We start from the raw sequence: 54,890 nt of genomic DNA, 5'->3' as shown, positions 1-54,890 counted from the left end.
CAGACTAATCCTGCCCCCGCAAACAATAAAAAGACCCTGCCCCCTTCGGTGGTAGGGTTTTTTATTGCCCGGGGAGTCAGTCTTAGGCCACGACCGTCGCCGCTGAACAATGCCAGGTTGCAAGGCGGATTATGTTAGGATCGTGTCGGTCGGATGCAGGGCGCAAATCCGATGCCCTATTTGTACGTATTAAAGTCAGCGGATCAAAACTCAATGTGATGAAACAGTGGAGGACAGATCATGAAGACGCGTGGAAAATGGGGTGGATTTGCTGCGGGGCTGATTACCGCAGCATTGGCCATCGGTACATCGGCGCAGGCCCAGACTGTTAAAGTGACGCCGCTTGGCGCGGTTGATGGCGAGTTCTGCCCGCTTGATCGGGCGATGATTTTCGAGGATCCGGATGGTACCCGTATTCTTTATGACACCGGTCGAACAGTGGCCGGGCCAGAGGACCCACGATTGGGCGAGATTGATGCGGTATTGCTTAGCCACATGCATGGGGACCACCTTGGTGATCGTCATATCGAGGCGGTGAATGCAACCGAGTGCGGCAAGCCATCCTTCCCGGTTGATGTCCGGTCCGTCTCGAACACGGTTCAGATCGCACATGCCAAGGATGCACTGATCGTAACCGGTAGCGAAATGCCCGGTATTCTGGGGCGCAAGCTTGAAAGTATCGGGGGGGGGCCGGACAAGTCCGTTCTGGTGCGTTTTGGGGCTTCGCGCATGGTTGGGGGCGTGAGTATCACAACGGTTCCGGCTGTACACAGTAACGGCGTTTCAGGTGACTTCCTTGGTGGGCCGTTGGGTGAGATGCTTAAATCTTCCGGGGTGACGGCGTATGCGGGGCCGCCGACCGGTTATGTCCTGACCTTCTCGAACGGATTGTCGGTGTATCTGTCTGGTGATACGGGCATCACGGCCGAACAGGATGCTGTGGTGCGCGGTCATTACGGTGCGAAGCTTGTGGTGATGAATATCGGTGATACCTACACCACCGGCCCGACGGAAGCTGCCTATGTGATCAATGACCTGATCATGCCGGCATCGGTTATTCCATCGCACGCCAATGAATGGGCAACGGATGGCGGTAATGTGCGTTCCGGTACCCGGACCGAGGCCTTTATCAACGCAGTGAGTGTTCCGGCCCATGTTCCGCTGAGTGGCAAGACCATGGAATTCGACAGCGCCGGGGTCTGTTCAGCCGGTTGTTAAGCCTTGATCGGTTCGAATATGAAAAAAGGGCGGGAATTTCCCCGCCCTTTTCTGTTCGTATGGCGCGTACGCGATTTAGCTGCGCGGCTTGAGGTTTTCCGGATCGTAGATCGGTTTGTAGCCGATGCCATAGACTTCGACCGGATAGATTTCGTCCATATATGACACGTGGAGTTTGCGACCTTCCTGGCAGTAATCCCACGGTAGGTAGGCAAGGGCGATGTTTTTGCCGATGCTTGGGCCAAAGGCGATCGAGGTGGTGTAGGAACGACGGCCCAATTCATCAATCAGGGTTTTACCAGACTCCGGATCCATCACTGGAAGACGTCCGACCGGATAACGGGCAACACCGTTGGCATCAACATTGTCGGTCATGATCAGCGTGCAGAGCATGGCTGGTTGATGATCGCGTTCGCGATACTCGACATGCTTTGCCTTGCCGCGGAAGTCGGCTTCCTTGACCTTCGGGCGGGCAAGGTCGGCTTCCAGCAGATTGTACTGGGTGTGCAGATCTGCGTTCTGCAAGCGCAGTGATTTTTCCAGACGGCGCGAGTTGGCATAGGTTTCAACACCAACCGCCAGAACGCCAATGCCGCGCAGCGCATCCCAGACAGCCAGACCATCTTCGTAACGCATGTGAAGTTCCCAGCCCTGTTCACCGACATAGGAAATGCGGAAGGCCGAGACGGTCTTGCCGGCAATCTTGATCTGACGGATCGCGGCAAACGGGAAGTTTTCCACATTGAGCGCCTCGGGATCTTCGACGACCTTTTTAAGGTTTTCACGCGCGTTCGGGCCCCAGATACCGATGGTGGTGAAATCTTCGGTCACATCGGTGATCGTGACATCCCAACCCTTGTCCTGGGCGGTGCGGCGCATATAGGTCAGGTCACGCGGGCCGGCATCAGCACCGTTTACCAGGCGGCAGCGGTCCTCCATGCGGAAGACGGTGAAGTCGGCACGCACCATGCCTTCGTCATCAAGCATGTGGGTATAGATACCCTTGCCGATATTGGCATCCCCACCGATCTTTGCAGCACAAAGCCATTCCATCAGTTCGACGTGATCGGGGCCGGAAATGTCGGTCATGTGGAAGTGCGACAGGTTGATGATGCCGCAATCGTCGCTCATGGCCAGTTGTTCTGCGTTCGATACGCGCCAGAAGTGGCGGTTGTCCCATTCATGTTCACGGACCGGCACGCGGTCAGCGTATTTTTCCAGAAGGTGCTCGTTGGCGGCATAGCCGTGTGCACGTTCCCAGCCGCCCAGTTCCATGAAGTAACCGCCCAGTTCAACTTCGCGCTCGTAGAACGGCGAACGACGAATACCACGGGCATTGGCGAATGGTTCACGCGGGTGGACCGGCGGGTTGTAGATCTTTTTCGCCGTTTCGTAGCAACGGTCGTGGATATACTGTTCGTTCAGCTGGAACTTGTTAAAGCGCGAAAAATCGACCGAGGCGTGGTCGATATGCGTGCGGCCATGGGTCATCCAGTCAGCAATCAGTTTGCCCATGCCCGGTCCGTCTTTAATCCAGATGCCAACCGCATACCAAAGGCCACGCAGGTTCTGGCTTTCACCCATGCTTGGGCCGCCATCGGCCGAGGACTGCAGCAGGCCGTTGAACGAGTGGCTTTCGTTAAAGCCGAGCTCGGTCAGGATCGGGGTCAGTTCCATGGCGCGTTCAAGCGGTTCCATGACGTCTTCAAGCTCAAGGTCGCGCTGCGACGGGGACAAGCGTGCCTGATCCTTTTCAAGGATGTCGCGCGGATGGACCAGACGCGGGTTTTCCTCGTAGTAGTAGCCCCATTCGATCTGACCACCCTCAGTGCTTTTGGGATCGCCGGTGTCGCGCATATAGGCCGAGTTGCCCTGGTCTCGCAGCAACGGGTAGCCGATTTCAACACCGGTGCCTTCGAACTGGTTGTACGGGCCGAAGAAGGTCAGGGGATGGTCAACCGGCATGACGGGAAGGTCTTCGCCGGCCATTTCAGCAATCAGACGGCCCCAGAGACCGGCACAGACAACAACATAATCGGCATGGATCGTGCCGCGTTCGGTGACCACACCCTTGATGCGGCCATCTTCGGTGATCAGTTCAAGCGCCGAGGTGTTGGAAAAGATCTTGAGCTTGCCGGATGCAACGCCCTGGTCGATCAGTTTGCCAGCAACGGTTTGCGAGCGCGGAATAACAAGACCGGCATCCGGGTCCCACATCGCACCCATGATCTGGTCTTCTTCGAGAAGCGGGACTTTTTCCTTGGCTTCAGCGGCCGAGATGATTTTGACGTTGGTGCCAAATGCCTTACCGGAATCAACGCGGCGTTTGAGTTCGCCCATGCGTTCGTGATCACCGACACGTGCGACTTCCAGACCACCGATGCGCGCGTAATGGCCCATCTTTTCATAGAAATTCATGGAATACATGGTGGTCCAGGTGGTCAGCTGATCATGGCTGGTGGCATAGCAGAAGTCGGATGCGTGGGCGGTCGAGCCGATATCGGTCGGAATGCCCGATTTGTCGATGCCAACAATATCATCCCAGCCATTTTCGATCAGGTGATGCGCCACCGAGGAACCAACAATACCCCCGAGACCGACGATGACGACTTTGGCCTTGCTTGGAAATGCGCTCATTTCTCTCAATCCTTCTTTCCGAGATGTTTGTCAGTGCTCGGCATGGCGAAAACGCGTCAGGGACCGGTCAAAGCCGGCCGCTTTGCGAAGTTTACTACAAAGTGAAGACAACCGTTCGGTGATCATTAAGCATCACCCTGCCTTCAAGATGGTATTTGACGGCGCGGGCGAGAACCCGGGATTCGATATCCCGACCAGCCGCGACGAAATCGTCTGCCGACATCGCGTGGTTTACGCGTTCGGTTTCCTGTTCAATGATCGGGCCTTCATCGAGATCCGGCGTAACATAGTGTGCGGTTGCCCCGATCAGTTTCACCCCGCGCTCGTAAGCCTGATGATAGGGCTTTGCCCCCTTGAAGCTTGGCAGGAACGAGTGGTGAATGTTGATGATCATGCCATAGAACTGGCTGGAAAGCTCGTTGGTCAGAACCTGCATGTAGCGCGCAAGGACGACCAGTTCAGACTTGGTTTCCTTGATCAGGTCAGCAAGCTTGGCTTCCTGTTCAGCCTTGTTTTCCTTGTTCACCGGCCAGTGGTAGAAGGGAATGCCTTCCTGATCGGCGACCTTGCGGGCATCTTCGTGGTTCGAAACGATGGCCGCAACTTCGGCGTCGAGCCAGCCGACCTTGATTTGGTATAGAAGGTGCAGCATCGCATGGTCGAATTTCGAAACCATGATGATGATTCTCGGACGGCGTGCAACTTCATCAATCTTGAGCTTCAGGTTAAAGCGATCCACCGCCGGGTTTAGCGACAGGGCAACGGATTCCTTGTCGATATCTGCCGGTGTGATGATCGCAACACGCAGGAAGAACTTATTGGTGTGGCGGTCCCAGAACTGGTTGGACTCGGCGATATTGGCGCCGCGCGTAGCCAGAGCAGAGGTAACGGTCGCAACGATGCCCGGCTGATCATCACAGGCAACACGAAGGATATAAGAGGTATCATTCACTGGTTTGGTTCCGTCTTGATGTCTCGTGTTGAATGTTAAAGCTGGTTTTCCAGCTGCGGCAGTATTTCAAACAGATCACCGACAATGCCGTAATCTGCGACCTGGAAAATCGGGGCTTCTTCATCGGTATTGATGGCAACGATGATCTTGGAGTCCTTCATGCCTGCCAGATGCTGGATCGCGCCGGAAATTCCACATGCGATATATAGGTCGGGTGCAACGACTTTACCCGTCTGACCAACCTGAAGGTCATTGGGGGCATATCCCGCATCGACAGCCGCACGCGATGCACCAACAGCAGCACCAAGTTTGTCGGCCAGTGGCGTGATGACGGATTTGAACTTGTCTTCCGAACCAAGGGCACGGCCACCGGAAACAATAATCTTGGCGGACCCCAGTTCCGGCCGATCATTTTCCGACAGAATGTTTTCAAGGAAGGAAGATTTGCCGCTATTCGCACTTCCGGCGTCAACCTGCTTGATTTCGGCAGCGCTGTCACCGGCCTCGGCCGCGCCAAAGCTTGAGGTGCGGATCGTGAGCACTTTCTTGGCGTCTGTGCTTTGCACCACTTCGATGGCGTTGCCAGCATAGATCGGGCGTTTGAAGGTATCGGCATCGACAACTTCCATGACCTCTGAGACCTGCATGACATCGAGCAGGGCGGCAACACGCGGCAGGATGTTTTTGCCATTCGCCGTTGCGGCGGCGACGATGGTTTCGTAATCGCCCGCAAGTGAAACGATCAGGTCGGCGGCATTTTCGGCAAGATGGTTTGCCAGTGCATCGTTGTCAGCAACCAGGACGCTTCGAATACCGGCAAGCTTGGCTGCCTGATCGGCAACCGCACCAACGCCCGAGCCCGTGACAAGAATATCAATATCGCCGCCGATCTGGGTTGCAGCGCTCAGGGCCTTTGCGGTCTGTTCGGACAGGGTGGCGTTATCGTGTTCGGCAAAAAGAAGAATAGCCATGATTTCAATCTCCGCCTGGGTCAGATGACGCCAGCTTCATTCTTGAGTTTGTCGGTGAGTTCGGCAACATCGGCAACCTTGACGCCCGCCTTGCGCGTTGCGGGTTCTTCAACCCGGATCAGGCGCAGGCGCAGGCGCGGGGCAACGGTAACGCCAAAGTCAGCGGCGGTTTTGCTATCAAGCGGCTTTTTCTTTGCCTTCATGATGTTGGGAAGCGAGGCATAGCGCGGTTCGTTCAGGCGAAGGTCGGCGGTGACAATTGCCGGGAGGCTTACGCTGATGGCCTGAAGACCGCCATCGACCTCACGGGTTATCTTGGCGTGATCAGCCGAGAGTTCCAGCTTGGAAGCGAAAGTTGCCTGTGACCAGCCAAGCAGGGCCGAAAGCATCTGGCCGGTCTGGTTGGCATCGTCGTCAATCGCCTGTTTGCCCAGAATGACAAGGCCGGGTTCCTCGGCGTTCACAACACCTTTGAGGATTTTCGCGACGTCAAGCGGCTCAACCGGACCATCAACCGTGACCAGGATGGCGCGATCAGCACCCATGGCAAGGGCGGTGCGTAGGGTTTCCTGTGCCTGTGCCGGACCAATCGAAACGGCGACGATTTCGTCAGCCTGACCGGATTCCTTAAGGCGAATGGCTTCTTCGACCGCGATCTCGTCGAAGGGGTTCATCGACATTTTGACATTGGCAAGGTCGACACCGGAACCATCCGCCTTGACGCGGATCTTCACGTTGTAGTCGACGACCCGTTTGACCGGTACGAGAACCTTCATCATTTCCCTCTCTGACGAAATCCGGATCAAACAAACTTTTGGTCCGGTGTGGGTGCCTATTGCAGCGACCCGATTTAAGTTTCAAAGACTGGAAGCGTTACGCGATGCGACACTACCGGAGGCGATATTGAGCGTGGTGCAATTCTGGATGCCGAGTTTCCGGGGTCGGGGCAATTTTGACAGGTTTCTTGCGATCGTTTCGGGGCGCGAATGTACTGTTTGCCGATTTTGGCATCTTGATCGCAATCCGATTGTTGATTCTGCCGTGACCCTGTGTTTCTCTTGCTTAGCCGACATACCCTTCGGTATCATGAAAAGTAATCTGGCGACTTTTTGCGCCAAAAAATAGAATGTTTGCGTCAAAGTGAGATTACCGCTACGACAAAGCCGGTAACCTTGTCTGTATCGGAGGAACCGATGCTCAAGAAGCCTGAAGCACGTGCCCAGACTGCGCCGCGTTTAACCGTCGGTTTTATCCTCGCAAAACGCTTTACTTTGTGCGCCTTTGCCAACTTTGTCGATGTCTTGCGCCTTGCGGCAGACGAAGGTGATCGCAGTCGTCCGATCCTGTGCAAATGGACGGTTCTGTCCGACACGATGGACCCGATCACATCAAGTAGTGGCATCGCGGTGCAGCCCAAGGAACGCCTGGGCGATCCACGACGGTTCAATTATATCGTGGTTGTTGGCGGGCTAATGGATGACGCCGAAAAGCTGAGCCCGGCTTATCAGAAATTCCTGCATGAGGCGGCCGAAGCCGGGGTGCCGCTTGTTGGTGTTTGCACCGGGGTCTTTATGCTGCATGAGGCGGGGCTTCTTGACGGATATCGTTGCTGTGTCAGTTGGTTCCATCATTCCGAAGTGGTCGAGCAGTTCGAGGGACTTGATCCGGTTACCGAGCAAATCTTTGTCGTCGACCGTGACCGGTTGACCTGTTCGGGCGGTGTCAGTTCGGCACATCTGGCGGCCTATCTGGTCGATAAGCATGTTGGGCGGGCGCAGGCGAACAAAAGCCTGCACATCATGATCATTGATGATGCGCTTCAGGCGGAAAAGCCACAGCCCGGCATTCCACTTGATTTGAAAACGCAGGATCAGATCGTGCAGCGCGCGCTTTTGATCATGCAGCAAAATATCGATATGCCGATTTCCGTGCAGGAAATTGCGCGGCGCATGGGCAACAGCAAACGCCAGATCGAACGGCATTTCAGGATGGCGCTGGATACATCGCCCCAGGTGGCGTTCCTTAATATCCGGCTTGATCTGGCCCAGCACCTGATCGAGAAAAGCGACAAGTCTGTCGCCCAGATCGCAGTTGATTGCGGCTTTTGTGATTCTTCGCACCTTAGCCGGATGTTCCGCCGTCGTTATGGCTGCACGCCACAGGCTCTGCGCCGCCCGATCCCGGATTCACTGGCCACAAGTGCGATGGTCGAAGACGCACCACAACTTGAGGCTGGCGCATAAGAAACGAAAACGCCCTGCTTACTGTGATGGTAAGCAGGGCGTTTTAAATGATGCGCTTGAGATGATGGCAGAGATATTACATCTCGACCTCGACATCGGACAGCGGGGTCGAGCAGCAAATCAGGATCTTGCCCTGATCAATTTCGCGCTGACGGATACCGCCACCATGGTTCATGTCGACTTCACCGGACACCAGTTTGGATTTGCAGGTGCCGCAAATGCCACGCTGACAGGATGACATCGGCATCAGGCCGGCTTCCTTCGCGGCCGACAGAATGGTCATGCCCGGGCTGCATTCAACCACGTGGCCGGTCTTGCTGAAGCTGACGCGGAAGGTTTGCTCGCTGATTTCCGGTGCGACGGAAGCGTGTTCTTCGAACGTGCCCGCGGTTTCAGCGCCGAAATCAAAGCTTTCCTCGTAGTATTTGCCCATGTCGAAGCCAGCTTCTTCGAGCATGTGGCGAACACCCTCCATGAAGCGGGCGGGGCCGCAGCAAAATACCTTGCGCTCCTTGAAGTCAGGCGACATCAGCGACAGCATCGGCAAGCTCAGGCGGCCGGTATAACCGGTCCACTGATGGCTGGCAGACGCGCTGTCGCAGGTCAGTGCCACCTTCAGGGTCGGGTTCTGTGCGGCCAGCAGGGCAAGCTCGTCACGGAAAATCAGATCAGACGGCGTGCGTGCCGCATGAACGAAATGAAGGTCTGTCGGCTCTGACAAGTCACAGGCGGTACGTGTCATCGACATCATCGGTGTGATGCCGCTGCCAGCCGAAATGAACAACAGCTTTTCTTCGCCCGTGGCATCAGCGGTGAATTCCCCGCCTGGACCGGAAACGTTGATTTCCTTGCCCGGAAGCATGTTGTCATGCAGCCAGTTCGACCCCGGACCACCCGGAACCCGTTTGACCGTAATTTCAAGACGGTATGGGCGCGCTGCCGAGGCCGAGATCGTGTAACACCGGGTAATCATGCCATCGACCGGCAGTTCGAAGGTCATGAACTGGCCGGGGTAGAAACGAAACGCGCGCGGTTCACGTGCAGAAAAGACAAAGGTCTTTACGTCGTGCGTTTCCTGACGCACCTGACGGCAAACAAGGACGTCGTCATTTTCCGGGTCCCAAAGCGGGACCCGGGTAACTTCGGTCAGAATTTCTTCGACCGGGGCTTGATCGCCCTTGTTGCTGTCGGTGGTATTCTTGTCGGTCATTCTGCGGCAATCCCGGCTTTGGTCGTTGCGAAGTGATCTTCCAGACGCTTGATATACCAGTCACAGAATGCTTCGACATGCGGTTCGGTAAACTTGGAATAGGGGCCCGGTTCGTATGCAGGCTGTTCGCTGCCAATCTGGGCAAGGCGTACAAGGTCTGCATCCTGCTGGTTGGTCATGTTCCACACATGGGTGAGGTTATCAAGCGTGTAATCCTCGTTCTCATGCGCGTCCTTGTGAACCAGCCAGGTGGTCCGGACCAGCGTTTTGTTCGGTGCCAGCGGCAGGACAGAGAAGGTCACGACATGGTCAGCCATGAAGTGGTGCCAGGAGTTCGGATGTGTCCAGAAGCTGAGCCCGCCAAGTTTGGCATCGGTGAAATCGCCAAGCAGCTTTTTGGATGCCGATTTTGTATCAAGGGTGTGTGATTCCCCTTCGCGCATCAGCGGCAGGCGCATGGTGCGGAAACCGGTCACGCTCGACAATTGATCCTGTTCGGCAGACGGCAGACCGCAGGCTTCCCAGCGGGCATGGTCATTGGCGATGGTCTGCGTGTATTTCGCGACGTCTTCGGAGCGGCGCTGATCAAGTTCATCAGGCGAGAAACCGAAACCGAATTCTGACAGCGGCACGGTCAACTGCGGATGGTTGCCTTCGCAGTGATAGCACTCGCGGTTGTTTTCCATGGTCAGCTTCCAGTTTCCTTCCTCGATCAGTTCGGAAACGTGGGCCACCTTGCAATTGGCAAGGTCATGCGGTGCAAGATAGGGTTCCATGACCTTGGCCATTTCTTCGATATCGGCCGGCGCATCCTTGGCAAGACAGATAAAGATCAGGCCGGCAATGGAACGCACATGAACCGATTTGAGACCATGACAGGATTTGTCAAAGCCCGATCCCATGTGTTCAGCAAGGATAAGGTCGCCATCCTCGTTATAGGTCCAACCATGATAACGGCAGACGATATTGCCAATCGTGGTCTGGCGTTCGTCGATCAGTTTTGCACCGCGGTGACGGCAAACGTTATGGAAGGCACGAATGCCCATATCGTCGCCACGCAGGATCAGGATCGACGCCCCGCCGATTTCAACCGTGATGCAATCGCCCGGCTCGGGCAGTTCCGGCTCTACGCCAACAAAGATCCAGTGCTGGCCAAAGATCACTTCCATATCCAGATCCAGAATGTCCTGATCGCTGTAGAACGGCGCTTCAAGGCTTTTGAATGTCTGGCGGCGGGCGACGAGTTTTTGAATGTCAGAAGAATGCATGGTCGGATACCTCGGCTTCTCTCAATGGTATCTGGATGGAATCCTGTGCATGGCTAGCCGTTTGCATCAGGGCGTAAGCATATCACCGATCACATTCGTCGGTGTACAGACAATTGAAACCGGTTGTTTCCGGCCTCGGGCTTATTTCCTGGACGTCTTCAGTGGCTATCTGCGCGCGAGAAAGTTGGTATAGCCGAGGTAACTGACAGTTTTGCGTCCGCACAAAATGTGATGGTCCCGAACGCAGGAAACCGTTTGCCGCAACACCATGGTGGTTGGCACGATTGGTATTCGCACCCAAAAGCGAATACGAACATGGTTTCACGTACAATGTACGTGCCGGTTTGCGGGCCGTCAGTTGCACCCAAAGTCTCCCTCTACTCCGCCGGCAGGTAACCTGCTCTTTGGCACGCCCACGGTAAAGAGTGAGCGATCAGAAAATCTATTTCTAAATGAGGTCGCTAAGGGAGAAAGCATAAGTCAATTGGGCAGTAGTTTTGCGACGCAGTTATCATTGTCGGGCACACGATACCGGCTAGGTGGCCTTTGTCTGGAGAAATTTCAATGTGCAACAGCAGTTTTCCTCGCTTTTTTTGACGCCAATCGGCCGCAATGGCATCATCATGACAACAGACCGTGAAAATTGGGGATTCGGGTGATGAAAGTCGGCATTGTCGGGGCCGGAATGGTCGGAAGTTCGGCGGGCTATGCGCTTGCCGTCATGGGACTCGCAAGTTCGGTGGTTCTGGTCGATCAGAACCATGATCTGGCCGTCGCCCAAGCCGAAGACATTGCGCACGCAGTGCCGTTTCTATCCTCAACAATCGTCGAGGCGGCCGACTATGTCGGTCTTGCCGGGGCATCGGTGATTATTCTTGCTGCCGGGGTCAGTCAGAAACCCGGCGAAAGCAGGCTGGCTTTGCTGGAGAGAAATGCCGCCGTTTTCAAGGACGTGGTCGGCAATGTTCTTGCGGTTGCGCCTGACGCAATTCTCCTGATTGCATCGAACCCGGTCGATATCATGACCCAGATCACGCAACGGATATCCGGGTTACCTGCCAACCGCGTGATCGGTTCGGGGACGATCCTTGATACTGCCCGTTTCCGCAGTCTTTTGGGGCGACATCTGGGTATTTCGCCGCAATCGGTTCATGCCTATGTGCTTGGCGAACATGGCGACAGCGAAGTCTTGGCCTGGTCGAACGCCAAGGTGGGATCGCTTTCACTGGCCGATATTGCCGCCCAGGTCGGTTCCCCGATTACAGAGCATGTGCGTGCCACCATTGATGATGGTGTGCGCAATGCAGCTTATAAAATCATCAAGGGCAAAGGGGCGACCTATTACGGGATCGGGGCCGGCTTGGCGCGGATCATCAAGGCGATTGCACAGGATCAGCATGACGTTCTGACCGTATCGTGCGTGACCCCCGAAATTATCGGGGTCAAGGATGTTGCCCTGTCCATTCCCCGCGTGGTCGGGGCGCAAGGGATTGAGACGGATCTGATGCCCGACCTTGTCAGTGCAGAGCGTGACGGCCTTGAAAAAAGTGCGCGGCTTTTGAAGGACAGTGTTGAGTCAATCCGGCTGTAACTTGGTCTGTTATGTGCCAATGGCGGCGGCAGGTCGACGTTTGCTGCGCATCGCGCGCAATGTTGTGCCAAAGGCCTGCGCATAGGCCCGGCTGAGTGCCGCGTGGCTTTTAAACCCGGTTTGAAGGGCGATGTCGGCAAGCTTCATGTCGGTTGAGCGGGCCAGATCACGGGCCCGGCCAAGACGTAGCATCTGATAATATTTGCCCGGTGCCATCTGCAAATTGTCCTGAAAGGCGCGATCCAGACTGCGCAGGGAACACCCCGCATGGGTCGCAATGGATTTCAGTGCAACCGGCGTTTCGATATGGGCGATCATTTCGGCAACCGCACGCCTGACATTATCTGCGCCCGGCCCATGTAAACGGTCTGCGCCGCGTGCTGATATGTTGGGGTCGCCGTGCCGCTGATGGCGGGCGTCATAGACAAACAGATTGCTGACATCAAAGGCAACCGCTGGCCCATACTGCCGCGCAAGGATGTGCAGCATCATTTCCATGACGGTTGCAGCCCCCCCGGATGTGATCATTTTACCATCTTCGACAAAGCGATCAGTCAATACGGTGACATCGGGGAACTGTTCACGGAACTGATCAAGTTCCTGCCAATGGATGGTCGCCGATTTTCCCGCCAACATATTGCAAGACGCCAGCAACCAGGCGGCAGTATCGACACCAATCACCGTGCGCGCATGTTGCGCAGCATTTTGCAATCTTGCACGGGTGCGCGAAGACAAATGATGGCGCATGTCATAACCCGAAATCACCACAAGATAATCGATATGTGTCGGGTCCGGGATGGCATTGAGGGCGGCCTTCGGCGTGATGACAAGATCACTGGAACTGGTCGCCGGTGATCCATCGATCGTGCAGATATCCCAGCTGATTTGTGGCCCGTTTGGCAGACCTGCGGCCGCACGTAACGGTTCCAGCGCACTGGCCAGAACCAGATTGGAAAAGCCATCAAACAGGACAAAGACAAATCGATGATACGTGCTTGGCATGATCAGAAAAGTAAATGACGGGATAGGTAAAATCAATATCGGCAATCGAGATATCCTGATGGCAGAGAATGATTGCAAAAACAGTGAGGCCATCATGCCGCTTTCGATGAACAAGGAAGTCTTCATTACTGCCGCTGTAACCGGTTCGGGCGGAACCCAAGACAAATCCCCGCACGTGCCAAGATCGCCGGAACAGATCGCCAGTAGCGCGATTGACGCGGCCAAGGCCGGGGCGGCCGTGGTGCATTGCCATGTGCGTGATCCCGAAACCGGGGCACCGTCACGTGATTTGAAATATTACCGCGAATTGACCGAACGGGTGCGGGCAGCCGATGTCGATGTTGTTCTGAACCTCACGGCGGGCATGGGCGGCGATATTGTCTTTGGCTCCACCGAGGCACCGCTTCCGGTCAATGAAGCCGCAACCGACATGATCGGCGCGTCCGAGCGCATGGCGCATATTGCTGATTGCCTGCCCGAGATTTGCACCCTTGATTGCGGCACCATGAACTTTGCCGAGGCCGATTATGTCATGACCAACACGCCGGGCATGTTGCGCGCCATGGGACAGATGATGACCGATCTTGGCGTCAAGCCAGAGATCGAGGCATTTGATACCGGCCATCTGTGGTTTGCCAAACAACTGGTGTCCGAAGGCATTCTTGAAAGCCCGGCGCTGGTGCAGCTTTGCATGGGTATTCCGTGGGGCGCGCCAAATGATCTTAATACCTTTATGGCGATGGTGAATAACGTGCCGTCTGATTGGAATTGGTCGGCCTTTTCCATCGGGCGCGATCAGATGCCCTATGTTGCCGCATCGGTTTTGGCCGGGGGCAATGTTCGGGTAGGTCTGGAAGACAATATCTATCTGTCCAAAGGGGTGCTTGCCACCAACGCCCAACTGGTTGAGCGCGCGGTTGGTATTATCGAAGGCATGGGGGCCACCGTGATTGGTCCGGATGCGGTTCGCAAGAAGCTTGGCCTGACCAAGCGGGAGCCGCGCTAATGTCCACACGCTCCAACAAAAAAGCTGCCGTCATTGGCGGTGGTGTCATTGGTGGCGGCTGGGCCGCGCGATTTTTGCTAAATGGCTGGGATGTGGCGGTTTTCGATCCGGATCCGCAGGCAGAACGCAAGATCAACGAAGTTCTGGCAAACGCGCGCCGAAGTTTGCCTGCGCTTTATGATCGCTCCCTGCCAGACGAAGGCAAACTGACCTTCCATGACGATATGGCAAAGGCCGTGGCCGGGGCGCAGTGGATTCAGGAAAGTGTGCCAGAACAACTTGCGCTTAAACACAAGATCCTTGCACAAATTCAGGCCCATGCCCCTTCGGACTGCCTGATCGGGTCATCGACATCAGGCTTCAAGCCAAGCGAGTTGCAGCAAGGGTCAATCAAACCCGAACAGATCGTTGTCGCGCATCCATTCAACCCGGTTTACTTGCTGCCCTTGATCGAAGTAGTGCCGTCTGCCGCGACCGACGCTGCAACGCTTGAAGCTGGCTGTGACGTGTTGCGGTCTGTCGGGCTTAAGCCGCTTGTCGTGCGCAAGGAAATTGATGCGCATATTGCCGACCGTTTGCTTGAAGCGGTTTGGCGCGAAGGGCTGTGGCTTGTTCATGACGAGGTCGCGACCACCGAGGAAATTGATGACGCTATCCGGTATGGCTTTGGTTTGCGCTGGGCGCAGATGGGGCTGTTTGAAACCTATCGCATTGCGGGCGGTGAAGCCGGGATGGAGCATTTCATCGGCCAGTTTGGACCGGCCCTTAAATGGCCGTGGACGAAGCTTATGGATGTGCCGGAACTGACCCCGGAACTGACCGCCCGTATTGCGCAGCAATCAGATGATCAGTCCGGTCATATGAGCATCCGTGACCTTGAACGCCTGCGCGATGACAACCTTGTTGGCATGATGCGCGCGCTTAAGAAATCGGGCAGTGGTGCCGGCGGCACGATCAATGATCACGAAGCGTCGCTTCCCGAACCGATGCCGATCAACGATCTTCCGGTAACCGGTGATCGCCAGATCCCGCAAAGCTGGACCGATTATAACGGGCATATGAACGAAGCCCATTATGTTGAGGTCAGTTCACAGGCAAGCGACCGTTTCATGGAATTGGTCGGGGCGGATGCAAATTATATTGCCAGTGGGGGCAGCTATTTCACGGTTGAAACCCATGTCTGCTACCTGCACGAAATCAGTGCCGGCGACCATATCCGTGTGACCACCCAACTGATCAAGGGCGAAGGCAAGAAGCTTCATCTTTTCCATCGTCTGATCAATGATGAGGGTGCGGTTGCGGCAACGATTGAGACCATGTTGTTGCATGTCGACCTTAAAACCCGTCGCACGTCCGAGCCTGGTGACGTGGTGGCAACCAATTTGGCCGAAATGGCAAAACGTCATGCAAGCCTGCCCAAGCCAGACCAGCTTGGTCGTGCAATCGGTTAGTCAAAACGCGCGATCCGTTTTGCGTGGAACCAGTTCACAATAACGCTGTGTGATGCCCCTGCAGTCTTTAACTGCGGGGGCATCCGCGTTAGGTTGATCTATCACGTCTTTGACCAAGGATCCGTTGATGGCCAATTCCGATCAGGTTTCCCCCGAAGTGACCTATGACCCGATGCCAGAGGAAGAAGGCATTCGTGCCTTTATCGCCAAATGCGACGGGTTCTATCCGCCCGACGCGGTGGCGGCATCAATCGAACAGCAACGCAGCTGGTACGATGCGCTCTGTGCTGAATTTGCCTTTCCGCATCCCGAAGGCATGCAGGTCGAAGATGACGTGATTGCCGATGTACCGGTGCGCCATTACCGCCCGGCCGATTGCACATCAAACCACAAGATCGTCTATATGCATGGCGGTGGCTTTGTTGTTGGTTCGCGCGACAGCCACGATGCGATTTGTGCGGAAATATCCGAGGCGGCAAAAGCCGAACTGATCGCAATTGATTACCGTCTTGCGCCGGAACATATCTGGCCCGCCCAGCACGAAGATTGCCATCGGGTGACCCAAAGCATCCTGGCATCGGGCAAGAAGATTGTGCTGGTGGGCGACAGTGCGGGTGGCATGCTGGCCGCCGGGATCGCGGTTCGGGCCCGTGAAGAAGGCTTTGGTAACCGCGTCTTGGGGCAGGCATTGATCTATCCGGCCCTTGGCGGTGACTTGAACTGGCCAAGCTATGGCCAGATGGCCAATGCGCCGGGCTTAAGCACCGATGACGTGATTTACTATCGTGATGTGCTGAAGGCACCGATGGATGATCCGTTTGCCCATGCGCTTTCTGTTGATGATCTGCGTGGGCTTCCACCAACCTTTATCACGGCGGCCTATTTTGATCCGCTGCGCGATGATGGGCGCGAATATACCGCCCGCCTTGCCCGTGCGGGCATTTCCGTTCAATACCGTGAAGAGCCGCAAATGATCCATGGCTGGCTGCGGGCCAGGCATATGAGCCCGGGGGCGAAAGCAGCATTCGGGCATCTGTGCAAAGCCATTTCGGACATGCTGGAAACCCCCTAACAGGCCGATTACACCATCTTGGGCCGAAGATGCATACCCGATCAAAAAGAAGCGATACAGGGCGGACAGTTTGCGCGTGCGGGAACCGCGCGTCGTTCGTTATGACCGATAAGATGTTGATCCCAATAAAACTTTGAGTTTATAAGATTCTTATGCAACTCAGTTTTGTCTGCGATTAAGCAGTTTGGGTGCGTAATGGTTCGGGGGGACCTGCATGATCAAATTTGCGAAACTGCAATCATCGCTGCTTTTGGCGATGATCATCTTTTGTGGGTTTATGATCGGTGATGGGCGTGACGGATTTGCGGCAACGACGACAATCACCTGTTCGGTGGCGGGGTTTAATCCCTCTCAGCCGAACACTCTGCAATACGATCACAGTGCGGGCACCTGCACCCTGACAGCAAATACGATTTCACCCAGCAGCGCCCAATTCGATATCGTCTTCTTCAATCAGATCGGCGGTCCAGAACAGTTCCGAATCGGTACAGGTGCAGCGCATAGTGATACGGCGCATAAAGGCTGTTCCATGGGGAGCTTTACCGCCGCAGCAGGTGCCAACTGCTCTAGCAACCGGTCAGCAGACGGCACCGAAACGGCGACGGTTTTAATTGACGGTGAAAACGGGTCGACGATCCGAATGACCCTCTCCTATACCCTCGCCGGCGGCTTTGGAAACAATTTCACCTACAATAGCGGATCGGTCACAATCACGACTACTGACGCGGCGTCCTCGGAGAGCTCGGCCGCGGCCCGGCGCGCGGTTCAGGGTTCAGTGACGCGGTCTCAATCCGTGATCATCGGACAGAATTTTGGGTCGCGCGTGGCAAATGTGGCAGCTGGCCCATCCGTTGGAACGGTGCCAGCCAATGCCCCGTCGACACAGCAATTCGGCTTTGCTTCTTCGAGCTTGTTCGATGATCCGATGGAAAAGAAAACGCGCACTAACGGAACAACCGTACGCGGACTGGCGATGCTTGCATCCTTTGATACGTCGCGCGTTCTGTCTGCAGCAGAAACATCGGATACACCGACGGATGGAATTGGACAACGCACTTTCATATCAGGCGAAAGTCCGATTACGCTTTGGGGTCACGGGTCCTTTACCGATGTCGAGAACACACGCAACAAAACAAACGAAGACAATCGGTTCGATGGCAGCGTCTGGGGATATAATCTTGGTGCAGACTACCGGTTGTCGCCCGCACTCGTAGCTGGTCTGTCTGTTGGCTATGCCCAGACAGATATTACGACGACCTTTGAAACCGGCACGTATGACGAGGATACCTGGAGCCTTTCCCCCTATGTCATCTACACGCCATCCGATAATCTAATCTTCTCTGCCATCGCGGGCTATGCGTTTGGCGATGTGACCAAGAGCCGCAATACAAGCGTGACAGGCAATACTGACAGCCAGAGCTGGTATATGCAGGTCGATGTCCGCCAAACTTTCCAGCCGATCGCAGATAGCCCGCTCCGCGTGACAGGTGGGCTTGGTGCGTTGACGTCGCGAAATACGCTTGCTGCCTACACCGAAAGTGACGGCAACCGGGTCGAGGAATCCGCAGTTAATACCGTTCAGTTAAAGCCGAATGCCGAGCTGGCTTATTCTTTCCAGATAAGCGAGACATCTCTGACCCCATATGTGAAAGCGGGCTATATTCACGATTTTACCGACCAGACCAACGGCGATGCTGGGGCCTTTGACCTTGGCGGTGGTGTGCGGTTTGCCTCGGTCGGGACAGGTCTGTCGGGGGCAGTCGAGGGCTCCCGCGTGGTCGGGCGTGATGACTACAGCGAATATACGCTGAGCGGTTTGGTTGCTTATGGCATTTCGTTTAGCGGTCGGGACGGAAGCTTTGCCGGAACGGCGTCGCCTTATGTCGGTACCAGCCTGTCTGATAGCGGGACACCTGAAATATCCGCTGGCGCAACGCTGACCGACCTTGATGAAAGATTTTCCAGCAAACTGGATTTCTCCGGCGATCCGGCCACACGCAGCGCTGATATTCTGATCACGCTTGATCTGAAGTTCTGAGTTTTGCGCGATGCTGTTCGCACCATGATCGACCAATTATAAGAAAAGGGCCGGATAACCGGCCCTTTTTCGTGCAGATGGTTACATGAAGTTTCGGGGAATGGTCTTTTCCCAAGTCTTTTCAAAAACCTGTTCACTGCCCTCATAGCCAATCACCCAGGCCGACACATACCAATTGTCGCGGTCACATGTCAGTTCCGCGTGGCAATCAGTTCGCACCGACCAGTCATCACGTTCCAGATCACAGGTCCAGGCCGCTTCACCCTTAACCGAAGTCGGATCAAGCGGATTGATCGTCCAGGTTTCGCTGCGCACTTGTCGGGTCGACAGGCGCGAATCAGGATGTTCATGAAGACCGGTATCTTCATAGATGCGATAGCGGGTTTCGTTATGCGTCAGATTGCGTTGAACACTCCGTTCTGTCCGGCCCGGTTTGTGTTCGATATATTTCGGCAGCGGATCGGGATTGTCCGGTTCCTTGACCTCAATCTTCTCGTGCGCGCCGAGCAACGGCAGATCAAAAGCAATAGAAGATGGTGATACAGTCAGTCCCGCGTCAAAGGGTGCTGGCAGGATCATCGGCCAATAGGATGTCGACAGTGCAAGCCGCATGCGGTGACCCAGCTTGAAACGATAGCCGCAGGCATCAAGCACAAGCGTGACGGTGACTTTCTGACCGCGCGGAATCGGTTTGGGATCGTTATAATTGGCTTCAAGATCACGATGGGCAAGGTTCAGAACCCCGAACGATACGCGGGTTGCCGTACCATCAGGATGCACATCGACCAGACGTGCGCACAGGTTCGACCAGTCTGCATCGCATTCGACATCAAGACGCAAAACCGGACGGCCCAGAAGGTCAATCTCGGCCTCTAGCGGTGCGGTTTCAAAGACCAGTGATCCGGCGTCATCCGGACGCTGATCAATGGCCATTTCGGCATCGGGTTTCAGCGTGAAATATTCGCCCGATGCGGTTCCGGTATCGAGTGGTGATTTCAAATAGATGTCTGCAGCAGGGGCACTTTCGTCACCTGCCTCGAAGGCGAGCCTGCCGTCATTGACATAGACGGTCTTGGTTTCGGGCTGCGTCCATGTGTCCTTGGCGATCCAGAAGCCCGGATCAAAATCGCGGTGCGGGGCCGGTTTGGGGCCATCAAGGATATAGGCGCGCATCTGCGGCAGGTCATCCATACCGTTATCATCACCCCGCAGCCACTTGTTCCACCATTTGATGGCTTCGCCTGTGAAGTCAGCACGCGGCTTTGGCCAGGCGAAATGCGGATATTTGTGCACCCACGGGCCGATCAGGGCCTTGGCGCGATCAGGCATGCCTTCAATCGCGCGCATTGGCGTGTTGCGATAGCCATCGGCCCAACCGGCCAGAACCATCGACGGGATTTTGACGGCATCAAAATCCTCGCAGATCGAGGCATGCTTCCAGAAATCATCGCGGGTCTGGTGTTGAAGCCATTCTTCCAAAAAGAACGGTTCTTCCTTCAGGCGGTGCAGCCACATTGCGCGCCAGTCATCCCCGACCAATGCCGGATCAGGTGAGCGTGACTGATAGGCCAGCATTGTGCCCGCCCAAGACAGTTGTGCCGAGAGATGACAGCCATTTTTGTAGTGAATGTCGTCGTTATAGCGGTCCACCGTTGATGCGATGGAAATCACCGCCTTGAGCGCAGGCGGATTGAGGGCGGCAACCTGCAGGCAGTTAAATCCGCCCCAGGAAATCCCCATCATACCGACCGATCCGTTGCACCACGGCTGATCGGCGATCCATGCAATCAGCTCACACGCATTGGCCAGTTCAAGTTCGGTATATTCGCCGTCAATCACACCATCTGATTCACCTGATCCGCGAATATCAATGCGTACGCCGGCAATGCCGGCCTTGGCAAATTCGGGATAGGTCGACTCATCGCGGGCACAGGTCCCATCGCCCTTGCGATAGGGCAGAAACTCAAACACCGCCGGAACCGGATCGTTTTCGGCATTTTCGGGCATCCACATGCGTGCGGCCAATCGGGTACCGTCTGCAATGGTGATAAAGGTGTTTTCAATAACGGTGAAATTTCGGTCGGACATGTCGGGGCGTGGTCCTTTGGAGTGGTTATGTGGGGCTTATTCAAAAAGGCGGCCCATGACCCGGGCCGCCTTTTTTTGTTTTTGCACGGTTTTTAGTGACCGGCACTTTCCATTTTGCGAGTGGCCAGAACTTTTTCCAGCCAGCCCAGTTCCATTTCCGGCACCGATTTCAAAAGAAGGTCGGTGTAATCGTCAAATGGCGGGTTCAAGACCTCGGAGCGTGGGCCGAAATCGACCAGCTTGCCCTGCAGCATCACCGCAACAGAATCGGCAATTGCACGCACAATCGCGATGTCATGGGTGATGAACAGATAGGACACCTGACGTTCTTTCTGCAGACGCAGCAAAAGATCAAGAATGCCCTCGGCCACCAGCGGATCAAGGGCCGAGGTCGGCTCGTCACACAGGATCAGTTCCGGCTGTGCGGCCAGGGCACGCGCGATCGCCACGCGTTGTTTCTGCCCGCCGGAAAGTTCGGCCGGATAACGGTCATAGAAAGCTTCACCCATCTCGATTTCATCAAGAAGTTTGATGACTTCCTTTTTGCGTTCCGCACCACGCTTGCCGAAATAGAATTGCAACGGACGACCGATGATCTGCCCGACGGTCTGGCGCGGGTTCATCGCGATATCCGCCATTTGATAGATCAGCTGGATGCGTCGCAAGTGATCGCGTGACCGGTCCTTTTGGGCGTTGGACAGTTCCTCGTCACCGAATGTGACACTGCCCTGGAATGGGGGCAGCAACCCGGTGATGACGCGGGCCAGTGTCGATTTACCCGAACCGGATTCCCCCACCACGGCCAGTGTCTGACCACGCGGCACATGCAGCGATACGTCATAAAGAACCTGCACCCCGTTGCCATACGCCGCCGAGATGTTTTCAACTTTCAGCAACGCATCGGACTGATCGCGCGCTTCGGTCTGTTTGGTTTGGCGCACATTGACCAGCGCCTTGGTATATTCCTGACGCGGGTTTTCAATGATCTGCTGGACCGGGCCGTATTCGACGGTTTCACCATTGCGCAGCACCATGATGTCATCGGAAATCTGGGCGACAACGGCCAGATCATGGGTGATGTAAAGGGCTGCTGTCCCTGTCATTTCAATCGCATTCTTGATCGCGGCCAGAACATCAATCTGGGTGGTCACATCAAGGGCGGTGGTCGGTTCGTCAAAGACAATCAGTTCCGGTTTGGAACACAGTGCCATGGCGGTCATTGCACGTTGCAACTGCCCGCCCGATACCTGATGCGGGAACCGGTTGCCGAAATTCTTGGGGTCGGGAAGACCCAGAATTTCAAAAAGGTAGTCGGCGCGTTTGCGGGCCTCATCCCGGCTCATCAGGCCGTGTTCGACCGTGGCTTCAATAACCTGATCGCCCAGTTTGTGCGCCGGGTTGAAAGATGCCGCAGCCGATTGCGCGACGTAACAGACACGGGCCCCACGGATCTTGCGGATCCCCTTTTTATCAAGCGGCAGAATGTCCTGGCCATCAAGCAGGACTTCACCGCCCGTGATGCGCACACCACCTCGGCCATAGGCCAGTGCTGCAAGGCCGATGGTGGATTTGCCCGCACCGGATTCCCCGATCAGGCCAAGGACCTTGCCCTTTTGCAGATCAAAGGACACACCATGGACGATCTCGATATCCTGCGGTGCTTCACCCGGCGGGAAGATGGTCGCGCCAATGCGCAGATCGCGTACCGATAAAAGATCAGACATCGCCGCGGCCTCCTTTCAGGCTGGAAGTACGTTTCAGCAACCAGTCGACAACCATGTTGACACAGACAGCCAGGGCCGCAATCGCGCCACCCGGAATAAGGGCGGCCTGAATGCCAAAGATGATGCCATCCTTGTTGTCCTTGACCATGCCTCCCCAGTCGGCGGCGGGTGGTTGAATGCCAAGACCGAGGAAGGACAGTGTTGACAGGAACAGGATCGAAAACGCGAAACGCAGCCCGAATTCCGCCAAAAGCGGCGAAAGCGTGTTGGGCAGAATTTCACGGAAGATGATCCACATCCGGCCTTCACCACGCAGTTTGGCGGCCTCGACAAATTCCATCACCGCAACGTCAAGCGCGACTGCACGGCCCAGACGATAGACACGCGTTGAGTCGAGAATGGCCATCACAGCAATCAGGATGAAGATGTTTTGCGGAAGGACCGCCAGCACCACGAGGGCGAAAATCAGGGTCGGGATCGACATCATCAGATCGTTCAGACGCGACAGTCCCTGATCAATCGGGCCACCGGAAACAGCGGCCGTGAAGCTCAGGAAAATGCCGATTGAAAACGACAGGATCGATGCCGCAAGCGACACAAACAGGGTTGTCTGCGCACCGTAAATCAGGCGTGACAGAAGATCACGGCCAAGGTTATCGGTACCCAGAAGATAAAGGTCACTGGCCGGTTCCCAAACACCCGCAACAATTTCGCGTTCCCCATAGGGCGCGATGAGCGGGGCAAAGACGGCACAGCCAAAAGCAAACAGAATGCCCAGAATTCCGATCCAGGCTGTCAGCGGGATTTCACGTAATCTCATCGCGGATGCCTCAGTCTCGGATTGGCGACAATGGCGACGATATCGGCCACCATATTGAGCAGGATATACACCGCCGCAAAGATAAGCCCGCAGGCCTGCACGACGGGCATGTCACGTACCGTCACGGCATCAACCATATACTGGCCCATGCCGGGATAGACGAAGACAACTTCGACCACGACAACACCGACCACCAGATAGGCAAGGTTTAGCGCCACGACGTTGACAATCGGGGCGATTGCGTTGGGGGCCGCGTGTTTGACGATCGCCTTGAAGGCGCCAAGGCCTTTCAGCTCGGCCGTTTCCATGTAGGCCGATGACATCACACTGATAATGGCCGCACGGGTCATGCGCATCATATGTGCGAGTACCACCATCACCAGCGTTGCCGTCGGCAGGGCAATGGCGGCCAGTCGTTCTGACCAGCTCATATTGTCATAGACCGTGGACGGGAAGGTCGCGACCCCCATCTGAACGGCAAAGAACACAATCAGGATATAGCCGATGAAGAATTCCGGCAGGGAGATCGCGGCAAGCGACAGAACGTTGATCACGCGATCAGGAATACGGTTGCGATAGTGAACCGCGACCATGCCAAGCCCAACCGCAAGCGGGACCGAAATTGCCGCGGCGAAGAACGCAAGAAACAGCGAGTTGCCAAGGCGCTTGGTGATTTGTTCGGTCACCGGCGCACCACTGGCCCAGCTGTTGCCAAAGTCACCTTGAACTACGCCGCCAAGCCATTCGAAATAGCGCGTGGTAATCGGGCGATCCAGGCCAAGGTCGGCGCGGATATTGGCAATCGCCTGCGGTGTTGCAGACTGACCAAGATAGGTTTCGGCAAAATCGCCCGGAAGGGCTTCGACTCCGGCAAAAATCAGAATTGATACAGCCCAGAGCAACAACAAACTCAAACCCAGACGTTCGGCAATCAACACCGATAGCGGATGGGTTTCTTTCAGTCTGTGTCGCGTGGCTCGTACGCCGGCCAAGGGATTGGCCATGAACACATACTCCCCCTTAATGGCCTGAACGGAAATTCAAGACGGGTGGGACGGCAAAGGATAATTTGCCTCCATCTGGAAATTTCGATCAGACCATGTGTCAAACAAACAGGCGAACAACAAGACGGGGACCACGGTCAAACCAACCGTGATCCCGCAAGTCTTCAATCATCGGGATGCAATGCACCCCGGTTGATTAGCTGTTGATCCACAAACGTGTCGCAACATAACCGTTCGACATGTCGTTCCCGATGTCATCGACAAAGCCGGAAACGTTGGTCGTGGTTGCGTTCACGAAGTCATTGAACATCGGCAGAATAAGACCACCGGTGTCACGGACCATCAGTGCCATGTCGTGATACATTTCCTTACGCTTGGCCTGATCAAGTTCAGCACGTGCTTCGAGAAGGATCTTGTCGAAGTCAGTGTTGAAGAAGCGGGTGTCGTTCCAGTCAGCACTTGACAGATAGGCCGTCGAATACATCTGGTCCTGGGTCGGACGACCACCCCAGTAAGAGGTCGAGAACGGCTGGACGTTCCAGACGTTCGACCAGTAACCGTCACCCGGCTCGCGCTTGATTTCGATATCGATCCCGGCCTTTTTCGCGGTTTCCTGATACAGGACTGCGGCATCAACAGCACCCGGGAAGGCAACGTCAGACGTGCGCAGCAGAACCGAACCGTCATGGCCGGACTTCTTGAAGTGGAAGGCCGCCTTGTCCGGATCATAGGAACGCTGTTCGATGCCTTCCGGGAACAGGGCATAGGTTTCGTTGATCGGGAAGTCGTTGCCGACCTTGCCGTAACCGCCAAGGATCTTTTCGACCATGGTTTCGCGGTCCATCGCGTATTTCAGCGCCAGACGCAGGTCGTTATTGTCAAACGGTGCGGTGTTGCAATGCATGATGAAGACATAGTGGCCACGGCCCGAAGTGGTCTGGATTTCAACATTCGGTGCACGTTTCAGAAGGCCAACGGTCTTGGGATCGACGCGGTTGATGAAGTGAACCTGACCCGATGACAGGGCTGCCATACGTGCGGTGGCATCGTTCATCACGATCATTTCGACGGAATCAACAAAGCCACGATCGGTGCGCCAGTCATTTTCGTTTTTCACAAACGTTGCGCGCACGCCGGCTTCGAAGTTGTCGATCTTGAACGGACCGGTACCGATACCGGCATTCGGGTTGTCATAACCGCCACCCGGCTGGATCACGAGGTGATAGTCACTCAGCAGAAGCGGAAGATCAGCGTTGCCTTCCGAAAGCGTCAGAACAAGATCGCCGCCCTTGTTTTCGATGCCCTTGATCGAGCCCAGAACGCCCAGTGCGCCGGACTCGGACTTTTCGTCGGTGTGGCGGTTCAGGGTTTTGACAACATCGTCGATGGTCAGTTCGGAGCCGTCATGGAACTCGACACCCTTGCGGATCTTGAACGTCCAGACAGATGCGTCGGCATTCGGTTCCCAGGATTCTGCAAGCGACGGGACGGCAAGGCCGCTGGTCGGGTGCGATTCAACCAGGGTGTCGCCCCAGTTACGGTTCATGGCAAAGGTGAATTGCGAAGAGGATTTTGCCGGATCAATAACGTCGGTCGAAGCCCCGCCCTGAAGGCCAAGTTTCAGATGCCCGCCGCGCTTGGGTTCTTGTGCCATGGCGGCCTTGCCATAAAGGCTTGTGGCAGCGGCAAGGGTCAGGCCGGCGGCCATCGAACGGCCGATGAATTCACGACGGTTCATTTCAGATGCTGTGACGCGTGACGCGAAATACTTGATAGGGTCAGTCATCCCTGTTCCTTCTCTGATGCTTTTGATTTTGCTGAATTATTTTAATGGTGTGGCAGATCCTACCCGCGATTTGATTGTGCTTGGTTGTGCAGGTTGGGGTGTCGTTCAGACACAAACGGGCATGCAGCATGAAGATGTGCTGTTGCGCCATGGCACCGTTATTGCGCAGTTGATCAACTCCCCCGTTGGCCACAATAATTTTCCCTTTCGGGTATGTGCACGGCCATGGATGCCTGCCTTTCACAAGACGGATCCAGCAAATATGTCCATTCAGAACTTATGGTGTTCTGATCTGGAGGCACATGTTGTGTGGGACAGACAGTGCACAAATCGCGCACATCGTGACACGAGTTTGGGGGCTTCATCAAGCCAAGTGCGCATGGCCGTGCGATTTTTCGCCATCCGGGGATAGAGTTTCATCATCCGAAACTCTCTGAAAAATAGAATAGAAATCCGATGGATTTTGCCAAGAAACGCCTTGCCAATTAAGGGGTTTACGGGTGGAAAAGCCGATGGGTTGGATAGGCCGATTTTGATTGAGAAAAAATTTTTAAAATTTTCAAGTTCGAACATCGAAAATTCGCTTAAAGGCACCGGATGTTCTGTTTGGAAACCTGAAAAATAATCATTTGGCGATTCGACTTTAGGCGCAGTTTCCCAATGTGGTCAGGTCAATTTTCGGCAACGAGTACTGTCAAAGCGTGTGACGGAATTTTACGGTAAATATTGCAGCATTGCTTGTGCGCACTTTCGAAAGCCCGTTTTTGATTTTGCGTACCGTCAATGTTAGGTTCTTTTCGCTGCCCTGATATTTCGTGAAACCACGGACTTCAGGGGTGGTGCACATAACGGAGGAATGAATGTATCAGAAGATTCTCGTGCCTGTCGATTTGGCCCACGTTGAAAAATTGGATAAAGCAATTAAAACGGCGGTCGATCTAGCCAAGCATTACAAGGCCGAGATAAGCCTTCTAGGTGTCGGTACCAATACGCCGTCATCGGTGGCACATACGCCAAAGGAATTTGAACAGAAACTTCAGGCGTTCGCCGAGGATCTGGCGTCCAAGCATGGTGTAAGCACCAAGGCGGTCGCGCATATTTCGCATGATCCGGCAGTGGATCTCAGCAAGGAACTTGTCGCCAAGGCCGACGAGCTTGGTGCCGACGTTATCGTCATGGCATCGCACGTGCCCGGTATTGCCGACCATATTTTTGCATCGCATGGCGGATATGTCGCGTCCCACTCGGATCTTTCTGTATTCCTCGTGCGTTAGAGGATGCGGACGAACCTTTACGGCTAGGGGTAGCTGTATATTCATTTAACCTAGGGAGTTTCAAATGGGGTCTGAAGCTGACACGGGCATTGAAAGCCCGGACGGTGCAGCGAACCCGATTGATACAGAATATGAAATCGGGCAAGACAATATCCAAGCAGAGATCGGGCCATTTGGACTGGATGTCCATAACCCGGTCTTTCTGATTTCGGGTCTTGCAATTGTTGCATTCGTCTTTCTCACCCTGGCCTTTCAGGAAAGTGTCGGGCCGATGTTCAACGACCTGCGTGGTTGGCTGACATCGTCGCTTGACTGGTTCTTCCTGTCTGCTGCCAACGTATTTGTCGTGTTGTGTCTGTTTCTGATTGTCTCGCCGCTTGGCCGTGTGCGCCTTGGCGGTGCGGATGCAACACCGGATTATTCCTATGCCGGCTGGTTTGCCATGCTGTTTGCTGCAGGCATGGGCATCGGTCTTATGTTCTATGGTGTGTCAGAACCGATTTCGCACTTCACATCCTCGATGGGTGGAATTGCTGTCGGTGAAGATGGTCTTCGTACCGACTGGGCGCCGCTTGGTGCGGCCGCCGGTGATGCTGATGCTGCATTTGATCTTGGCATGGCTGCGACCATCTTCCACTGGGGTCTTCATCCATGGGCGATCTATGCCACTGTCGCACTGGCACTGGCGCTGTTTTCCTTTAACAAGGGCCTGCCGCTGACCATTCGTTCGATCTTCTATCCGATCTTTGGCGAACGTGTGTGGGGCTGGACCGGTCACCTGATTGATATTCTGGCGGTGTTCGCGACCCTGTTTGGTCTTGCAACTTCGCTTGGTTTCGGTGCGGAACAGGCCAATGCCGGGCTTGATTACCTGTTTGGCATTTCGGTTTCCGATACATCGAAGGTTTTCCTGATTGTCGGGATTACCGGTGTTGCACTTATTTCGGTGCTGGCGGGACTTGATGCCGGGGTTAAACGTCTGTCGGAAATCAACATGATCCTTGCAGCACTTCTGTTGCTGTTTGTGGTTCTGGTTGGTCCGACGATGGAAATCATCACCGGTTTCTTCTCAAGCCTGCTGTCATATGCGCAATATCTTCCGGCACTTTCCAATCCGGTCGGTCGTGAAGACGCCAACTTCAGCCAGGGCTGGACGTCCTTCTATTGGGCGTGGTGGATTTCCTGGTCACCGTTTGTCGGCATGTTCATTGCGCGTGTTTCGCGTGGTCGTACCGTGCGTGAATTCATCACCTGCGTTCTGATTATTCCGTCACTGGTGTGTGTTCTGTGGATGACGGCCTTTGGCGGCACCGCCGTGCATATGGTAACCGAAGGCGTTACGGCGATTGCCGAAGCAGGTCTTCCGATCAAACTGTTCACCATGCTTGATCAGCTGCCGCTGCAAGCCATCACGTCCTTCATCGGGATCGTTCTGGTGATCGTGTTCTTCGTGACCTCGTCTGACTCTGGCTCGCTTGTGATTGATACCATCACCGCAGGCGGCAAGGTCGACGCACCGGTCCCGCAGCGCGTCTTCTGGTGCACCTTCGAAGGTCTGGTTGCAATTGCATTGCTGCTGGGTGGTGGCCTTGGATCATTGCAGGCGATGGCGGTTTCGACCGGCTTCCCGTTTGCGATTGTCCTTCTGATGGCCTGCTATTCGATCATTCAGGGTCTGCGGACCGAACCCAAGGCCGTCGGTGCCAATTCCGAAGCGACGGTCAGTAAGGACTAGAATATCGACATATGCGTATCTAGCCGTTTGGCGGTTATGATACCTGGTCAAAGAAGAGGGGCGCCAACTGGTGCCCCTTTTTCATTTCGCGCAAACGTGATGCGGCTGGCGGTTTGTGGCCGATGTCGATGTGTTTATTGTGCGGCGCTTGTAAGCTCGATAACCATGTTGCCGTCTTGGTCCTTGAGAACAAGGTGCCCATTGATGACGTCCCAACTGCTGACCAAGACGAATGCACCGCTAAAGGCATTTTCAATCTGCATGGCGTTGTCGGCGATACACATCTTTCGTGTCATGGCGAGCTGCGCGACACCCAGTGACGATCCCGCCTGTTCGTAACTGCCTGAATACTGATTGCAACCTGCATTGCCTGACACCATGTCATCGCTGGAAAATGTCGCGGTCGCCATGACAGGCGGGGTCGGCGAAAGGGTGCTGTTGCCATCAATGACCTGCACCAGTTGCCATTCCTGATCGGTTACACTTGCCCAGTCTGTTGTCATGTTGCCTGTGGATGCGGTGCCGCAGGCGGCAAGTGATGCCAATGCCACCAATGCCAAAGGCAAGACGATCCTGTGTTTAACCTGACGCATATCTGAATTCCTGTAATGCTTGCGCGGCCCCCGCGCGAACCTGTTATTCGCAAATTCTGGTGATGGTATCATATTTTCAAAGTCGTTTGCGCCAAAGGCGCTTCTGGTCGCACCCAAAACGGCTTTGCGCGCAGGGATGGCTTGTGGCTATGTTACGGATCCTGCAGGCGCATGATCCTTGCGCCCGTTTCCCGGTTCCAAAGCCCCACTTTGAAAATCAAGGTTACCTGACGATGAAGATTTCCGTGAAAGATGCCCACGCACTTGTGTGCGAAACTTTGATGCGTTGCAATGTGCGGGCAGACAATGCGGCCTCGGTCGCAACGGCACTTGTGACCGCCGAGGCATCCGGACAAGGGGGCCACGGTTTTCGTCGCGTACCGGCCTATAGCGCGCAGGCAAAGGTTGGCAAGGTTGATGGCATGATCAGCCCGATATTCGAAAAGCCGACACCTGGCGTTTTGCGCATTGATGCGCAGCATGGATTTGCCTATCCGGCACTGGATCTGATGATGGATCACTTGCCCGACATGGCCCGCACCCAGGGTATTGCGATTGCCGCAATCCACAGATCGCATCATGCGGGGGTTATGGGGCTTACGGTCGAACGTCTGGCGGAAAAGGGATTGGCGGCGATGATGTTTGCCAATGCCCCGGCAGCGATGGCGGCATGGGGTGGCCGACGTCCGATGTTTGGCACAAACCCGATTGCCTTTGGCGTTCCGGTTGGCGATGCCGGTGATCCGATCATCATCGACCTTGCGCTTTCAAAGGTCGCGCGCGGCAAGATCATGGCCGCCAAGCAAAAGGGTGTCGCCATTCCCGATGACTGGGCGCTTGATGTGGATGGCAATCCGACCACCGATGCGGTGAAAGCCATTGATGGCACGATGATCCCGGCCGGTGGGGTCAAGGGCGCGGCACTTGCGATGATGGTGGAACTTCTTGCGGCTGGTCTTACCGGTGCACAGTTCGGTCACCAGTCTTCGTCGCTTTTTGATGACAAAGGCGCGCCACCTGCGCTTGGACAACTGATCATTGCCATTGATCCCAAGGCAACCGGCGGTGTCGGTGTAATGGATCACCTTGCCTATATTGCCAACGAGATTGCCGCAGAAGAAGGCGTTCGTTTGCCCGGGCGTCGCGGCAAGCAGGCACGCGCACTTGCCGAAGCGGAGGGTCTTGAGATTGAAGACGACGTCATGGAGACCATCAGTCAAATTAAATAAAGTTCGCGATCGATCCGTCTGTATCGGTGTCAAAATCGTTGATGAGGAATGTTTGACTGTTCTGTATTTTTAAAAGTGGACATTCATCAGACAAATGCTTGCTGGCAATTTTGAAAATGTTACAGAAATAAGGTCGGAATTACCGGTGAATACTTCGATTAATTCTTGATGTATAGACAAGTTTAATTGTTGTCGGGGCGATATGCTCTGCGTAATCATCGAACTGTAACATCAGTGTCACCGTAGAGTCGCGGTTTGTGCGTAGCTTCTTCATCCAGCGAAACACATTCAGGCGACTCTTTTGATGCTGGTTGTAGATATCTCTGGACTGAACAAAAGCTTTACCCGTGACAAGCGTGCGCTCAGCGGCGTCAAACTGCAGGTGCGGGAAGGCGAGATGGTGGCGCTGATTGGCGCATCGGGTTCGGGTAAATCCACACTGATCCGTCATATTGCCGGTTTGCTGCGCGGTGATCGCGATGGCGGCAAGATCGTCGTGTTTGGTGAAACCATTCAGGAAAATGGCAAGATTTCGCGCGGTGCCCGCAAGGTGCGCTCCGAGATTGGTGTTGTTTTCCAGCAATTCAATCTGGTTAGCCGCCTTTCGGTTCTGACCAACGTCCTGATGGGGCTTTTGGGCCGTGTTCCGGCATGGCGCGGCTCGCTTGGTCTGTTTACCAAAACCGAAAAGATGCGCGCCATGAGTGCGCTTCATCGTGTTGGCATTGATGCCCATGCGTCGAAAAAGGCGCGGAACCTTTCAGGTGGTCAGCAACAGCGCGCGGCGATTGCACGCACCATAACCCAGGGCGCCCGACTTATTCTTGCTGACGAGCCGATTGCATCGCTTGATCCGGCATCGTCCCGCAAGGTGATGAACACGCTTGATCGCGTAAACCGCGAAGACAACGTCACCGTCATCGTATCGCTTCATCAGGTTGATTACGCAAAAGACTACTGCAAACGCACCATCGCCATGCGCGATGGTGAAGTCGTTTTTGACGGACCGTCAAGCGAACTGACGCCGCAATTCCTTCAGGAACTTTACGGCGAACATTCTTCCGAACTTTTTGCCGATGGTGCGGCAAAGGCCGCAGAGCCCGTTGCACGGCCCATCGCAGAAAAGGACCTGGCTGTCGCAACAAGCTAGCCGGGCCAGTTGTCATGACTGCCTTACCTTCTCGAAACATGTCGAAATCTATTCTGACAGGGGACTTCTTATGAACGTTAAGACAATTGCATCCGCAGCATTTGCGGCCACGATGCTGGCATCCGTCGTTGCCAAGGCCGATGTTGAATTCAAGCCGCTCGAACAGGATCCGGAAACCATCGTTTTCGGTATCATTTCGACCGAATCTACCTCCAATCTCAAAGCTCAGTGGCAGCCGCTGATCGATGACATGGAAGAAGCTCTTGGCAAAGACGTCGAGGCATTCTTTGCACCGGATTATGCCGGCATCATCGAAGGCATGCGCTTTGGCAAGGTCCATGTTGGCTGGTTCGGTAACAAGTCGGCAATGGAAGCCGTTGACCGCGCCGGTGGCGAAGTCTTCGTTCAGACCTCCAAATCCGATGGTTCGAACGGTTACTATTCCCACATCATCACCCAGGCAGATAACGACAAGGTCAAAACCCTTGAAGACATGCTGAAATGTGATGGTTCGCTGAACTTCGGTATCGGTGATCCGAACTCGACCTCGGGCTTCCTGGTTCCGTCCTATTATGTCTTTGCCAAAAACGGCGTTGATCCGAAGGAATGCTTCAAGACTGTTCGTAACGCCAACCACGAAACCAACCTGATGGCGACTGCCAACAAGCAGGTTGATGTTGCTGCCAACAACTCCGAGCAGCTTGGCCGTACCAAAATGAACAAGCCGGAAATCACCGACAAGGTCAAAGTCATCTGGACCTCGCCGCTGATCCCGTCTGACCCGATGGTTTACCGTAAAGACCTGTCGCGCGAACTGAAATCCGAAATCAAGGCATTCTTCCTTGGTTACGGTCGTTTCGGCGATGTTGAAAGCGCCAAGGAAGTTCTAGCCAACAACTCCGATGGCATGGGCCTCTTCATGGAAAGCTCGAACGCACAGCTTTATCCGATCCGTCAGCTGGCCCTGTTCAAGGACAAACTGAAAATCCAGAACACCGAAGAACTTTCTGCTGAAGAAAAAGCAGAACGCGTTGCCGAGATCGACAAGAAACTTGCTGAACTCGACATCCTGGTTGCCTACCAGTAACCAACTTTTCGACAGGGAGTGCATCAAAGGTGCGCTCCCTGTTTGCTTTTAATTCCGGGATTTGAACGATGAACAGCAGCATTTCTTCGACATCATCTGTCGCAACGGAGCTTCCGCCGCGTGACCTTAAGCGGTCGGCATCGAGCTTCCTGCTTTGGGCGATCATCCTTGGACTTCTGGCCATGTCGTGGGAAGGTGCAGATATGCGCCCGATGGCGCTGTTTGAAAACAGCGGCAACATGGTCGACTTCGCCGAGGGCTTCTTCCCGCCCGACTTCCTGATGTGGAAGATGTATGTCGCAGAAATGTGGATCACCATCCAGATTGCGATCTGGGGCACAGCACTTTCCATCGTTTGCTCGATCCCGTTTGGTATTCTTTCTTCTGAAAATATCGTCCCTGTCTGGGTCTATCAGCCGGTACGCCGCCTGATGGATTCTTTCCGCGCGATCAACGAAATGGTCTTTGCCATGTTGTTTGTGGTCGCGGTCGGCCTTGGCCCGTTTGCCGGTGTCCTGGCGCTTTGGATCCACACCACGGGCGTTCTGGCCAAACTGTTTTCCGAGGCGGTCGAAGCAATTGACCCCGAACCGGTCGAAGGCATTCGCGCAACGGGTGCCAATGCGCTTCAGGAAGTCATCTTTGGTGTGATCCCGCAGGTCTTGCCGTTGTGGATTTCCTATTCGCTCTATCGTTTCGAGAGCAACGTGCGTTCGGCGACTGTGCTGGGCATTGTTGGGGCCGGTGGTATCGGCATGGTGCTTTGGGAATATATCCGTGGCTTCTATTACGCGGAAACAGCGGCAGTCATGATCATCATCATTATCTCGGTCAGCCTGCTTGATATGGTGTCCCAGCGTCTGCGCAAACTGGTGACCTGATCATGGCGTTTTCGATTACGCAGGCCAAACCGGCAATGAAGGCATTGTCGGAACAGCCCACGATTGACCAAACAGCGATTGTCGTTGATTGCGAAATGGGGATCTGGACCGAAGTCGGTGCACGGACCTCGGTGCGCGAAACGAGAATGGATGATTATTCCTATGTCGTGAATGACAGCGAGATCATCTATTCCGATATCGGCAAGTTCGTAAATATCGCCGCCCATACCCGGATCAACCCAGGACAGCATCCGATGGACCGGGCGTCGATGCATCATTTCCAATATCGCTCCAGCGCCTATGAACTGGGCGAAGACGACCCGGCGTTTTTTGACTGGCGGCGTGAAAAACGCGTTCGACTTGAACACGATGTCTGGATTGGGCATGGCGCGATTGTGCAGGGTGGTGTGACTATCGGCATTGGTTCGGTGGTTGGGTCCGGTGCGGTGGTTACCAAGGATGTCGCGCCCTACACGATTGTGACGGGTATTCCCGCAGCCCCCCTCCGACCCCGGTTTGAGGCAGACATCGTCGATGCCCTGTTGCGCATTCGCTGGTGGGATTGGTCGCATGAAATGCTGCGCGAAAGGTTGCAGGATTTCCGAACGCTTCCGGTGCGTGACTTTTGCCTGAAATACGATACGGTTTAACCGATCAATATTTCCCAATGATTTGATGGATGCCGAAGGCTAAGCTGCTAACCTTCGGCGTTTCTCGCCACGTCACCCGTTTCCAGAGTTCACTCATGACCGACCAATATCAACGCTACGCGCTTTATTATGCGCCAGAACCGCAAAGCGCGTTGGGGCAGTTTGGCAATGCCTGGCTGGGGCGTGATCCGGAAACCGGAAACCAGTTGGCCCGTCCAACTGGTGCGGGCCTGACAGAAGCCGAGATTGTGGCGGCAACCACGTCGCCAAGCCGATACGGCTTTCATGGTACTCTGAAACCGCCATTCGCACTGCCAAGCGGTATGGATCGTGGCGATCTGGAAGCAGCCGTTTCGCGCCTTTGCAAAACGACTGCACCGGTAACGTGCGGGCACCTGGTCTTAAAGGCAATTGGTCGTTTTCTGGCACTTGTTCCGACCGAACCGGTCGCAGAATTGGCTGACCTTGCGGCAACGCTTGTGCGCGAACTCGATGACTTTCGCCAGCCCGAAGACGAAGCGGCAATGAACAAGCGCCGTGCTAGCGGTCTGACGGATCGGCAGGAAGCCTATCTTGTGCGCTGGGGCTATCCCTATGTCATGGAAGAATTCCGCTTCCATCTAACATTGACCAACAAGCTGTCAGACGAGCAGGTTGATCGCTTCAAGGCGGCACTGTCAGGGTTGGTCGCGCCGCTGTGTCAGGAACCATTTACCGTTCGCGAAGTCTGTTTGTTTGGTGATCCGGGTGATCAGAAGCCGTTCAGATTGCTGAAACGCTTCCCATTGGCTGGATAAAAATGCTGCGCTTTTAAGGTGCAGCATTTTGGGGTGTTTCAAACTGTCTCAGGCGCGGTTTGCAATCGATTGTGGCATCTCAATTGCGTGGATAAAACGCGCGATGCCGGTTTCAAGATCGGTATCATTATCAACATGAACAACATGATCGCCGTCAACCTGATAGGCGGATGCGCGCGCAAGCCGGCGTTCGATATCAAGGGCATCTTCACGCCCACGGGCTTTAAGCCGTTTGCGCAATGCCTCGCTGCTGGCACGGATGCTGATCACCCGGACGTTTTTTTGCCCGACAAGGGCACAGGCATCGCTAATGACGCTGCGCGATACATTGACGATGACGGTTTTGCCCGCCTCGACCTCGCCAAGAACATGGCGCGGGATGCCGTAGCCCAGATCATGGGCCATCCAGCTCAACAGGAACGCGCCCTGACGTGCCATTTGCCCGAAATCCTCGGGCCGAACGGGGATGTGTGTCTCCCCAACCGATCCGGCCGGGCGGGTGATGCAGCGCCGTGGAAAGCAGAAATGCTTGTCTTGGGCAAGTCTTTCGCGTGCTGCATCGAGAAGGGTGTCCTTGCCAACACCACTTGGGCCGACGACGAGGACCAAAAGGCCATATCCTGATCTGCAATTATGTGCAGGCCCCCCGGTCATGACACCCGAACACCTTCGCGCCAGACACCGCGCACAATCGGATGGTGCGGCGAATGGTGCACCCGGATCAGATCACCACGTTTGCCAACCGCGATCTCGCCCCGATCATCAAGCCCGACATGGGTCGCCGGATTAAGCGACACGGTGCGAATGGCACGTGGCAGATCGTAACCGTCGAACTCGTCAAACAGCTTCATCGCGCCGTGCAAAAGACTGTGCGGCACATAGTCGCTTGATATGATGTCGAGATAGCCATGCTTTGCCAGATCGCCTGCCGCAACATTGCCGCTATGCGATCCGCCGCGCACAAGGTTCGGGCCACCCATCATCACACCAAGCCCACCTTCATGCGATGCCTTGGCCGCTTCAAGCGTGGTGGGGAATTCGGCCACGGTCATTTTGTCTGCAACCGCCTCGGCGACGTGCTCAGTTGTGGCGTCATCGTGGCTGGCGAGTGCCAGGCCCTTCGCATGGGCCTGTTCGACCACATGACGGCGATGCTTTTCGGAATAAAGCTCCGCATCGCGACGGCGGGTGGCGATGAATTTGCGCATTTCCTCGTCGTTCAGGCCGTATTTTCCCTGATAGTAAGTGTAATAGGCATCAAGGCTGACGAACTGGCGCTGACCCGGTGTGTGATCCATCACCGAAAGCATGCTGACCAGAGGCAGGTCGATCAATTGACCAAGGGCCTCGACCATGCCCGGGAAGGATGTTTCGCAGCGCAGATGCAGTTTGTGGTCCGCGCGTAGCAGTGCATTTTCCAGCGCGTGTTCAAGGGCGTTGACTGATTCAATCAGTCTGACAATGCGCTCCGACCCTTCATTGACATCGCCGATGGATACCGCATCAAACACGGTGGTGATCCCGGCACTGGCGACCTGATTGTCGTGCGCGACAACGGCGGCTGTTGCCGGCCATCGGGTTTTGGGGCGTGGCGTCAGGTGCTTGTCGAGATTGTCGGTATGCAGCTCGACCAGGCCGGGCATCAGATAATCGCCACCCATGTCCTCTGCCCCTGGCAGGTTCGATGGACGATCGGAAATATCGCTGATCTTGCCGTCCTTGACCTGTACGGCGCCATCAATGACTTCGTTGGCCAGAACGAGTTTGGCATTGGTAAAAATCTGTTCAGTCATTGGCCCCAACTTTAAACGAAGTCACATCAAACGACCCGGTGCAGACGGCATCACGGGTTTCGTGGTCATGGAAAATACCGGCAATCGCTGCCCCACGGCTTTTGGCTTCTTCAATCAACGCCAGAACTGTGGCGCGATTTTGGGCGTCAAGCGATGCGGTCGGTTCATCCAGCAGCATGATCGGATAATCGGCAATAAAGCCACGCGCAATATTCACACGTTGCTGTTCCCCACCCGAAAAGGTCAGCGGCGAAAGCTGCCACAAACGTTCCGGAATGCGAAGACGGGTTAAAAGATCACGTGCCTTGTCAGTGGCGGTCTTGCGATCCGTGCCAAGTGCGACAAGTGGTTCGGCAACGATATCAAGGGTCGGTACGCGCGGGATTACGCGCAGGAACTGCGAAACATATCCCAGCGTACGCTTGCGGATTTCCAATATCGAATGCGGGCTGGCGGTGGTGATATCCAGCCAGTCGCCATCATGGAACACCTTGATGGCCCCCTGAGAGCAGGTGTAATTGGCATAAAGCATGCGCATAAAGGTACTTTTCCCCGATCCGGATTCACCGGTCAGCGCGATGCATTCACCAGTCGAAAGCATGAATTCAACACCTTCGAAAACCGGGATGGTCACGCTTCCCTGTGTGTGCAGGGTAAAGCTTTTGGCGACGTTTTGAGCATGAAGCATTTCAGACATTTTCTTCGCCCCGGTCAGTTTTGCAGAATGGAAGAAACAAGCAGCTGGGTATAGGGATGCTGCGGGTCGTCAAGAACCTGATCGGTCAGGCCATGTTCAATGACCTTGCCCTGTTGCATCACCATTAGCCGGTGCGAAAGAAGACGGGCGACTGCCAAATCGTGGGTGACGATGATCACCGCAAGATTAAGGTCGTGAACCAGCCCGCGCAGCAGATCGAGCAATCTGGCCTGAACGGAAACATCAAGCCCACCCGTGGGTTCGTCCATAAAGACGAGGCGCGGGCTGGTTACGAGGTTGCGGGCAATCTGCAGACGTTGCTGCATGCCGCCCGAAAAGGTTGATGGCAGATCATCAAGGCGCTCGGATGCGATTTCAACCTTGCAAAGCCAGTTGTCCGCATTGCTGCGGATATTGCCATAATGACGATCACCGATCGCCATCAGCCGTTCGCCAATATTGGCCCCGGCACTGACATTCATACGCAAACCATCGCGCGGGTTCTGATGCACAAACGCCCAGTCGGTGCGCATCAGCAAACGGCGCTGGGCTTCGGACATCTGATAGACATCGCGCACGCCATCAATGCGGGTTTGATATTCAACCGTCCCCTTGGTCGGTTCCTGCTGGGCAGAAATACTGCGCAGCAAAGTTGACTTTCCTGATCCGGATTCCCCAACGATGCCAAGGACTTCACCGGGGCGGAGTTCAAAACTGACATCCTTGCAGCCAACCCGGTCGCCATACATCATGGTCAGGTTATCCACGCGCAGAAGCGGTTCGTTCATCTGGGTCATTATTCTGCTGCCTTTCCGCGATCTGCGCTACCTAGGGGTTGGTCATGATGTTGCGGGCCGCGATGGCCGGCTTCCTGTCGTTCCGCGCAGTAATCGGTGTCCGAGCAGACAAACATCCGATTGCCCTGATCATCGAGGATGACTTCATCAAGGTAACTGTCGCGCGCACCGCACATGCCGCATTCGTCTTCCCAGGTCTGGACTTCGAACGGATGATCCTCGAAATCGAGGCTTTTGACCTTGGTGTAGGGCGGCAGGGCATAGATGCGCTTTTCGCGACCAGCCCCGAAAAGCTGAAGGGCGGCCATATTGTTCATTTTCGGATTGTCGAACTTTGGTGTTGGCGACGGATCCATCACATAGCGATCATCGACCATCACCGGATAGGCATAGGTGGTCGCGATATGGCCATGACGTGAGATATCTTCATAAAGCTTCACATGCATCAGACCGTATTCTTCAAGCGCGTGCATCTTGCGCGTTTCGGTTTCACGCGGTTCAAGGAACCGAAGAGGTTCCGGGATCGGTACCTGATAGACCAGCACCTGATCTTCGCGCAGTTCCTTTTCCGGGATGCGGTGACGGGTCTGAATGATCGATGCCTCGGCGGTTTTTTCCGTGGTGGCCACCTGTGCGGTCTTGGCAAAGAACTGACGGATGGAAACCGCGTTGGTGGTGTCATCCGCCCCTTGGTCAATGACCTTAAGCGTATCATTCGGGCCGATCACGGCGGCCGTTACCTGAACGCCCCCCGTGCCCCAGCCATACGGCATTGGCATTTCGCGCCCGGCAAACGGCACTTGATAGCCCGGGATCGCCACGGCCTTAAGCAGGGCACGCCGGATCATGCGTTTGGTCTGTTCGTCAAGATAGGCAAAATTATAGTCCGGTGCCCCGTCGGCCGGATTTTTGACAGTCTGTTCCATGGGATTACTCCGCGGCCTCGGGTTGGGATGTGCCATTCTCAGCTTCGGCTTTCGCCAGACGTTCTTCGACCTCGGCGCGCATGCGGCGCACCAGTTCAAGTTCGCCCTGGAAATCGACATAGTGTGGCAGCTTGATATGTTCGACAAAGCCGGTGGACTGGACATTGTCGCTATGTTCCATCACGAACTCGCTGTCCTGTGCCGGGCCCATGATCTGTTCGCCCATTTCATTGGCGCGCATGGCACGATCCACAAGTGCCATCGAAATGGCCTTGCGCTCGTTCTGGCCAAACACAAGGCCATAGCCACGGGTAAATTGCGGCAGCTTGGTTTTTGATCCCTTGAACTTGTTGACCGTCTCGCACTCGGTCAGTTCGATGTCACCGATATCAATCGCAAAGCCGAGTTCTTCGGGTTCGATCTCGACCGACACGGTGCCATAGCGGATTTCGCCGACAAAGGCGTGGCTGTTGGCATAGCCGCGCTGTGTGGAGTAACCAAGTGCCAGAACAAATCCCTCATCACCGCGTGACAGGTTCTGCAAACGCAAGTCGCGCCCGGCCGGGAACTTGACCGGCTCGCGGGTCAAATCGGCGACCGGGGCGTTTTCATCGACCGGAACCGGTTCATCCTGAATAAGACCTTCATAGTTCAGGATGTCATCAAGGACGCGCGGCATGTTCTCATCAATCGGATTTTCACCACTCGGCGCCTCAGTCGGTGCCTCGCCGTTGGCCATCAGGGTGAAATCCAGAAGGCGATGCGTGTAGTCAAAGGTCGGGCCCAGGATCTGTCCGCCGGGCAAGTCCTTGAAGGTTGCTGAAATGCGACGTGAAACATCCATCTCGGCGGTTTTGATCGGTTTGGAAAAGGCAAAACGCGGCAGCGTCGTGCGATAGGCCCGCATCAAAAAGATCGCCTCGATCAGGTCGCCACGGGCCTGCTTGATGGCAAGGGCGGCCAGATCGCGATCATAAAGCGACCCTTCGGCCATGACACGGGTGACGGATAGCGACAGTTGCTGTTCGATCTGATCAGTTTCGATTTCGGCAATGGTCTTGTCGCCGCGACGCTGTTCGGCCAGAAGCTTGTGCGCATTGTTGATGGCGCGTTCGCCACCTTTTACTGCAACATACATGATTAATTGACCTCGATCCGGGTGGTGCGCGACAGGGCGGCGATCTGGGTGTCGCTTGCGAAAATCACATCAACGCCGCACGGAAACAGGTGATGGTTTTCTGCGCGCCATGCGTGAAAGCTCTCGGGAAGCCCCTTGATGCAAAGGCTGTGTGTATCCTTGATGCCCGGACCCTTCAGGGTCATGGACGGGCGATCTGAAATCTCATCGACCATCAGGATCAGGGTTGCGGATTGATCAGGATATTCCGCATTGCCAACGGCAAGATCGGTGACAAAGGACAGATCATCGGAAATGCGCGCAATTGCAAAATCGGCCTGTTTGACATCCGTGCTGATCGGGCAGCCGCAATGGAATTTCAAATGATCGCCTGCGGCCTTGGTCGCGCAGTTTGGTGACATCCAGACTGTGGTATCCATATCGGCCATGGCAAGTAGCGTTGCGGTGGCGGCTTTGTTCAGGCCATCGGGGGCGGAAATATTGACCGGCAAATCATAAATGCGACCCGGACGCGACATCGCATCCAACAGGGCGCGAAAAACAGCGTTTGAATCAAAGGCCGCATGATCAAAACCGGGCAGCAAGTCGCTTGTCTGGGCGGGGGGTGATTGGGGTTGGGGCGTCATTCGTCTTCTCCGCGGACAAGGGTGAAGAAATCAACTTTGGTGGCGGCAACCTTGCGGGCATGATCGCGTTTGGCCGCGGCCTGTTCGGCGGCCAGGGTGTCGATGAAATCGCTTGCCGATCCGTCACGCAGCATCACCGCATCAAACAGAGCGGCATATTGCGCCTGAATGCGATCACGTCCCTTGACGTAGGAATGCCCGACCGTGCCGTCTGACAGCGTGACGGCACAACGCGTTACGGTCATTTCGCCAAGGTTGAAACGCTGCCCGGCACCACCAGCGCGGCCGCGGACCATCACCATGCCGATCTGCGGTTCGCGCAGGTGTGTCCAGCTTTCATTACCGTGATTTTCCGACCATTCGGTTTCAAGGCGGGCACGGGATGTGCGGGCCAGAACCGACATCCATTTTTGGCGCGCGGCAATATGCGGATCGCCGGGTTTGTCTGCATTCCGGTTTTGATCTGTCCGGGCATTCGGGGCGGGGTGCGCCGTCATCAAACTGATCCCTTTTCAACTTATGTCGACAAATCCAAAATTTGTATAGACGTCTATACCTATTGACGTTATAAGACGATCCAGCACCAAAGGCAAAGGTCTTGCGGTGAAAGTTTTATGAACGGGGAATGCAATGGATTGGGAACCGGGCCTATCTATTTGGAAGCAAATAGAAAAGCAGCTTCTGGCTGATATCTCTGACGGTGTTTTCACACCCGGCGAAAAGATGCCGACCGAGATGGAGTTGGTCCGGCGCTTTGGGGTGAATCGTCATACGGTGCGCCGCGCCATGGCGGCACTTGTTGATTCCAATGTTGTCCGTGTCGAACAGGGGCGCGGGGCCTTTGTTCAGGAACAGATCCTTGACTACCCGCTTGGTTCCAAAACCCGGTTTTCGCAGATCGTATCGGGCCGTCATCGATTGCCTGACAAACGCCTGATCTCCTCCGAGGTCCTCAAAGCCAATTCGACCATCGCGCAGTTCCTGGATGTCAAACCGGGCACGCGGGTGATTGAACTGTTTTCAGTATCCGAGGCCGATGGTGTCCCGCTTGCGGTTGCGACAAGTTATCTTCCCGCCGCGCGCTTTGACGGCATTGTCGAGATATTTGTCGAAACCAAATCGCTTACAGAGGCCTTCAAACGCTTCGGGATTGACGATTACACGCGAAAGACTACGCGCATTTCGGCAACGCTTCCGTCATCACGTGTTGCCAACCTGCTTAAACAGGCACGCAATCGACCGGTGATTTCGACGGAAAGTGTCGATGTCGATTCCGCTGGTGCGCCAATTGAATATGGTGTCACCGCCTTTTCAAGCGACCGGGTTCAGTTGATCGTCGAGTAGGGAATGGAACAACGGGTGTGCTGCCTTAGTATTCCCGACCTGGACGGGCCCTGTAGACTGGGAAGCTTAGCTTGAACTTGATCGCACATGCCCGCATCAGGAATGCCGCAAAGAACGCAATCACGGCAATCGGCCCGCGTGGCAAATCAAGGATTGCTGTACCAATCACATAGATCCCTGCCCCAACCAGCGCACAGGTGATATAAATTTCCGGGCGCAGGATCAGCGGGATTTCATTACAGACAACATCACGTACCATGCCGCCAAAGGTGGCTGTGATCATGCCCAGAACGATTGCGACCAACGGGGATACACCCAGATTAAGGCCGATGGCCGCCCCGGTGACCCCGAACATTGCCAGTCCCAGCGCATCCAGCCACAGCAAGGCAACATAACGCCGTTCCACCAGATGGGCGGTGAAGTAAGTGATGACGGCAGCCCCGATGCAGGTCACAAGCCAGGTGGTGTCGCGTATCCAGAAAACTGGTGTTGCCCCGGTAATGACATCACGCACAGTGCCACCGCCGATGCCGGTAAAGGTCGCAATCAGGACAAATCCGACCATGTCCATCTGACGACGGGATGCCTCAAGCGCGCCGGTAATCGCAAAAACGGCGACCCCTGCCAGTTCAAGCCAATAGATGATTTCAGTAATCGTCATGATGTCCTTTGGGGGGGCTGCCCGTGATTTGTGGGTTGCGAAACGGGGTGTTCTATCGGCATGCGCAATCTGGCTGCGGCAACGTCTTCAAGCTGTTCACGTAACCAGCGATGCGATGGGTCGTGCTGATATCTTTGGTGCCAACACATGAAAATAGGAAGATCAAGCGTGCCCTTTTTTAGACCCGCCAGCGGCATCGGCGCACGGGCAAAATCACGCAGCGCATGTTTTTGGAGAAGGCTTGGCAAGGTTGCGATCATATTGCTTCCGCGCAGGAATTCGGCAATGGCGGTAAAGTTCGGTACCCGCAAAACGATGTTGCGTTCAACATCCTGATTTTCAAGCATGTCGTCAAACTCAAGCGTGCGGTTATTGCCATAGCGCACCGTGATATGGCGTGCGGATAGATAGTCGTCATCGCTTTGCGGGGCGTCGCGCATATCCGGATCATAAAACACCATGTAATGATCGGTCAGAAGACGCTTTTGCACGATATCCACGCCTTCGGGCGGGCGCGGCGAAATCAGAAGGTCGCAATGATTTTCGCGCAACAAGGCCGGTCCGGGCAGAAGGGACGGCACCACCGTCATCCGGATATTGGCAAGCGCGCCTTTCAGATTACGAAACAGCGTTGGCAGCAAAAGATCACGCTGCAGATCGTTGGCGGCAATTGTCAGGCTCATGGATGCGCCATCCGGCTCGAAATGCGCACCACTTGCAAAGGCCTGCATCTGATCAAGAAGAAACCGCGCCTGTTCGGCCAGGTTTTGTGCATGCGCGGTTGCCACGATCCCGCGCCCGGATTTGGTGAAAAGCGGATCGCGCATGATCCGGCGCAATTTGGTCAGGTTATGGCTGACCGCTGATTGCGTCACGCCAAGCCGTTCGGCCGCGGCTGTGACCGACCCTTCTTCCAGAACGGCCAGAAACAGACGCAGCGCATGGCCGTCCAGTTCCAAATGATCAAAATTACTCATGAATAAGATGATAAATGATGCATTTATTTTATGCAATTAGCCACGCAGGATGCGTTTAACGCGGACATTCAACAGTCCGGAGCATCATCTGCGGAGGAAAAATCATGGAATTCTATCAGCGTGACAGAACGCTGCAGCCAGCAGGCTACACCCCGATCTACAAGACATCCGTTGCGCGTTCCCCGCGCCAGTCGCTAATGTCGCTGCAAGGATCCCTGTCGGAAATTACCGGTCCGGTTTTCGGTCAGAACGAACTGGGGCCGCTTGATAATGACTTGATCCGCAACTACGCCAAGGATGGCGATCCGATTGGCGAACGCATCTTCGTGCATGGGCGGGTTCTGGATGAAAACAACCGTCCGGTGCCCAATACGCTGGTCGAATTCTGGCAGGCCAATGCCGGCGGACGGTATCGCCACAAGAAAGATACCTATCTTGCGCCGATAGATCCGAACTTTGGCGGCTGTGGCCGTGCGCTGACCGATGAAAACGGTTACTACTTTTTCCGCACCATCAAGCCGGGTCCGTATCCATGGCGCAACTACGTCAACAGCTGGCGTCCGGCCCATATCCATTTTTCGGTATTCGGTTCCGGCTTTGCCCAGCGCCTGATCACCCAGATGTATTTCGAAGGCGATCCATTGATCAAGGAATGTCCGATTGTGCATGTCATCCCGGACGAAGATGCGATCAACCGCCTGATTGCACCAATTGATCTCAAGGGCTCGGTGCCGCTTGATACCATTGCCTACAAGTTTGACATCGTTCTGCGCGGGCGTCGTTCAACCCTGTTTGAAAATCGTCTGGAAGGAAACTGATCCATGGTGCAAAGCCTTGATTATCTCAAAGAAACCGCTTCCCAGACGGCGGGCCCATACGTGCATATTGGGCTCATTCCCAGTCAGGCTGGTTTCGACATTTTTGAAAACAACTTTACCAACGTTCTGGCCGATGAAAACACCCGTGGGGAACGGATCATCATCGAAGGGCGGGTGATTGATGGCACCGGAACGCCACTGCGTGATGCGCTGCTTGAAATCTGGCAGGCCAATGCGGACGGGCGCTACAACCACCAACTTGATCGTCAGAAATCAGGCAAGGTCGATGAGGGTTTCCGCGGCTGGGGCCGGACGGGAACGGATTTCGATACGGCCGTCTATCGCTTTGAAACCATCAAGCCAGGCGTGGTTTCCGGCCGCAATGGCAAAGACATGGCGCCGCATATAAACTTCTGGATCGTGGCACGTGGTATCAATATTGGGCTGAATACCCGGATGTATTTCGCCGACGAACAAGAAGCGAATGCGGCTGATCCTGTTCTGAACCTGATCGAACAGAAAACCCGTCGAAAGACCCTGATTGCGGATCGTGATGACAGCGGATCGATCCCGGTCTACCGGTTTGACATCATCTTGCAGGGCGATGGCGAAACCGTGTTTTTTGACATCTAACAGCGCGTAAAACTGTATGGGTAATGCGGCGACCGCCCTTCGCGGTTGCCGTATTTTTGTTCAATCAACTACTTAAAAAGCCGTCCGCTGATTCTTATATTCACGTTGATAAAAGCGGTGTGGTAAAACAACCGCTGCTGAGGGTTTCAAAAACAAAAAGAAGACCCCGGTGATAGAGAGTGAGAGGGTCAGCCTTGAACAAGTTGTTACAGGTCGGAATCCGTGTGCAAGTAGCTCTGGCAACAGCGCTGCTGCTGGTTGGCCTGACCGTACTGATGAGCTTTGTGGTCGGAAAGCGATCCGGTGCCGATCTGCAAAAACAGATTGGTCTGGGTGTTTCTGATATTGCCCGTCAGATGGCTGATGAGCTTGACCGTACCATGTGGACCCACCGTGGCGAGGTTTCGGTCCTAAGCACGCTCTCTGTCCTCCAAGAGCTCGAAGATACCCAACAGATTTCAAGTATCGTCAATCGCCTAAGTCGCGAAATCCCGATCTTTACCTGGATAGGTGTGCTTGATCGCGACGGGACGGTGGTTGCGTCGACGAACGACTTGTTGCTCGGGGCTAATATCGCGCAGCGTCCGGTATTTCAGTACGGCAAGAACGGACAGTTCATCGGTGATGTTCACGATGCGAAATTGCTGGCTGAAAAATTCCCGCTTTATAACGGGGAGCCGATCCAGTTTGTCGATATTGCCGTTCCCCTGTTCAATAAAAACGATCAGTTCACCGGTGTATTTGCCACCCATCTGAGTTGGGAATGGGCCGATAATGTCCGCAAAACCCTTTTTGCCGGGCAGGGGATCCATCGGGATGTCGATATATTTGTGGTATCAGCCGATGGCACAGTTCTTTTGGGCGCGGATGGGGCGATGGTCGGATCATCGCTTGAACTTGATGCTCTGCAGCAGGCACAGCGCAACAATATCGGATGGAAGATCAGCACTTGGCCGGATGGCGCAGAATATCTGACTGGCTATGCCCCGGCCGATGGTCACCTTGATTATGCAGGTCTGAACTGGTCAATCCTGGTGCGTCAGCCCGTCGAAGAGGCGCTTGAGCCGGTTTATGTCCTGCGCCGCGACATTATGGCGTGGGGGTTGGTGTTAAGTATCGTCTCCAGCGTGATCGCGTGGTGGGGGGCTGGTTTCTTTGTCGGACCGATCGGCAAGATGGCCCGTTCGATCGAGGCGATGAAACGTGGCGAAATTGAACGTCTTCCTGATTTTGATGGCGCAAGAGAAATCAAGATCCTGTCAAACAGCCTCAATGCCTTGTTGGCCAAACTGACGGAAAAGGACGCGGCCCTTGGCCAGATGGAACACATTGCCCATCATGATAGCCTGACCGGACTTGGCAACCGTCTGGCACTTGATGTCTATTTCGAACATGCCCTTGCCCATGCCGATCGCCACAAGACCCAGCTTGCGGTCATGATGCTTGATCTTGATGACTTTAAACCGATCAATGACAAGTTCGGTCATTCAGCTGGCGATGATGTCCTGCGCGAAGTGGCAAAACGGTTGCGTCGTTGTGTGCGCGGTGGCGATCTGGTTGTGCGTCTGGGCGGTGATGAGATGGTGGTGGTGTGTCATGTCGGAACGAGTGGCGAGGGTGAAGCCACAATGTTGGCCGAACGGATATTGAACGACATCCAGATGCCCTTCATTACCGGCGGCAATCGGGTTTCCATTCACATGAGCATCGGCATTGCCCTTTGTCCGGTGCATGGCAAGACCATTGATGTGCTTCTCGATCAGGCAGATGATGCGCTTTATGCTGCCAAGGCGCGTGGCAAGAACTGTTATGTGCTTGCGTCTGATGATGGTGAGCCGTCCGGCAGCAAGTCGTCGCTGGCATGAAATGCGGGTTTTCTTGACTTTGTCTCAGGGCATCGCAATAAGCATTTCATGACAATTTCATCCGAAAAAGAACTCGAACAATTGCGCAAGATCGGGCGGATCTGTGCCCGTGCGCGCGATGTCATGGGGGCGGCCATCGTCCCGGGGATCACAACCGCCGAGCTTGATGATATCGGCCGCAAGGTTCTTGAGGATGCCGGTGCGGTGTCCGCCCCGGAAAGCGAATACAAGTTCCCCGGAGCGACTTGTATCAGTGTCAATGACGCGGTCGCGCATGGTATTCCCGGTGATCTGGTTCTGGCCGATGGCGATCTGGTCAATATCGATGTTTCGGCATCGCTTGATGGCTATTTTTCCGATACGGGTGCCAGCTTCATCTGCGGCACGGCAAAGCCCGAAATCGCCAAGCTTTGCGAAGACGGCAAGAAAGCCATGTGGGCGGGCATCAAGGTGGTGCGTGACAAGGCGCCGATCCGCGAGATCGGGCTTAAGATCGAAATGTTCGCCCGCAAGGGTGGCTATACCCTGATCCGCAATCTTGCCAGCCACGGTATTGGCAAGTCGCTGCATGAACATCCCCACACCATCCCGACCTGGGATGACCCCAAGGAACGCCGCGCCCTTAAAAAGGGGCAGGTGATTACCATCGAACCGTTTCTGTCGCGTGGCGCGAAATGGGCGCTTGATAGCGAAGATGGCTGGACGCTGTATGCCGATACCGGTGACGCAACCGTGCAGTACGAGCACACCCTTGTTGTCACCGAAAAGGGCTATGAAATCATGACGCTGGGGAACTGATCCCCGTTAAAAATGTTGCAGTTTATGCTGCAGCATTTCTTGCAACATAAAAGCCGCCCGAATGTGTCGGGCGGCTTTTGTTTTGTGTGTGTTTGAAATGCGGTTTCGCGGTTACGAACCGTATTTTGCCTTGGCTTCGCGACGGCGCGCATGCAGGACCGGTTCGGTGTAACCGTTCGGCTGTTCGCGACCCTTGAAGACCAGATCACAGGCCGCCGCAAAGGCGATGCTGTCATCAAAGTTCGGGGCCATGTTGCGATAGGTCGGGTCACCGGTATTCTGCTTGTCGACGACGGCGGCCATCCGCTTCATGGTTTCCATCACCTGATCTTCCGTGCACAGGCCATGATGGAGCCAGTTGGCAATATGCTGGCTTGAAATACGCAGCGTTGCACGGTCTTCCATCAGGCCGACATCATTGATGTCTGGTACCTTGGAACAGCCGATCCCGCTGTCGATCCAGCGCACAACATAGCCAAGAATGCCCTGGGCATTGTTATCAAGCTCTTCCTGGATTTCGCTTGGCATCGGCTTGATGTCACCCAGACGCGGGATCGCCAGAATATCATCAAGGCTTGCGCGTTCGCGTTTGCCAATCTCGTCCTGAACCGCACGGACATCAACCTGATGATAGTGGATGGCGTGCAGGGTTGCTGCCGTCGGTGATGGAACCCAGGCACATTTCGCACCGGCCTTGGGATGGCCGATCTTGGCTTCCATCATTTCGGCCATGCGGTCCGGTTTGGCCCACATGCCCTTGCCGATCTGGGCAACCCCCTTCATGCCGCATTCAAGACCGATATCAACGTTCCAGTTTTCATAGGCCGCGATCCAGTACTGGTCTTTCATCGCTTCCTTGCGGACCATGGGGCCTGCTTCCATGCTGGTATGGATTTCATCACCGGTACGGTCAAGGAATCCGGTATTGATAAAGACCACACGGTCCTTGGCGGCACGGATGCATTCCTTGAGGTTGACCGTCGTGCGGCGTTCCTCATCCATGATGCCGACCTTAAGGGTATGTTCCGGCAGATCAATCGCCTTTTCGACAAAGGCAAACAGATCGTTGGTCAGCGTGACTTCTTCGGGGCCGTGCATTTTCGGCTTCACGATATAGACGCTACCATGGCGGGAGTTCGAAAGTTCGTTATTGCCGATCACGTCATGCTTGGCGATCAGGCTGGTGACCATGGCATCAAGGAAGCCTTCCGGGACTTCATCGCCATTGGCATCAAGCACCGCGTCGGTGGTCATCAGGTGACCGACATTACGGATCAGCATCAGGCTGCGGCCCGGCAGGACAACTTCAGTCCCGTCAAAGCCCTGATAGGTCCGGTCCGGGTTCAGACGACGGGTGATCGTCTTGCCACCTTTTTCGAACTTTTCTTCAAGCGTGCCTTTCATCAGACCAAGCCAGTTGCGATAGGCAACGGTCTTGTCTTCGGCGTCAACGGCGGCAATCGAATCTTCGCAATCCTGAATGGTGCTGACCGCAGATTCCAGAATGACATCGCACACGCCAGCGGCATGTTCCTTGCCAATCGGATGCGTCGGATCGATATGGATTTCGATATGCAGGCTGTGACGGCGCAGCAAGACATCGGTCAACTTGCCGTCCTTTTCGTTGTAACCGATGAATTGGGAGGGCAGCTCAAGTGCGGTTTCGCTGCCATCAGACAGGGTGACAACAAGCGTCCACCAGCCTGACGCGTCTTCGCGCACTTCGTATTTCGTGGCATCAGCATGTTTGCCGGTCGCAAGCGGTGCGGCTTCATCAAGGAAGTTCGCGGCATAAGCCACAACTGCAGCGCCGCGTTTCGGATTGAATGACTTGGTCTTTTCCTTGCCGTCGGCTTCGTCGATAACATCGGTGCCATACAGCGCATCATAAAGGCTGCCCCAGCGCGCATTGGCGGCATTAAGTGCATAGCGCGCATTCATCACCGGCACGACAAGCTGCGGACCCGCCACCCGGCCGATCTCCGGATCGACATGGGTGGTGGTGATATAGAAATCATCGCCTTCTGGCAGCAGATAACCGATCTCGGTCAGGAATTCCTTGTAGGCAGCCGGGTCGCGTGGCTGATCCTGACGCGACAGATGCCATTGGTCGATCTTGGCCTGCAATTCGTCGCGCTTTGCCAGCAGCGCCTTGTTGCGGGGTCCAAGTTCAGTGACGAGCTTTTCAAAGGATGCCCAGAACTGATCGGAACTGATCCCGGTTCCCGGAATGACTTCGTTGGCCACCAGATCGTGCAGCACTTTTGCAATCTGAAGTCCACCTTCTTGGATGCGTTGGGTCATGTTTTCTCTCACCAGACTTGGAACTGTTTCGGGCGATTAATATGGCTTTGCCGACGAACACATAAAGCGCGGCAAAGGCAACTCGCCTATCGTTGGTTCACAACATATGGGTTGAAGCAGGCCCGGGTCCACAGCAGGTTTCAAAATTGCGGGATGTTTTCCGCATTATGGAAGCCTGATCATTCTGCCCCAATCGACAGACGTTCACATCTTCTTGTCTGCATTCGGATCCGTCGTGCCGTCCGTGTCTGCCGGCGGCACCTGTCCGATGTCGTCGGGATGTGCCGTACCATCCGGGGTCAGCACATCTTGCAGATCATGCGGGTCCATTGGTTTTGTTTCATTATCTGGCTCTGTGCTGTCGTCTTCGTCATTGAGACTGATGTCGTCGGTAATCGGTGACAGCTCAAACGCCATTGGCGTCGTGCGTGGCACGGCAACGAACTGACCCTGTTCCTCGATCGAGATACGACGGCCAAAGCCGGCGCGGTACATTGCAAAGCTTGCAACGCAAATGCCAACGATTGAAAACAGGACCGGCAAGGCCCATGGGCCGAAATAACCGATTGCACTGGATCCCAGAATTGGACCAAACGCAGCAGACCCGCCATAAATGATCAGAAGACCACCAGATGCAGGAACGATGTCCTCGGGCTCAAGGTAGTCATTCACATAGGCCACAGCCAGGCCGTAAACCGGCATGATGAACACGCCCGTGATCCCGCCCCAGACTGTCAGATTGTCGCGGACAAGATCCGGCGCAACCAGCGGGAAAAATCCACAGATCGCAAGTCCGGTCAGAACGAAAATCATCACATATTGGCGCGGCACCATGTCCGAAATCTTGCCGATCGGAAATTGCATGATCATGCCGCCCAGAATGACGAAGAACATGAAATAGGCGATCTCATTGGTCGCAAGTCCGAGGTCAGCGGCGAAAACCGGCCCGACACCATAAACCGCACCCGAAAGTACGCCTGCACCCGATGCGGCAACAAAGCCCAGCGGCGAAATCTTGTAAAGGCGGCGGAATGTCATGCGTTCACCGCTGACCGCAGAGGGCGGTGGCTGGCGGGTCAGGGCAAGTGGAACAAGCGACAGCGACAACAGGACGGACGCCACCGTAAACAGCTCGAAACTGCTGACCGGGGCACCGTTCAGCAACAGCTGACCAATTGCCAGCCCGCCAAGCGAAACCGTCATGTAAATCGCAATCGTCCCACCACGCGATGTATTGTCCGCTTGCGCATTCAGCCAGCTTTCAATCACCAGATACAGGCCCGAAACACACAGGCCGGTCATGATGCGAAACAGCGACCAGGTAATCGGATCAACCAGAACGGCATGTAAAAGTGTGATGGCCGATGCGGCCGATGCCAATGCAGCAAACGTTCGGATGTGGCCGACCCGGTTGACAAGGCTCGCCCCCCAGATGATGCCGGCAACGAACCCGATATAATAGGATGCCATGATGATACCGGTATAGACCGGCGCAAATCCCTCGGCGGAAGCACGCAGTGCAAGCAGCGATGATTGCAGAGATGCCCCACTATTCAGCGCAAACGCCGCGAAAAGCGTTGCAGACAGTGCAATAATAAGGGCGACCGGCGAACGCGGCATGGCATCCTCGTTTGAGTTTCAATCAGGCAGGCACCCTGCGGCAAGGGGATCGACCGTGTCAATCCTTACAAGCCCTTGGCACACAAGGGGAATAGTGCATTTTGTGTTTAACACCACGGCGCACAAGAAGTTCCGCAAAAATTATGAACCTTCTTTAATCCCGCTTGGCCCACGCGCATAGTGCCGGTTTCGCGCAACTGATATGTGTAAAGCGGCTTTACTTGGCGCCAAAGCAGGCTTTGTTCGGTGAAAATCGCACAAGCAGCTTGACCTTGGGGGTGTTGATGCTTTCTATGGACCGAAATCAGACGCAATTTGCCAAAAATCCCGCGATCCGGGGTTGGATTTTGCGTTTCACCACCAGACTTCAGGTTCATTGATGATAATCGGCATTCAAGCCAAATGATGAACCGACCATACAAGGGGAGGAAACCTTGAAAATTTTGCGCACACTCGGCGTGATTGCCGCCGGTATGATGGCTTTGTCCGTGGCGAATGCCGCGCAGGCTGAAACCCGCGTCACCCTGAAATCGGCCAAGGCCGCGTCATCCTATTACCAGATGGCGGCCCAGTTTGCCGAGGCAATGAAAACCGGTACCGATGGCGATATCATCGTCACCGTCGAGGAAAGTCAGGGTTCGGTTCAGAACGTCATGGAAGCCATGGTGCGTCCGGGCAATTATGTCTTCACCTCCCCGCCCGGTCTCGTAAGCCTGGCCCAGAACGGCAAAGGCCCGTTCGACGGACGTCCGACCGAAAAGTTTGCCGAAGTCCGCGCCCTGTTCCCGATCCCGTCGTTGACCATGCATTTCGTGATGCGTGCTGATTCCGGCGCGACCAGCTTTGCCGATCTCGAAGGCAAGACCATCCTGCTTGGCAAGGGGTCCTTTGGCGCGCGCGAAGGTGAAAAATACCTTCAGCTGTTTGGTCTTGAAGGCAAGGTCGATCTGGCCGATGCCGAACTTTCCAATGCGGTGGCAGCCCTAAAAAACGGTCAGATTGATGGTTTCGTGACCGCTGGTTCCTGGCCCGCCCCGAACGTGATCGAGGCTGCGGCAGGAAGCGATGTCATTGTTCTGTCGCTGTCCGAAGATCAGCTTGCCGAGACCAAGCGTGACAAGACCGTCATTCCGGCCGGGACCTATAACGGTCAGGAAGAAGACATCACCACCGCATCGCTTTCGGTTGTTGCCTTCGCTACCACCCAGATGGATGCCGATACGGCGTATGCGCTGACCAAAACCTTCTGGGAGCAGAAGGCGAAAATGGGTGAAAGCTCTTCTTGGTGGAACGGTGTCAGCCCGGAAATGCTTGCCAACATCACGGGCAAAATGCATCCCGGTGCACTGCGTTACTATGACGAAGTCGGGTTCTCCATCCTTGACGATCAGCGTTAAGTGCTGATCAGATAACATGTTCAAGGCCCGGCAGTTTTGCCGGGCCGTTTCTTGTCAAACAAGCCATTTAGATTATGTCAGCCACCACTCGTCCCTTCTGGATCGCCCTTGGCGCCGTTTCAATTGCCTTTCACCTGTGGCTGATTTTTTCAGGATTGGTTCCCAATCTTGTAAGCCGCCCAATCCATATGGCGCTTGCCCTGCCTTGGGCGCTGATCTTTGTTGCCAAAACCCGCGCACAGAAAATCTCTGGCATCATCCTGACCCTGATTGGTCTGCTTGGGTGTGGTTGGATCGTTGCCAATCATCAGACGCTTGGCGACCAATACGGTTTCCTGATGGGAAATAGCCAGATCGTGCTGGCAGCGGCGTTATTGCTGATCGTGCTTGAAATGGCGCGCCGTGCGATTGGCTGGCCGTTGCCGACGGTGGCGGCAATTGCACTGCTTTATGCGCTGTTTGGGCAACATATTCCGGGCGAATTCGGCCATGGCGGGCTGCCAGTTGAAAGTATGCTGGGCACCTTGACCATCGCAGAGGGCGGCCTTTGGGGCAGCCTGACCGGCGTGTCGGTCAATATCGTCGCGATCTTCGTTATTTTCGGTGCGGTTTTGAATGGCGGCGAAGCCGGTCAGGGATTTATGAATGTCGCAGGTGCCGCCGCCGGTCGGCTTAAGGGCGGGGCGGCGAAGGTTTCTGTCGTGTCATCTGCCCTGTTTGGCTCGATATCGGGGTCTGCATCGGCCAACGTGGCCTCGACCGGGGCAATCACCCTGCCTGCCATGACTAAGCTTGGTTACCCCAAACGTTTGGCGGCTGCGGTTGAGGCCGTGGCATCCAGTGGCGGGCAAATCATGCCACCACTGATGGGGGCAGGGGCGTTTGTGATGGTGGAACTTACCGGCAAGCCCTATGTCGATATCATGGTCGCGGCCATCTTGCCGGCTGTCCTTTACTTCCTTGCCGTCTGGGTTGGCATCAATGCCTTTGCCATGCGCTATGATCTTCCCGGCGTGCCA

The 54,890-nt window shown here is 55.2% G+C and carries 48 protein-coding genes (1 of these 48 only partly in view); 22 read left to right on the top strand and 26 right to left on the bottom strand.

The genetic code is table 11. From position 1 onward, the window contains the following. The first annotated feature begins 240 nt into the window (after positions 1-240). Entirely contained in the window at positions 241-1,218 is a 978-nt protein-coding gene (locus TH4_RS12090) for an MBL fold metallo-hydrolase (RefSeq protein WP_064781276.1), read from the top strand. Positions 1,219-1,293: 75 nt separating this feature from the next. Here the strand turns inward: TH4_RS12090 and TH4_RS12085 are convergent, their stop codons facing one another. From TH4_RS12085 to TH4_RS12070, 4 genes are all read right to left on the bottom strand, one after another. Next, positions 1,294-3,855: a GcvT family protein gene (locus TH4_RS12085; RefSeq protein ID WP_064781275.1), complete on the bottom strand. Its 2,562-nt coding sequence runs from the start codon at positions 3,853-3,855 to the stop codon at positions 1,294-1,296. Positions 3,856-3,949: 94 nt separating this feature from the next. After that, a complete protein-coding gene (gene purU / locus TH4_RS12080) occupies positions 3,950-4,807 on the bottom strand; it encodes a formyltetrahydrofolate deformylase (RefSeq protein ID WP_008889668.1) in 858 nt (285 codons plus the stop codon). 35 nt (positions 4,808-4,842) lie between these two features. Next, complete coding sequence (locus TH4_RS12075) at positions 4,843-5,778, bottom strand: electron transfer flavoprotein subunit alpha/FixB family protein (RefSeq protein ID WP_064781274.1); 936 nt, start codon at positions 5,776-5,778, stop codon at positions 4,843-4,845. Between the two features lie 20 nt (positions 5,779-5,798). Further along, positions 5,799-6,554, bottom strand: a complete 756-nt coding sequence (locus TH4_RS12070; RefSeq protein WP_064781315.1) for an electron transfer flavoprotein subunit beta/FixA family protein — start codon at positions 6,552-6,554, stop codon at positions 5,799-5,801. A 417-nt stretch (positions 6,555-6,971) separates the two neighbouring features. On the opposite strand from TH4_RS12070, the gene TH4_RS12065 reads away from it, so the two are divergent. Continuing rightward, the gene (locus TH4_RS12065; protein WP_063089291.1) at positions 6,972-8,021 is read left to right on the top strand and encodes a GlxA family transcriptional regulator; all 1,050 of its coding nucleotides are present in this window, start codon (positions 6,972-6,974) and stop codon (positions 8,019-8,021) included. Positions 8,022-8,097: 76 nt separating this feature from the next. Here the strand turns inward: TH4_RS12065 and TH4_RS12060 are convergent, their stop codons facing one another. Both TH4_RS12060 and TH4_RS12055 read right to left on the bottom strand, forming a co-directional pair. Continuing rightward, entirely contained in the window at positions 8,098-9,231 is a 1,134-nt protein-coding gene (locus tag TH4_RS12060) for an FAD-binding oxidoreductase (protein ID WP_064781273.1), read from the bottom strand. Further along, positions 9,228-10,499, bottom strand: coding sequence for an aromatic ring-hydroxylating oxygenase subunit alpha (locus TH4_RS12055; protein WP_064781272.1), 1,272 nt, complete (start codon positions 10,497-10,499; stop codon positions 9,228-9,230). The genes TH4_RS12060 and TH4_RS12055 overlap by 4 nt, the downstream gene beginning before the upstream one ends. 658 nt (positions 10,500-11,157) lie before the next feature. Here TH4_RS12055 and TH4_RS12050 point away from each other — a divergent pair. After that, on the top strand, positions 11,158-12,090 hold the full coding sequence (locus tag TH4_RS12050) for an L-lactate dehydrogenase (RefSeq protein WP_064781271.1): 933 nt from the start codon (positions 11,158-11,160) through the stop codon (positions 12,088-12,090). 9 nt (positions 12,091-12,099) lie between these two features. Here the strand turns inward: TH4_RS12050 and TH4_RS20660 are convergent, their stop codons facing one another. Further along, a complete protein-coding gene (locus tag TH4_RS20660; RefSeq protein ID WP_064781270.1) occupies positions 12,100-13,092 on the bottom strand; it encodes a GlxA family transcriptional regulator in 993 nt (330 codons plus the stop codon). Between TH4_RS20660 and TH4_RS12040 the strand changes: the two genes are divergently transcribed. The 4 genes from TH4_RS12040 (at position 13,091) to TH4_RS12025 (ending at position 18,659) form a co-directional block, all read left to right on the top strand. Next, the gene (locus TH4_RS12040; protein ID WP_245227850.1) at positions 13,091-14,098 is read left to right on the top strand and encodes a beta-keto acid cleavage family enzyme; all 1,008 of its coding nucleotides are present in this window, start codon (positions 13,091-13,093) and stop codon (positions 14,096-14,098) included. The genes TH4_RS20660 and TH4_RS12040 overlap by 2 nt on opposite strands. Further along, a complete protein-coding gene (locus TH4_RS12035; protein ID WP_064781269.1) occupies positions 14,098-15,549 on the top strand; it encodes a carnitine 3-dehydrogenase in 1,452 nt (483 codons plus the stop codon). The genes TH4_RS12040 and TH4_RS12035 overlap by 1 nt, the downstream gene beginning before the upstream one ends. Before the next feature lie 127 nt (positions 15,550-15,676). Further along, entirely contained in the window at positions 15,677-16,621 is a 945-nt protein-coding gene (locus TH4_RS12030) for an alpha/beta hydrolase (RefSeq protein WP_157097750.1), read from the top strand. A gap of 214 nt (positions 16,622-16,835) precedes the next feature. Continuing rightward, a complete protein-coding gene (locus TH4_RS12025; RefSeq protein WP_064781268.1) occupies positions 16,836-18,659 on the top strand; it encodes an autotransporter outer membrane beta-barrel domain-containing protein in 1,824 nt (607 codons plus the stop codon). Between the two features lie 81 nt (positions 18,660-18,740). Here the strand turns inward: TH4_RS12025 and TH4_RS12020 are convergent, their stop codons facing one another. The 5 genes from TH4_RS12020 to TH4_RS12000 all read right to left on the bottom strand — a co-directional run bounded on the left by TH4_RS12020 (position 18,741) and on the right by TH4_RS12000 (position 26,081). Next, positions 18,741-20,747 carry a CocE/NonD family hydrolase gene (locus TH4_RS12020; protein ID WP_064781267.1) on the bottom strand — a complete coding sequence of 669 codons (2,007 nt, stop codon included), beginning with the start codon at positions 20,745-20,747 and terminating at the stop codon, positions 18,741-18,743. A gap of 92 nt (positions 20,748-20,839) precedes the next feature. After that, positions 20,840-22,471, bottom strand: a complete 1,632-nt coding sequence (locus TH4_RS12015) for an ABC transporter ATP-binding protein (protein ID WP_064781266.1) — start codon at positions 22,469-22,471, stop codon at positions 20,840-20,842. Beyond that, positions 22,464-23,291 (bottom strand): ABC transporter permease, encoded by an 828-nt coding sequence (locus TH4_RS12010; protein WP_008889682.1) that lies wholly within the window; start codon positions 23,289-23,291, stop codon positions 22,464-22,466. The genes TH4_RS12015 and TH4_RS12010 overlap by 8 nt, the downstream gene beginning before the upstream one ends. After that, a complete protein-coding gene (locus TH4_RS12005) occupies positions 23,288-24,295 on the bottom strand; it encodes an ABC transporter permease (RefSeq protein ID WP_008889683.1) in 1,008 nt (335 codons plus the stop codon). The genes TH4_RS12010 and TH4_RS12005 overlap by 4 nt, the downstream gene beginning before the upstream one ends. A 196-nt stretch (positions 24,296-24,491) precedes the next feature. Further along, a complete protein-coding gene (locus tag TH4_RS12000; protein ID WP_008889684.1) occupies positions 24,492-26,081 on the bottom strand; it encodes an ABC transporter substrate-binding protein in 1,590 nt (529 codons plus the stop codon). Positions 26,082-26,941: 860 nt separating this feature from the next. Between TH4_RS12000 and TH4_RS11990 the strand changes: the two genes are divergently transcribed. Continuing rightward, on the top strand, positions 26,942-27,355 hold the full coding sequence (locus tag TH4_RS11990; protein WP_064781265.1) for a universal stress protein: 414 nt from the start codon (positions 26,942-26,944) through the stop codon (positions 27,353-27,355). A gap of 64 nt (positions 27,356-27,419) precedes the next feature. Further along, the gene (locus TH4_RS11985; RefSeq protein ID WP_008889687.1) at positions 27,420-29,090 is read left to right on the top strand and encodes a BCCT family transporter; all 1,671 of its coding nucleotides are present in this window, start codon (positions 27,420-27,422) and stop codon (positions 29,088-29,090) included. A gap of 134 nt (positions 29,091-29,224) precedes the next feature. On the opposite strand, the gene TH4_RS11980 is transcribed toward TH4_RS11985, so the two are convergent. Next, complete coding sequence (locus tag TH4_RS11980) at positions 29,225-29,683, bottom strand: META domain-containing protein (protein WP_064781264.1); 459 nt, start codon at positions 29,681-29,683, stop codon at positions 29,225-29,227. 233 nt (positions 29,684-29,916) lie between these two features. Between TH4_RS11980 and TH4_RS11975 the strand changes: the two genes are divergently transcribed. The 6 genes from TH4_RS11975 (at position 29,917) to TH4_RS11950 (ending at position 35,477) form a co-directional block, all read left to right on the top strand. Then, a complete protein-coding gene (locus tag TH4_RS11975; RefSeq protein WP_064781312.1) occupies positions 29,917-30,912 on the top strand; it encodes an Ldh family oxidoreductase in 996 nt (331 codons plus the stop codon). A gap of 304 nt (positions 30,913-31,216) precedes the next feature. Next, positions 31,217-32,062, top strand: coding sequence for a phosphonate ABC transporter ATP-binding protein (phnC, locus tag TH4_RS11970; protein WP_064781263.1), 846 nt, complete (start codon positions 31,217-31,219; stop codon positions 32,060-32,062). Positions 32,063-32,132: 70 nt separating this feature from the next. Continuing rightward, entirely contained in the window at positions 32,133-33,149 is a 1,017-nt protein-coding gene (phnD, locus tag TH4_RS11965) for a phosphonate ABC transporter substrate-binding protein (protein ID WP_008889691.1), read from the top strand. A gap of 68 nt (positions 33,150-33,217) precedes the next feature. Further along, positions 33,218-34,030 (top strand): phosphonate ABC transporter, permease protein PhnE, encoded by an 813-nt coding sequence (phnE, locus tag TH4_RS11960; RefSeq protein WP_008889692.1) that lies wholly within the window; start codon positions 33,218-33,220, stop codon positions 34,028-34,030. Between the two features lie 2 nt (positions 34,031-34,032). Continuing rightward, entirely contained in the window at positions 34,033-34,680 is a 648-nt protein-coding gene (locus tag TH4_RS11955; RefSeq protein ID WP_064781262.1) for an LbetaH domain-containing protein, read from the top strand. Positions 34,681-34,775: 95 nt separating this feature from the next. Next, on the top strand, positions 34,776-35,477 hold the full coding sequence (locus TH4_RS11950; protein ID WP_064781261.1) for a DUF1045 domain-containing protein: 702 nt from the start codon (positions 34,776-34,778) through the stop codon (positions 35,475-35,477). 48 nt (positions 35,478-35,525) lie between these two features. Here TH4_RS11950 and phnN read toward each other — a convergent pair whose 3' ends face one another. The 8 genes from phnN to phnG are packed head-to-tail and all read right to left on the bottom strand — an operon-like array spanning position 35,526 to position 41,951. Beyond that, positions 35,526-36,086 carry a phosphonate metabolism protein/1,5-bisphosphokinase (PRPP-forming) PhnN gene (gene phnN, locus TH4_RS11945; protein WP_083997082.1) on the bottom strand — a complete coding sequence of 187 codons (561 nt, stop codon included), beginning with the start codon at positions 36,084-36,086 and terminating at the stop codon, positions 35,526-35,528. Between the two features lie 41 nt (positions 36,087-36,127). Then, entirely contained in the window at positions 36,128-37,270 is a 1,143-nt protein-coding gene (locus TH4_RS11940; RefSeq protein ID WP_064781259.1) for an alpha-D-ribose 1-methylphosphonate 5-triphosphate diphosphatase, read from the bottom strand. Continuing rightward, positions 37,263-37,967 carry a phosphonate C-P lyase system protein PhnL gene (phnL, locus tag TH4_RS11935; RefSeq protein WP_064781258.1) on the bottom strand — a complete coding sequence of 235 codons (705 nt, stop codon included), beginning with the start codon at positions 37,965-37,967 and terminating at the stop codon, positions 37,263-37,265. The genes TH4_RS11940 and phnL overlap by 8 nt, the downstream gene beginning before the upstream one ends. A 14-nt stretch (positions 37,968-37,981) precedes the next feature. Further along, positions 37,982-38,764 carry a phosphonate C-P lyase system protein PhnK gene (phnK, locus tag TH4_RS11930; protein ID WP_343834483.1) on the bottom strand — a complete coding sequence of 261 codons (783 nt, stop codon included), beginning with the start codon at positions 38,762-38,764 and terminating at the stop codon, positions 37,982-37,984. Beyond that, on the bottom strand, positions 38,764-39,690 hold the full coding sequence (locus tag TH4_RS11925) for an alpha-D-ribose 1-methylphosphonate 5-phosphate C-P-lyase PhnJ (protein ID WP_064781257.1): 927 nt from the start codon (positions 39,688-39,690) through the stop codon (positions 38,764-38,766). Before TH4_RS11925 ends, phnK begins: the two co-directional genes overlap by 1 nt. Positions 39,691-39,694: 4 nt before the next feature. Next, entirely contained in the window at positions 39,695-40,828 is a 1,134-nt protein-coding gene (locus TH4_RS11920) for a carbon-phosphorus lyase complex subunit (protein ID WP_064781256.1), read from the bottom strand. A 2-nt stretch (positions 40,829-40,830) separates the two neighbouring features. After that, positions 40,831-41,454, bottom strand: a complete 624-nt coding sequence (phnH, locus tag TH4_RS11915) for a phosphonate C-P lyase system protein PhnH (RefSeq protein WP_064781255.1) — start codon at positions 41,452-41,454, stop codon at positions 40,831-40,833. Then, entirely contained in the window at positions 41,451-41,951 is a 501-nt protein-coding gene (phnG, locus tag TH4_RS11910) for a phosphonate C-P lyase system protein PhnG (protein ID WP_064781254.1), read from the bottom strand. The genes phnH and phnG overlap by 4 nt, the downstream gene beginning before the upstream one ends. Positions 41,952-42,084: 133 nt before the next feature. Here phnG and phnF point away from each other — a divergent pair, with 133 nt between their 5' ends. Continuing rightward, positions 42,085-42,798 carry a phosphonate metabolism transcriptional regulator PhnF gene (gene phnF / locus TH4_RS11905; protein ID WP_008889703.1) on the top strand — a complete coding sequence of 238 codons (714 nt, stop codon included), beginning with the start codon at positions 42,085-42,087 and terminating at the stop codon, positions 42,796-42,798. Between the two features lie 25 nt (positions 42,799-42,823). On the opposite strand, the gene TH4_RS11900 is transcribed toward phnF, so the two are convergent. Next, complete coding sequence (locus TH4_RS11900; protein ID WP_063089269.1) at positions 42,824-43,459, bottom strand: trimeric intracellular cation channel family protein; 636 nt, start codon at positions 43,457-43,459, stop codon at positions 42,824-42,826. After that, positions 43,456-44,436 (bottom strand): LysR family transcriptional regulator, encoded by a 981-nt coding sequence (locus TH4_RS11895; RefSeq protein WP_064781253.1) that lies wholly within the window; start codon positions 44,434-44,436, stop codon positions 43,456-43,458. Before TH4_RS11895 ends, TH4_RS11900 begins: the two co-directional genes overlap by 4 nt. A 104-nt stretch (positions 44,437-44,540) precedes the next feature. On the opposite strand from TH4_RS11895, the gene pcaH reads away from it, so the two are divergent. From pcaH to map, 4 genes are all read left to right on the top strand, one after another. Then, positions 44,541-45,254, top strand: coding sequence for a protocatechuate 3,4-dioxygenase subunit beta (gene pcaH, locus TH4_RS11890; RefSeq protein ID WP_157097747.1), 714 nt, complete (start codon positions 44,541-44,543; stop codon positions 45,252-45,254). Between the two features lie 3 nt (positions 45,255-45,257). Beyond that, complete coding sequence (pcaG, locus tag TH4_RS11885) at positions 45,258-45,887, top strand: protocatechuate 3,4-dioxygenase subunit alpha (protein WP_064781251.1); 630 nt, start codon at positions 45,258-45,260, stop codon at positions 45,885-45,887. A gap of 194 nt (positions 45,888-46,081) precedes the next feature. Then, positions 46,082-47,752, top strand: a complete 1,671-nt coding sequence (locus tag TH4_RS11880) for a GGDEF domain-containing protein (protein ID WP_083997075.1) — start codon at positions 46,082-46,084, stop codon at positions 47,750-47,752. Between the two features lie 48 nt (positions 47,753-47,800). After that, on the top strand, positions 47,801-48,550 hold the full coding sequence (map, locus tag TH4_RS11875) for a type I methionyl aminopeptidase (RefSeq protein WP_064781250.1): 750 nt from the start codon (positions 47,801-47,803) through the stop codon (positions 48,548-48,550). A gap of 111 nt (positions 48,551-48,661) precedes the next feature. On the opposite strand, the gene TH4_RS11870 is transcribed toward map, so the two are convergent. From TH4_RS11870 to TH4_RS20655, 3 genes are all read right to left on the bottom strand, one after another. Then, positions 48,662-50,854 carry a malate synthase G gene (locus TH4_RS11870; protein WP_064781249.1) on the bottom strand — a complete coding sequence of 731 codons (2,193 nt, stop codon included), beginning with the start codon at positions 50,852-50,854 and terminating at the stop codon, positions 48,662-48,664. A 204-nt stretch (positions 50,855-51,058) separates the two neighbouring features. Next, positions 51,059-52,474, bottom strand: a complete 1,416-nt coding sequence (locus TH4_RS11865) for an MFS transporter (protein ID WP_064781248.1) — start codon at positions 52,472-52,474, stop codon at positions 51,059-51,061. Positions 52,475-52,581: 107 nt separating this feature from the next. Further along, complete coding sequence (locus TH4_RS20655) at positions 52,582-52,851, bottom strand: hypothetical protein (RefSeq protein ID WP_157097746.1); 270 nt, start codon at positions 52,849-52,851, stop codon at positions 52,582-52,584. A 57-nt stretch (positions 52,852-52,908) separates the two neighbouring features. Between TH4_RS20655 and TH4_RS11860 the strand changes: the two genes are divergently transcribed. Both TH4_RS11860 and TH4_RS11855 read left to right on the top strand, forming a co-directional pair. Next, positions 52,909-53,871: a TAXI family TRAP transporter solute-binding subunit gene (locus tag TH4_RS11860; RefSeq protein ID WP_083997074.1), complete on the top strand. Its 963-nt coding sequence runs from the start codon at positions 52,909-52,911 to the stop codon at positions 53,869-53,871. 74 nt (positions 53,872-53,945) lie between these two features. Further along, positions 53,946-54,890 carry the 5' portion of a TRAP transporter permease gene (locus TH4_RS11855; protein ID WP_064781247.1) on the top strand. 822 nt of this gene lie beyond the right edge of the window, so only the first 945 of its 1,767 coding nucleotides appear in the window; the start codon lies at positions 53,946-53,948; its stop codon lies beyond the right edge, outside the window.

It is taken from the genome of Thalassospira tepidiphila MCCC 1A03514, from assembly GCF_001662875.1.
Classification (GTDB): Bacteria; Pseudomonadota; Alphaproteobacteria; order Rhodospirillales; family Thalassospiraceae; genus Thalassospira; species Thalassospira tepidiphila.
The sequence above is the reverse complement of the archived record's forward strand: the minus strand, read 5'-3'. Positions and strand labels throughout refer to the sequence as shown.

Bases quoted from the DNA above. Each gene is read 5' to 3' on its own strand.
- TH4_RS12090 (WP_064781276.1), top strand. From the start codon at position 241: ATGAAGACGCGTGGAAAATGGGGTGGATTTGCTGCGGGGCTGATTACC.
- TH4_RS12085 (WP_064781275.1), bottom strand. From the start codon at position 3,855: ATGAGCGCATTTCCAAGCAAGGCCAAAGTCGTCATCGTCGGTCTCGGG.
- TH4_RS12075 (WP_064781274.1), bottom strand. From the start codon at position 5,778: ATGGCTATTCTTCTTTTTGCCGAACACGATAACGCCACCCTGTCCGAA.
- TH4_RS12070 (WP_064781315.1), bottom strand. From the start codon at position 6,554: ATGAAGGTTCTCGTACCGGTCAAACGGGTCGTCGACTACAACGTGAAG.
- TH4_RS12065 (WP_063089291.1), top strand. From the start codon at position 6,972: ATGCTCAAGAAGCCTGAAGCACGTGCCCAGACTGCGCCGCGTTTAACC.
- TH4_RS12060 (WP_064781273.1), bottom strand. From the start codon at position 9,231: ATGACCGACAAGAATACCACCGACAGCAACAAGGGCGATCAAGCCCCG.
- TH4_RS12055 (WP_064781272.1), bottom strand. From the start codon at position 10,499: ATGCATTCTTCTGACATTCAAAAACTCGTCGCCCGCCGCCAGACATTC.
- TH4_RS12050 (WP_064781271.1), top strand. From the start codon at position 11,158: ATGAAAGTCGGCATTGTCGGGGCCGGAATGGTCGGAAGTTCGGCGGGC.
- TH4_RS12040 (WP_245227850.1), top strand. From the start codon at position 13,091: ATGATCAGAAAAGTAAATGACGGGATAGGTAAAATCAATATCGGCAAT.
- TH4_RS20660 (WP_064781270.1), bottom strand. From the start codon at position 13,092: ATGCCAAGCACGTATCATCGATTTGTCTTTGTCCTGTTTGATGGCTTT.
- TH4_RS12035 (WP_064781269.1), top strand. From the start codon at position 14,098: ATGTCCACACGCTCCAACAAAAAAGCTGCCGTCATTGGCGGTGGTGTC.
- TH4_RS12030 (WP_157097750.1), top strand. From the start codon at position 15,677: ATGGCCAATTCCGATCAGGTTTCCCCCGAAGTGACCTATGACCCGATG.
- TH4_RS12025 (WP_064781268.1), top strand. From the start codon at position 16,836: ATGATCAAATTTGCGAAACTGCAATCATCGCTGCTTTTGGCGATGATC.
- TH4_RS12020 (WP_064781267.1), bottom strand. From the start codon at position 20,747: ATGTCCGACCGAAATTTCACCGTTATTGAAAACACCTTTATCACCATT.
- TH4_RS12015 (WP_064781266.1), bottom strand. From the start codon at position 22,471: ATGTCTGATCTTTTATCGGTACGCGATCTGCGCATTGGCGCGACCATC.
- TH4_RS12010 (WP_008889682.1), bottom strand. From the start codon at position 23,291: ATGAGATTACGTGAAATCCCGCTGACAGCCTGGATCGGAATTCTGGGC.
- TH4_RS12005 (WP_008889683.1), bottom strand. From the start codon at position 24,295: ATGGCCAATCCCTTGGCCGGCGTACGAGCCACGCGACACAGACTGAAA.
- TH4_RS12000 (WP_008889684.1), bottom strand. From the start codon at position 26,081: ATGACTGACCCTATCAAGTATTTCGCGTCACGCGTCACAGCATCTGAA.
- TH4_RS11990 (WP_064781265.1), top strand. From the start codon at position 26,942: ATGTATCAGAAGATTCTCGTGCCTGTCGATTTGGCCCACGTTGAAAAA.
- TH4_RS11985 (WP_008889687.1), top strand. From the start codon at position 27,420: ATGGGGTCTGAAGCTGACACGGGCATTGAAAGCCCGGACGGTGCAGCG.
- TH4_RS11980 (WP_064781264.1), bottom strand. From the start codon at position 29,683: ATGCGTCAGGTTAAACACAGGATCGTCTTGCCTTTGGCATTGGTGGCA.
- TH4_RS11975 (WP_064781312.1), top strand. From the start codon at position 29,917: ATGAAGATTTCCGTGAAAGATGCCCACGCACTTGTGTGCGAAACTTTG.
- phnC (WP_064781263.1), top strand. From the start codon at position 31,217: ATGCTGGTTGTAGATATCTCTGGACTGAACAAAAGCTTTACCCGTGAC.
- phnD (WP_008889691.1), top strand. From the start codon at position 32,133: ATGAACGTTAAGACAATTGCATCCGCAGCATTTGCGGCCACGATGCTG.
- phnE (WP_008889692.1), top strand. From the start codon at position 33,218: ATGAACAGCAGCATTTCTTCGACATCATCTGTCGCAACGGAGCTTCCG.
- TH4_RS11955 (WP_064781262.1), top strand. From the start codon at position 34,033: ATGGCGTTTTCGATTACGCAGGCCAAACCGGCAATGAAGGCATTGTCG.
- TH4_RS11950 (WP_064781261.1), top strand. From the start codon at position 34,776: ATGACCGACCAATATCAACGCTACGCGCTTTATTATGCGCCAGAACCG.
- TH4_RS11940 (WP_064781259.1), bottom strand. From the start codon at position 37,270: ATGACTGAACAGATTTTTACCAATGCCAAACTCGTTCTGGCCAACGAA.
- phnL (WP_064781258.1), bottom strand. From the start codon at position 37,967: ATGTCTGAAATGCTTCATGCTCAAAACGTCGCCAAAAGCTTTACCCTG.
- phnK (WP_343834483.1), bottom strand. From the start codon at position 38,764: ATGACCCAGATGAACGAACCGCTTCTGCGCGTGGATAACCTGACCATG.
- TH4_RS11925 (WP_064781257.1), bottom strand. From the start codon at position 39,690: ATGGAACAGACTGTCAAAAATCCGGCCGACGGGGCACCGGACTATAAT.
- TH4_RS11920 (WP_064781256.1), bottom strand. From the start codon at position 40,828: ATGTATGTTGCAGTAAAAGGTGGCGAACGCGCCATCAACAATGCGCAC.
- phnH (WP_064781255.1), bottom strand. From the start codon at position 41,454: ATGACGCCCCAACCCCAATCACCCCCCGCCCAGACAAGCGACTTGCTG.
- phnG (WP_064781254.1), bottom strand. From the start codon at position 41,951: ATGACGGCGCACCCCGCCCCGAATGCCCGGACAGATCAAAACCGGAAT.
- phnF (WP_008889703.1), top strand. From the start codon at position 42,085: ATGGATTGGGAACCGGGCCTATCTATTTGGAAGCAAATAGAAAAGCAG.
- TH4_RS11900 (WP_063089269.1), bottom strand. From the start codon at position 43,459: ATGACGATTACTGAAATCATCTATTGGCTTGAACTGGCAGGGGTCGCC.
- TH4_RS11895 (WP_064781253.1), bottom strand. From the start codon at position 44,436: ATGAGTAATTTTGATCATTTGGAACTGGACGGCCATGCGCTGCGTCTG.
- pcaH (WP_157097747.1), top strand. From the start codon at position 44,541: ATGGAATTCTATCAGCGTGACAGAACGCTGCAGCCAGCAGGCTACACC.
- pcaG (WP_064781251.1), top strand. From the start codon at position 45,258: ATGGTGCAAAGCCTTGATTATCTCAAAGAAACCGCTTCCCAGACGGCG.
- map (WP_064781250.1), top strand. From the start codon at position 47,801: ATGACAATTTCATCCGAAAAAGAACTCGAACAATTGCGCAAGATCGGG.
- TH4_RS11870 (WP_064781249.1), bottom strand. From the start codon at position 50,854: ATGACCCAACGCATCCAAGAAGGTGGACTTCAGATTGCAAAAGTGCTG.
- TH4_RS11865 (WP_064781248.1), bottom strand. From the start codon at position 52,474: ATGCCGCGTTCGCCGGTCGCCCTTATTATTGCACTGTCTGCAACGCTT.
- TH4_RS20655 (WP_157097746.1), bottom strand. From the start codon at position 52,851: ATGAACCTGAAGTCTGGTGGTGAAACGCAAAATCCAACCCCGGATCGC.